This window comes from Micromonospora sp. LOL_013 (assembly GCF_048060315.1).
GTDB lineage: Bacteria > Actinomycetota > Actinomycetes > Mycobacteriales > Micromonosporaceae > Micromonospora_E.
The window spans coordinates 1-55,132 of sequence record NZ_JBHMIQ010000044.1 but is presented as its reverse complement, the minus strand read 5'-3'; the positions used below and the strand labels follow the sequence as shown (position 1 = coordinate 55,132).

The 55,132-nt window shown below is 71.9% G+C and carries 59 protein-coding genes and 2 pseudogenes; 26 read left to right on the top strand and 35 right to left on the bottom strand.

From position 1 onward, the window contains the following. Window positions 1-206: 206 nt before the first annotated feature. Window positions 207-479 carry a hypothetical protein gene (locus ACFHWS_RS24390; RefSeq protein WP_416569177.1) on the bottom strand — a complete coding sequence of 91 codons (273 nt, stop codon included), beginning with the start codon at window positions 477-479 and terminating at the stop codon, window positions 207-209. Then, the gene (locus tag ACFHWS_RS24385) at window positions 472-756 is read right to left on the bottom strand and encodes a hypothetical protein (RefSeq protein WP_416569176.1); all 285 of its coding nucleotides are present in this window, start codon (window positions 754-756) and stop codon (window positions 472-474) included. The genes ACFHWS_RS24390 and ACFHWS_RS24385 overlap by 8 nt, the downstream gene beginning before the upstream one ends. Before the next feature lie 368 nt (window positions 757-1,124). Between ACFHWS_RS24385 and ACFHWS_RS24380 the strand changes: the two genes are divergently transcribed. Next, window positions 1,125-1,820: a DUF5753 domain-containing protein gene (locus ACFHWS_RS24380; RefSeq protein ID WP_416569175.1), complete on the top strand. Its 696-nt coding sequence runs from the start codon at window positions 1,125-1,127 to the stop codon at window positions 1,818-1,820. Then, window positions 1,807-1,899 (top strand): annotated as a pseudogene (locus tag ACFHWS_RS24375) (DUF397 domain-containing protein); the annotation flags it as partial. The gene ACFHWS_RS24380 and the pseudogene ACFHWS_RS24375, both read left to right, overlap by 14 nt. A gap of 490 nt (window positions 1,900-2,389) precedes the next feature. On the opposite strand, the gene ACFHWS_RS24370 reads toward ACFHWS_RS24375, so the two are convergent. The 9 genes from ACFHWS_RS24370 to pgsA form a co-directional block, all read right to left on the bottom strand. Beyond that, complete coding sequence (locus ACFHWS_RS24370; protein WP_416569174.1) at window positions 2,390-2,785, bottom strand: PIN domain-containing protein; 396 nt, start codon at window positions 2,783-2,785, stop codon at window positions 2,390-2,392. Next, window positions 2,782-2,994, bottom strand: coding sequence for a type II toxin-antitoxin system VapB family antitoxin (locus ACFHWS_RS24365; RefSeq protein WP_278168596.1), 213 nt, complete (start codon window positions 2,992-2,994; stop codon window positions 2,782-2,784). Before ACFHWS_RS24365 ends, ACFHWS_RS24370 begins: the two co-directional genes overlap by 4 nt. 62 nt (window positions 2,995-3,056) lie before the next feature. Beyond that, entirely contained in the window at window positions 3,057-3,806 is a 750-nt protein-coding gene (locus tag ACFHWS_RS24360; RefSeq protein ID WP_416569173.1) for a YebC/PmpR family DNA-binding transcriptional regulator, read from the bottom strand. Between the two features lie 30 nt (window positions 3,807-3,836). Then, a complete protein-coding gene (gene pdxT, locus ACFHWS_RS24355) occupies window positions 3,837-4,433 on the bottom strand; it encodes a pyridoxal 5'-phosphate synthase glutaminase subunit PdxT (protein WP_416569179.1) in 597 nt (198 codons plus the stop codon). A 32-nt stretch (window positions 4,434-4,465) separates the two neighbouring features. Beyond that, a complete protein-coding gene (pdxS, locus tag ACFHWS_RS24350; protein WP_416557131.1) occupies window positions 4,466-5,401 on the bottom strand; it encodes a pyridoxal 5'-phosphate synthase lyase subunit PdxS in 936 nt (311 codons plus the stop codon). Window positions 5,402-5,538: 137 nt separating this feature from the next. Beyond that, window positions 5,539-6,045 carry a hypothetical protein gene (locus ACFHWS_RS24345; RefSeq protein WP_416557130.1) on the bottom strand — a complete coding sequence of 169 codons (507 nt, stop codon included), beginning with the start codon at window positions 6,043-6,045 and terminating at the stop codon, window positions 5,539-5,541. A gap of 34 nt (window positions 6,046-6,079) precedes the next feature. Further along, window positions 6,080-7,240 (bottom strand): glycosyltransferase family 4 protein, encoded by a 1,161-nt coding sequence (locus tag ACFHWS_RS24340; protein ID WP_416557129.1) that lies wholly within the window; start codon window positions 7,238-7,240, stop codon window positions 6,080-6,082. 12 nt (window positions 7,241-7,252) lie between these two features. After that, complete coding sequence (locus tag ACFHWS_RS24335; RefSeq protein ID WP_416569178.1) at window positions 7,253-8,137, bottom strand: phosphatidylinositol mannoside acyltransferase; 885 nt, start codon at window positions 8,135-8,137, stop codon at window positions 7,253-7,255. A 44-nt stretch (window positions 8,138-8,181) separates the two neighbouring features. Then, entirely contained in the window at window positions 8,182-8,829 is a 648-nt protein-coding gene (gene pgsA / locus ACFHWS_RS24330) for a phosphatidylinositol phosphate synthase (protein ID WP_416557128.1), read from the bottom strand. Between the two features lie 309 nt (window positions 8,830-9,138). On the opposite strand from pgsA, the gene ACFHWS_RS24325 reads away from it, so the two are divergent. Next, entirely contained in the window at window positions 9,139-11,262 is a 2,124-nt protein-coding gene (locus tag ACFHWS_RS24325; protein ID WP_416557127.1) for an elongation factor G-like protein EF-G2, read from the top strand. A 3-nt stretch (window positions 11,263-11,265) separates the two neighbouring features. Here the strand turns inward: ACFHWS_RS24325 and ACFHWS_RS24320 are convergent, their stop codons facing one another. The 5 genes from ACFHWS_RS24320 to thrS all read right to left on the bottom strand — a co-directional run bounded on the left by ACFHWS_RS24320 (window position 11,266) and on the right by thrS (window position 15,193). Further along, window positions 11,266-11,673 (bottom strand): hypothetical protein, encoded by a 408-nt coding sequence (locus ACFHWS_RS24320; RefSeq protein ID WP_416557126.1) that lies wholly within the window; start codon window positions 11,671-11,673, stop codon window positions 11,266-11,268. 148 nt (window positions 11,674-11,821) lie between these two features. Beyond that, the gene (locus tag ACFHWS_RS24315) at window positions 11,822-12,076 is read right to left on the bottom strand and encodes an NmrA family NAD(P)-binding protein (RefSeq protein WP_416557125.1); all 255 of its coding nucleotides are present in this window, start codon (window positions 12,074-12,076) and stop codon (window positions 11,822-11,824) included. 108 nt (window positions 12,077-12,184) lie between these two features. Then, window positions 12,185-12,559, bottom strand: a complete 375-nt coding sequence (locus tag ACFHWS_RS24310) for a TetR-like C-terminal domain-containing protein (RefSeq protein ID WP_416557124.1) — start codon at window positions 12,557-12,559, stop codon at window positions 12,185-12,187. Then, window positions 12,544-13,020, bottom strand: a complete 477-nt coding sequence (locus ACFHWS_RS24305; protein WP_281555545.1) for an HIT family protein — start codon at window positions 13,018-13,020, stop codon at window positions 12,544-12,546. The genes ACFHWS_RS24310 and ACFHWS_RS24305 overlap by 16 nt, the downstream gene beginning before the upstream one ends. Window positions 13,021-13,135: 115 nt before the next feature. After that, window positions 13,136-15,193 (bottom strand): threonine--tRNA ligase, encoded by a 2,058-nt coding sequence (gene thrS / locus ACFHWS_RS24300; RefSeq protein WP_416569172.1) that lies wholly within the window; start codon window positions 15,191-15,193, stop codon window positions 13,136-13,138. 190 nt (window positions 15,194-15,383) lie between these two features. Between thrS and ACFHWS_RS24295 the strand changes: the two genes are divergently transcribed. The 4 genes from ACFHWS_RS24295 to ACFHWS_RS24280 all read left to right on the top strand — a co-directional run bounded on the left by ACFHWS_RS24295 (window position 15,384) and on the right by ACFHWS_RS24280 (window position 19,219). Next, on the top strand, window positions 15,384-16,526 hold the full coding sequence (locus tag ACFHWS_RS24295; RefSeq protein ID WP_416557122.1) for a class I SAM-dependent methyltransferase: 1,143 nt from the start codon (window positions 15,384-15,386) through the stop codon (window positions 16,524-16,526). A 124-nt stretch (window positions 16,527-16,650) separates the two neighbouring features. Then, the gene (locus ACFHWS_RS24290; RefSeq protein WP_416569171.1) at window positions 16,651-17,340 is read left to right on the top strand and encodes a response regulator transcription factor; all 690 of its coding nucleotides are present in this window, start codon (window positions 16,651-16,653) and stop codon (window positions 17,338-17,340) included. Between the two features lie 29 nt (window positions 17,341-17,369). Beyond that, a complete protein-coding gene (locus ACFHWS_RS24285; protein WP_416557121.1) occupies window positions 17,370-18,761 on the top strand; it encodes a HAMP domain-containing sensor histidine kinase in 1,392 nt (463 codons plus the stop codon). Window positions 18,762-18,997: 236 nt separating this feature from the next. Then, window positions 18,998-19,219 (top strand): hypothetical protein, encoded by a 222-nt coding sequence (locus ACFHWS_RS24280; RefSeq protein ID WP_416557120.1) that lies wholly within the window; start codon window positions 18,998-19,000, stop codon window positions 19,217-19,219. A gap of 18 nt (window positions 19,220-19,237) precedes the next feature. Here the strand turns inward: ACFHWS_RS24280 and ACFHWS_RS24275 are convergent, their stop codons facing one another. Then, window positions 19,238-20,251: an adenosine deaminase gene (locus tag ACFHWS_RS24275; RefSeq protein ID WP_416557138.1), complete on the bottom strand. Its 1,014-nt coding sequence runs from the start codon at window positions 20,249-20,251 to the stop codon at window positions 19,238-19,240. A gap of 144 nt (window positions 20,252-20,395) precedes the next feature. Here ACFHWS_RS24275 and ACFHWS_RS24270 point away from each other — a divergent pair, with 144 nt between their 5' ends. Continuing rightward, entirely contained in the window at window positions 20,396-21,379 is a 984-nt protein-coding gene (locus ACFHWS_RS24270; RefSeq protein WP_416569170.1) for an aldo/keto reductase, read from the top strand. A 144-nt stretch (window positions 21,380-21,523) separates the two neighbouring features. On the opposite strand, the gene ACFHWS_RS24265 is transcribed toward ACFHWS_RS24270, so the two are convergent. The 7 genes from ACFHWS_RS24265 to ACFHWS_RS24235 all read right to left on the bottom strand — a co-directional run bounded on the left by ACFHWS_RS24265 (window position 21,524) and on the right by ACFHWS_RS24235 (window position 25,606). After that, window positions 21,524-21,727 carry a cold-shock protein gene (locus ACFHWS_RS24265; protein ID WP_007075740.1) on the bottom strand — a complete coding sequence of 68 codons (204 nt, stop codon included), beginning with the start codon at window positions 21,725-21,727 and terminating at the stop codon, window positions 21,524-21,526. A 293-nt stretch (window positions 21,728-22,020) separates the two neighbouring features. Beyond that, window positions 22,021-22,293, bottom strand: a complete 273-nt coding sequence (locus ACFHWS_RS24260) for a DUF4235 domain-containing protein (protein WP_123601092.1) — start codon at window positions 22,291-22,293, stop codon at window positions 22,021-22,023. Continuing rightward, window positions 22,290-22,598, bottom strand: a complete 309-nt coding sequence (locus ACFHWS_RS24255) for a DUF3618 domain-containing protein (RefSeq protein WP_416557118.1) — start codon at window positions 22,596-22,598, stop codon at window positions 22,290-22,292. Before ACFHWS_RS24255 ends, ACFHWS_RS24260 begins: the two co-directional genes overlap by 4 nt. Then, window positions 22,595-23,017, bottom strand: a complete 423-nt coding sequence (locus tag ACFHWS_RS24250) for a phage holin family protein (protein ID WP_416557117.1) — start codon at window positions 23,015-23,017, stop codon at window positions 22,595-22,597. The genes ACFHWS_RS24255 and ACFHWS_RS24250 overlap by 4 nt, the downstream gene beginning before the upstream one ends. Before the next feature lie 50 nt (window positions 23,018-23,067). Continuing rightward, window positions 23,068-24,321, bottom strand: a complete 1,254-nt coding sequence (locus ACFHWS_RS24245) for a mechanosensitive ion channel family protein (protein WP_416557116.1) — start codon at window positions 24,319-24,321, stop codon at window positions 23,068-23,070. An 85-nt stretch (window positions 24,322-24,406) separates the two neighbouring features. Then, entirely contained in the window at window positions 24,407-25,228 is an 822-nt protein-coding gene (locus tag ACFHWS_RS24240) for a DUF1206 domain-containing protein (protein WP_416557115.1), read from the bottom strand. 51 nt (window positions 25,229-25,279) lie between these two features. Next, entirely contained in the window at window positions 25,280-25,606 is a 327-nt protein-coding gene (locus tag ACFHWS_RS24235; RefSeq protein ID WP_416557137.1) for a hypothetical protein, read from the bottom strand. Between the two features lie 239 nt (window positions 25,607-25,845). On the opposite strand from ACFHWS_RS24235, the gene ACFHWS_RS24230 reads away from it, so the two are divergent. Together ACFHWS_RS24230 and ACFHWS_RS24225 are read left to right on the top strand one after the other, a co-directional pair. Continuing rightward, window positions 25,846-26,130, top strand: coding sequence for a GNAT family N-acetyltransferase (locus ACFHWS_RS24230; protein ID WP_416557114.1), 285 nt, complete (start codon window positions 25,846-25,848; stop codon window positions 26,128-26,130). Continuing rightward, entirely contained in the window at window positions 26,123-27,217 is a 1,095-nt protein-coding gene (locus ACFHWS_RS24225) for a PQQ-dependent sugar dehydrogenase (protein ID WP_416569169.1), read from the top strand. The genes ACFHWS_RS24230 and ACFHWS_RS24225 overlap by 8 nt, the downstream gene beginning before the upstream one ends. Before the next feature lie 354 nt (window positions 27,218-27,571). Here ACFHWS_RS24225 and ACFHWS_RS24220 read toward each other — a convergent pair. Then, window positions 27,572-28,936: pseudogene (locus ACFHWS_RS24220) on the bottom strand (glycoside hydrolase family 3 protein); the annotation flags it as partial. Window positions 28,937-29,073: 137 nt separating this feature from the next. Here ACFHWS_RS24220 and ACFHWS_RS24215 point away from each other — a divergent pair. From ACFHWS_RS24215 to ACFHWS_RS24200, 4 genes are all read left to right on the top strand, one after another. After that, the gene (locus tag ACFHWS_RS24215) at window positions 29,074-29,208 is read left to right on the top strand and encodes a hypothetical protein (RefSeq protein ID WP_255499935.1); all 135 of its coding nucleotides are present in this window, start codon (window positions 29,074-29,076) and stop codon (window positions 29,206-29,208) included. A gap of 88 nt (window positions 29,209-29,296) precedes the next feature. Further along, complete coding sequence (locus ACFHWS_RS24210) at window positions 29,297-30,934, top strand: RecQ family ATP-dependent DNA helicase (protein ID WP_416557112.1); 1,638 nt, start codon at window positions 29,297-29,299, stop codon at window positions 30,932-30,934. 55 nt (window positions 30,935-30,989) lie between these two features. After that, window positions 30,990-31,493, top strand: a complete 504-nt coding sequence (locus tag ACFHWS_RS24205; RefSeq protein WP_416557111.1) for a hypothetical protein — start codon at window positions 30,990-30,992, stop codon at window positions 31,491-31,493. A 99-nt stretch (window positions 31,494-31,592) separates the two neighbouring features. Further along, a complete protein-coding gene (locus tag ACFHWS_RS24200) occupies window positions 31,593-32,390 on the top strand; it encodes a TerC family protein (protein ID WP_416557110.1) in 798 nt (265 codons plus the stop codon). Here ACFHWS_RS24200 and ACFHWS_RS24195 read toward each other — a convergent pair. The 8 genes from ACFHWS_RS24195 to ACFHWS_RS24160 are packed head-to-tail and all read right to left on the bottom strand — an operon-like array spanning window position 32,382 to window position 41,039. Next, window positions 32,382-33,368: a DNA topoisomerase IB gene (locus tag ACFHWS_RS24195; RefSeq protein ID WP_416569168.1), complete on the bottom strand. Its 987-nt coding sequence runs from the start codon at window positions 33,366-33,368 to the stop codon at window positions 32,382-32,384. The genes ACFHWS_RS24200 and ACFHWS_RS24195 overlap by 9 nt on opposite strands. After that, a complete protein-coding gene (locus ACFHWS_RS24190; RefSeq protein WP_416569167.1) occupies window positions 33,349-34,380 on the bottom strand; it encodes a glycosyltransferase family 9 protein in 1,032 nt (343 codons plus the stop codon). The genes ACFHWS_RS24195 and ACFHWS_RS24190 overlap by 20 nt, the downstream gene beginning before the upstream one ends. Further along, on the bottom strand, window positions 34,377-35,072 hold the full coding sequence (locus ACFHWS_RS24185; RefSeq protein WP_416569166.1) for an SDR family oxidoreductase: 696 nt from the start codon (window positions 35,070-35,072) through the stop codon (window positions 34,377-34,379). The genes ACFHWS_RS24190 and ACFHWS_RS24185 overlap by 4 nt, the downstream gene beginning before the upstream one ends. Next, window positions 35,069-36,526, bottom strand: coding sequence for a PfkB family carbohydrate kinase (locus tag ACFHWS_RS24180; protein WP_416557136.1), 1,458 nt, complete (start codon window positions 36,524-36,526; stop codon window positions 35,069-35,071). Before ACFHWS_RS24180 ends, ACFHWS_RS24185 begins: the two co-directional genes overlap by 4 nt. Before the next feature lie 14 nt (window positions 36,527-36,540). Beyond that, a complete protein-coding gene (locus ACFHWS_RS24175; protein ID WP_416557106.1) occupies window positions 36,541-37,215 on the bottom strand; it encodes a D-sedoheptulose-7-phosphate isomerase in 675 nt (224 codons plus the stop codon). A 1-nt stretch (window position 37,216) separates the two neighbouring features. Next, window positions 37,217-38,431 carry a glycosyltransferase gene (locus ACFHWS_RS24170; RefSeq protein ID WP_416557105.1) on the bottom strand — a complete coding sequence of 405 codons (1,215 nt, stop codon included), beginning with the start codon at window positions 38,429-38,431 and terminating at the stop codon, window positions 37,217-37,219. Further along, the gene (locus ACFHWS_RS24165; protein WP_416557104.1) at window positions 38,416-39,393 is read right to left on the bottom strand and encodes a glycosyltransferase; all 978 of its coding nucleotides are present in this window, start codon (window positions 39,391-39,393) and stop codon (window positions 38,416-38,418) included. The genes ACFHWS_RS24170 and ACFHWS_RS24165 overlap by 16 nt, the downstream gene beginning before the upstream one ends. Continuing rightward, the gene (locus tag ACFHWS_RS24160) at window positions 39,390-41,039 is read right to left on the bottom strand and encodes an HAD-IIIA family hydrolase (protein ID WP_416557103.1); all 1,650 of its coding nucleotides are present in this window, start codon (window positions 41,037-41,039) and stop codon (window positions 39,390-39,392) included. Before ACFHWS_RS24160 ends, ACFHWS_RS24165 begins: the two co-directional genes overlap by 4 nt. A gap of 113 nt (window positions 41,040-41,152) precedes the next feature. On the opposite strand from ACFHWS_RS24160, the gene ACFHWS_RS24155 reads away from it, so the two are divergent. Further along, on the top strand, window positions 41,153-41,596 hold the full coding sequence (locus ACFHWS_RS24155; RefSeq protein ID WP_416557102.1) for an SRPBCC family protein: 444 nt from the start codon (window positions 41,153-41,155) through the stop codon (window positions 41,594-41,596). A 124-nt stretch (window positions 41,597-41,720) separates the two neighbouring features. Next, complete coding sequence (locus ACFHWS_RS24150; protein ID WP_416557101.1) at window positions 41,721-42,773, top strand: SDR family oxidoreductase; 1,053 nt, start codon at window positions 41,721-41,723, stop codon at window positions 42,771-42,773. A gap of 269 nt (window positions 42,774-43,042) precedes the next feature. Here ACFHWS_RS24150 and ACFHWS_RS24145 read toward each other — a convergent pair whose 3' ends face one another. Next, window positions 43,043-44,647: a phytoene desaturase family protein gene (locus tag ACFHWS_RS24145; protein WP_416557100.1), complete on the bottom strand. Its 1,605-nt coding sequence runs from the start codon at window positions 44,645-44,647 to the stop codon at window positions 43,043-43,045. A gap of 69 nt (window positions 44,648-44,716) precedes the next feature. On the opposite strand from ACFHWS_RS24145, the gene ACFHWS_RS24140 reads away from it, so the two are divergent. The 7 genes from ACFHWS_RS24140 (at window position 44,717) to ACFHWS_RS24110 (ending at window position 49,190) form a co-directional block, all read left to right on the top strand. Next, window positions 44,717-46,159, top strand: coding sequence for an aldehyde dehydrogenase family protein (locus ACFHWS_RS24140; RefSeq protein WP_416557099.1), 1,443 nt, complete (start codon window positions 44,717-44,719; stop codon window positions 46,157-46,159). 38 nt (window positions 46,160-46,197) lie between these two features. After that, on the top strand, window positions 46,198-47,094 hold the full coding sequence (locus ACFHWS_RS24135; protein ID WP_416557098.1) for a YihY/virulence factor BrkB family protein: 897 nt from the start codon (window positions 46,198-46,200) through the stop codon (window positions 47,092-47,094). A 29-nt stretch (window positions 47,095-47,123) separates the two neighbouring features. Beyond that, on the top strand, window positions 47,124-47,534 hold the full coding sequence (locus ACFHWS_RS24130; RefSeq protein ID WP_282230342.1) for a DUF2795 domain-containing protein: 411 nt from the start codon (window positions 47,124-47,126) through the stop codon (window positions 47,532-47,534). A 42-nt stretch (window positions 47,535-47,576) separates the two neighbouring features. Next, window positions 47,577-48,041, top strand: a complete 465-nt coding sequence (locus ACFHWS_RS24125; protein WP_416569165.1) for an SRPBCC family protein — start codon at window positions 47,577-47,579, stop codon at window positions 48,039-48,041. A gap of 162 nt (window positions 48,042-48,203) precedes the next feature. Then, window positions 48,204-48,458: a hypothetical protein gene (locus ACFHWS_RS24120; protein WP_416557096.1), complete on the top strand. Its 255-nt coding sequence runs from the start codon at window positions 48,204-48,206 to the stop codon at window positions 48,456-48,458. Window positions 48,459-48,558: 100 nt separating this feature from the next. Beyond that, the gene (locus ACFHWS_RS24115) at window positions 48,559-48,780 is read left to right on the top strand and encodes a hypothetical protein (protein WP_416557095.1); all 222 of its coding nucleotides are present in this window, start codon (window positions 48,559-48,561) and stop codon (window positions 48,778-48,780) included. Window positions 48,781-48,797: 17 nt separating this feature from the next. Then, window positions 48,798-49,190 carry a DUF6401 family natural product biosynthesis protein gene (locus ACFHWS_RS24110; protein WP_416569164.1) on the top strand — a complete coding sequence of 131 codons (393 nt, stop codon included), beginning with the start codon at window positions 48,798-48,800 and terminating at the stop codon, window positions 49,188-49,190. Window positions 49,191-49,262: 72 nt separating this feature from the next. Here the strand turns inward: ACFHWS_RS24110 and ACFHWS_RS24105 are convergent, their stop codons facing one another. Continuing rightward, complete coding sequence (locus ACFHWS_RS24105; protein WP_416557093.1) at window positions 49,263-50,120, bottom strand: mechanosensitive ion channel family protein; 858 nt, start codon at window positions 50,118-50,120, stop codon at window positions 49,263-49,265. A gap of 144 nt (window positions 50,121-50,264) precedes the next feature. Between ACFHWS_RS24105 and ACFHWS_RS24100 the strand changes: the two genes are divergently transcribed. From ACFHWS_RS24100 to ACFHWS_RS24090, 3 genes are all read left to right on the top strand, one after another. Beyond that, on the top strand, window positions 50,265-52,448 hold the full coding sequence (locus ACFHWS_RS24100; protein ID WP_416557092.1) for a SpoIIE family protein phosphatase: 2,184 nt from the start codon (window positions 50,265-50,267) through the stop codon (window positions 52,446-52,448). Between the two features lie 121 nt (window positions 52,449-52,569). Continuing rightward, a complete protein-coding gene (locus ACFHWS_RS24095) occupies window positions 52,570-53,352 on the top strand; it encodes a VOC family protein (protein ID WP_416569163.1) in 783 nt (260 codons plus the stop codon). A gap of 165 nt (window positions 53,353-53,517) precedes the next feature. After that, window positions 53,518-54,906 (top strand): glycoside hydrolase family 6 protein, encoded by a 1,389-nt coding sequence (locus tag ACFHWS_RS24090; RefSeq protein WP_416569162.1) that lies wholly within the window; start codon window positions 53,518-53,520, stop codon window positions 54,904-54,906. Window positions 54,907-55,132: the final 226 nt, after the last annotated feature.

The window sequence follows — 55,132 nt, the reverse complement described above, 5'->3', positions numbered from 1 at the left end:
GCGACCGTGCAGGTCGCGGCGATCAACGAGTGGCTGTGACCGACTTTGATACACGCCCTAGAGGTGGTTGTCAAACCTGGGCGTCACGTCCTTGCGAGGTGAGCGGCGACCCTCGCGGCCTGGCCGGGGCGCCGAGGGATGGACGGGGGACCTGCTGGCGGCCCTCCCTGGCAGCACCACCAGGTCCCCCTAGCCTGACCCGAGGCCTACTGTGGGTCGACCGATGGCCGGTCGCTCCGGATGGCCGTGCCCGGCCGGGTGAGCGCGTCCCGGTACGGCCGGACCGTGACCGCCATGCCGTCGCGGTCAGGGTCGTCGCCGTTGATCTCGTGGCCGGTGATCATCACCCACGAGCAGAGCGCCGGCGTCGGCCAGACCTCGATCACCCGGAGTCGCACCGGCCGGTCGGCCGCGACGTGGTCACACTGCCGCAGCGCCACGAGATCCCCCGGGCACACCAGAGCTTCGTCGTCAGGCATCCTCCGACGCTCCGTACGACTCGGCGGACTCGTCACGGCCGTCGTGCGGGTAGCCGGCGGGCATCAACCCGGAAAGATGCAGTACGGCGCGGATCCGCCGGGCACTACTGGGGTCCCAGCGGTCCAGGATGGCGATCGCCCGCAGGAACGGCCGGCAGGGTCCGGGTACGCCGCCGCACCGGTGGCATTCTCCGGTGGTCCGGTTCGGGATGTGGGTGCGGGCGGTCGAGTTCGCGTCGTGGACCGCCCGGGACAGCTCCGGGGACCGGGCGGCCACCGAGGACTCTGCAGACCTGGGCGGAGCAGGCGGGCAAGCATCCGCGCGCTCCGCGCTCGACGTGTCGTTCGGGTCGTGTTGGAAAGATCGATATCGCGCGAGGCGTGGTTCACCACCGAATCCGTCGTTCCTGATAATCCGTACCCCCTCGGGTGGAGTCAACCGGGTTGCACTTCCGTCGATTTCCACCCTGGACTGTTCCCGGCAGTAAGCGGAAGATGGTTTCGGCCACTGCGCGACGATGGCACACCTGTCGACCGACCATTCGGGGTGATAATCGTGAATGATCTACCTTCCCTTCCAGCTCGTCTGCGCGAGCTGCGGACCAGCCGCAAGATGGCTCAGGACCGGCTCGCGGCGGCGACGGCGTGTCGAAGTCCCTGGTGCAGTCCTTCGAGTCGGGAAAGCTGGTGCCGCAGGAGGGCACAGCGGGGCGCATGGACGAGTTCTTCGGCACCGGCGATGAGATCCAACGAGCGGCCAAGGAGGAACGGGAGGACCGGCAGCCGTGGCTACGGTCATGGTTCGACCTGGAGCGGCGTGCGGCCCTACTGCGCTCGTGGGGGCCGATGTTGGTGCCGGGGCTGTTGCAGTGCGAGTCGTACATGCGCGAGGTCTTCTCCGCCGTGCCGGCGAACGCCGGGAAGGTCGACGGGCTGGTCGCCAAGCGGCGCGAGCGCCAGGCGGCCACGATCGACCGGGACGACCCGGTCGCGCTCTCCGCGATCATCGGCGAGGTGACCCTGCGGCGTGGGCCGCGTGACGTCCTGAAGGAGCAGCTCGGTCACCTCGTGGAGGTAGGTCACCGACCACACGTGCGGATCCGGATGATCCCCGCCGAGTCGGAGGGAATACACGTCGGGCTGTCCGGGGCGTTCGTCATCGCCAGCATGCCGGACGGCCGCCGGTCGGCCTACATGGACGATCAGCTGAGCGGCCACGTGGCGGCCGCGCGTGGCGACCTCAGGCACCTGGAACTAGCCTGGGAGGAGATTGACGCGCTGGCCCTACCCGTGGTCCAGACCCGAGACGTGATCCTGAGGATGCTTCATGAGCACAAGTGAGCCGCGCTGGCGGACGAGCACCCGCAGCACCGGCACCGGCGAATGCGTCGAGGTCGCCGACAATCTTCCCGGCCGCGTCCACTTAAGTCACTACATGACTCCCTGTATTCGATCAATGAAACGGACCTTGACCGACCAACGGGAGTCTGAACGGCGCTCGGGTCACATCCGAGCGCCGTTCGCTTTCAGGCGAGCGCGATGCACCGCGACTCCCGTCGCACAGTCGCCATCTATTGGAGCCGTCGACGACTCAAAAATCAAGGGTAAACCGACACAACATCCCCCTCGGCACCAACAAGTTCTTATATGCATCCCCCATTCTGCGGGTTGCATGAATTGCTGCACACGAGCTGGCTTGTGTATCCCTGGAGCCACAGGTCACCGTTCCCACCGGGTGCTACCTGCGGATACGTGCCAACGCTGATCGGCGAGGATGGCATCTCCACACGTCTCAACGGCGGCAATCACTCCGGGACACCCTGTGCCGGGAAGGTGTCGCAGGTCAGCCCCCTCTTGGTCTCGTCGGAGACCCGAAGGGACCCTGATCACAACTAGCGTTGCCACAGCGGTCAGGCGACCCGTTCCTGAGCCAACTGCGGCACGAAGCGGGCCACAGTCTCGAAGTCCGCATCGTGGTGAAGCACCGTCAACTTCAGACGAATCGCGGTGGCGATCACAAGATGATCGGCCACCGACACCCCTTGATGGGCGCTGTGGCTGGCGAGTTCAGTCCGCACGGCCCGTACGATCTGCCAGGCGTCGTCCGGGATCGGGACCCAGGGGTAGAAGTCGCGTAGCCCGCGTTCGGCCTGTTCGTACGCCTTCGCATCCGCGATGGTAAGCACTTCCACGAGCACCGGATCGCAGACCGCGATCAGGCTACGCGCAGCCAGGTCGTTCCAGTGCGGGTCGACCTGGCGGCGCAGCATCCGAACCAGGGCACTCGTATCGACCAGATACTTCACTGGTCGAGTTCGTCAAGCTGATCGAAGTGAAAACCCCCGGAGTCAGCAATCTCCTGAAGGTCAGTTAGTGCCCGCCGCCGACGCTCGCGGCTGGACTCCACCGCCTGCCGGAGCGCCTCTGTCACCGTCTCCCGCTTCGTGCCTGTGCCCAGCGCTGCGGTGGCTTCCGCCAGCAGGTCCTCATCAAGATCTAGCAGAGTCTTGGCCATGAGATACACCTCCCGGCTAATAATATATGGCGGCTGAGCGTATATCCCAGGCGACGAGAAGGTCAGCCGACGGCGGCCATGATCTCGTCGGAGACGTCGAAGTTCGCGTAGACGTTCTGCACGTCGTCGCAGTCCTCCAGGACGTCGATCAGCTTGAAGATCCGCCGGGCGCCGTCCTCGTCCAGCGGCACGTTCATGCTCGGCACCAGGGAGGACTCGGCAGACTCGTAGTCGATACCGGCGTCGACCAGCGCGGTGCGTACGGCGACCAGGTCGCCCGGCTCGCTGACCACCTCGAAGGCCTCGCCGAGGTCGTTGACCTCCTCGGCACCGGCGTCGAGAACCGCGAGCATGACGTCCTCCTCGGAGTGCTCGCCCTTGGGGACGATCACCACGCCCTTGCGGGAGAACAGGTAGGAGACCGAGCCGGCGTCGGCCAGCGACCCGCCGTTGCGGGTCAACGCGGTACGCACCTCGGTCGCCGCCCGGTTGCGGTTGTCGGTCAGGCACTCGACGAGCAGGGCGACACCGTTCGGCCCGTACCCCTCGTACATGATCGTCTGCCAGTCGGCGCCGCCGGCCTCCAGGCCGGAGCCGCGCTTGACCGCGCGGTCGATGTTGTCGTTGGGTACGGAGCTCTTCTTCGCCTTCTGGATGGCGTCGTACAGGGTGGGGTTGCCGGCCGGGTCACCCCCGCCGGTCCGGGCGGCGACCTCGACGTTCTTGATCAGTTTGGCGAACATCTTGCCGCGTTTGGCGTCGATGACCGCCTTCTTGTGCTTGGTCGTCGCCCACTTGGAGTGGCCGGACATGTGCACCTCCGTCGCTTCCCACCTGCGGGGTCAGCCTGCCGCGACGGCCATCTCCACGAACAGTCGGTGCACCCGACGGTCGCCGGTCAGCTCTGGGTGGAAGGCCGTGGCGAGCAGATTGCCCTGCCGAACCGCGACAATCCTACCTGTGGCCGCACCAGCGGCTACCCGGCCCAGCACCTCGACGTCGTCGCCGACCCGTTCGACCCAGGGCGCGCGGATGAAAACCGCGTGGAACGGCGGGCCGTCGACACCGTCGATGGCCACCGGAGCCTCGAAGGAATCCACCTGCCGGCCGAACGCGTTGCGCCGGACCGCCATCGAGATGCCAGCGAAGGACCGCTGGTCAGCCCGGCCGTCGAGGATCTCGTCGGCCAGCATGATCATGCCGGCGCAGGACCCGTACACCGGCATCCCGGCGGCGATCCGCTTGCGGATCGGCTCCAGCAGGTCGAACTCGACCGCCAGTTTGCTGATCGTGGTCGACTCGCCGCCGGGCACCACGAGCGCGTCGACCTGCTCCAGCTCCTCGGGGCGACGGACCGGCCGGGAGGTGGCACCGCATTCGGTCAGCGCCCGCAGGTGCTCGCGGACGTCGCCCTGCAGCGCCAGCACGCCGACCCGCACCCGCGCGTCGGGAGCCGGCTGGGCCGCGCCGGTCACCAGCCGCGCTCGGCGAGGCGGTGCGGCACCGGGATGTCGTCGACGTTGATGCCGACCATCGCCTCGCCGAGCCCACGGGAGACCTTGGCGAGCACGTCCGGGTCGTCGTGGAAGGTGGTGGCCTTGACGATCGCCGCCGCCCGCTGGGCCGGGTTGCCGGCCTTGAAGATGCCGGAGCCGACGAAGACCCCCTCGGCGCCGAGCTGCATCATCATCGCCGCGTCCGCCGGGGTGGCGATGCCGCCGGCGGTGAACAGCACCACCGGCAGCTTCCCGGTCTCGGCGACCTCCCGGACCAGGTCGTACGGGGCCTGCAGCTCCTTCGCCGCGACGTAGAGCTCGTCGGGCGACAGGGAGGTCAGCCGACGGATCTCGGCGCCGATGCGCCGCATGTGGGTGGTGGCGTTGGAGACGTCGCCGGTGCCGGCCTCACCCTTGGAGCGGATCATCGCGGCGCCCTCGGTGATCCGGCGCAGCGCCTCACCGAGGTTGGTGGCCCCGCAGACGAACGGCACGGTGAACGCCCACTTGTCGATGTGATTGGCGAAGTCGGCCGGGGTGAGGACCTCGGACTCGTCGACGTAGTCCACACCGAGCGCCTGCAGCACCTGGGCCTCGACGAAGTGCCCGATCCGGGCCTTGGCCATCACCGGGATGGAGACCGCCTCGATGATGCCGTCGATCATGTCTGGGTCGCTCATCCGGGACACGCCACCCTGGGCGCGAATGTCGGCGGGCACCCGTTCCAGGGCCATCACCGCGACCGCGCCGGCGTCCTCGGCGATCTTGGCCTGCTCGGGCGTGACCACGTCCATGATCACGCCGCCCTTGAGCATCTCGGCCATGCCGCGCTTGACCCGGGCGGTACCGGTGACGGAGGTTGGCGCGACGGCACCCGGGGTGGCGGCCTGAGCAGCGGGGGTCTCGGACACGGCGGTTCGGCTCCTCGGCGAAGTACGCGACAGGGGTACGTCTTGGGATGCTACGCCCGCCGGCAGGGTCCACCGACAGCCAATCGACAACCCGGTGGCCTGCCCTGTGGCCCAGGTCACAGGCGGGTCGGCCCAAGTCACTGGCGGGTCGGATCCACCACCCGTGCCAGCGTCGGATCGTCGATGTCGAAGTAGCGGGGTTCGTCGTGCCGGCGGCCGAAGCGCAGCAGCCGCACCAGCGGCCGCCGGCGGGCCAGCAACGCGTCGCGGACCAGGTCGGTGTGCAGTTGACGGGCCAGCACCAGCCTGCGGCTGGCCACCACCACCGCCTCGGTCGCCGGATCCGGGCTGGTCAGCGCCGTCGCCCGCAACTGCCGGGTGAGGTCGTTCTCGGCGGCCTCACGCTCCTCCGGCGACGCGGCGTCCAACGCGATCCGGGCCGCCGCGTACAGCTCCACCGCGTACTGCTCCTCGGCGAGCACCGCGGCGGCCGCCGCCCGGCGCAGCAGGTGCGCGTCGAGCGCCCGGGCGGCCGCCGCCACCCGGACGTGCAGCCGGTCCACCCGGGCCGCGGTCCAGGTGAGGTACGCCGAAAACAGGACGACCGCGACGCTCACACCGACCACCCACCGCATTCCCGGCATCGTAGTGCCGCCGGCGTAGGCCCCGTGGACCCGATCATGGTGGCTCCGCCCACTCCTGGTAGAGCACCCGCCCGTCGGTGGCTTCGATCGCGGCGGCGTACACCTCCAGCACCTGGCGGGCCACCGCGGGCCAGTCGAAGGTCGCCACCACCTGCCGGGCGTGGCCGGCAAGCGCTTCCCGGCGCGGCGCGTCGTCCAGCAGCCGGGCGACGGCGCCGCGTAGCGCCACCGGGTCACCGGTGGGGAACAGTTCCCCGGCCCGGCCGTCGTCGAGTACCCGGCGGAACGCGTCCAGGTCGCTGGCCACCACCGCCGCGCCGGCGGCCATCGCCTCGGTGAGGATCATGCCGAACGACTCACCGCCGATGTTGGGCGCGACGTAGAGGTGCACGCTGCGCAGCATCCGGGCCTTGTCCGGCTCCGATACCAGCCCGAGGAAGGTCACCCGGTCGCGCAACCCGGCCGGGACGGCGGCGTACAGGTCGTCGGGCCGGCCCGGTCCGGCGACCAGCAGCCGCAGCCCGGGGCGGTCCGGGGCCAGCGCGACGAACGCCTCACGGAGCAGGCCGAAGCCCTTGCGCGGCTCGGTGAACCGGCCGAGGAAGCCGAGCGTGCCGCCGGTGCCCGGGCCGCAGTCACCCGGCCAGCCGGGCAGCGGCTCGGCACCGGCGTACTTCGCCACCGCCACCCCGTTGGGGATCTCCACCGCGCCGCCGTCGAGGTGTTCGACCTGCACCCTGCGGGCCAGCGCCGACACCGCGATCCGGGCGGTGATCTTCTCCAGCACCAGCTGCAGCATGCCCTGCGCGGCGGCCAACGCCCGAGACCTGGTCATCGCGGTGTGAAAGGTAGCCACCACCGGGCCCCGGGCGCAGAGCACCGCGAGCAGGCTGACGCTGAGCGCGAACGGCTCGTGCACGTGCAGCACATCGAACTGGCCGCGGTTGAGCCAGCGCCGGACCCGGGCGGTGACCACCGGGCCGAAACTCACCCGGGCCACCGAGCCGTTGTACGGCACCGGCACCGAGCGGCCGGCGGCCACCACGTACGGCGGCAGCGCGGCGTCCTCGTCCGCTGGGGCCAGCACGCTCACCTCGTGGCCGAGATCGATCAGCGCCTCAGCGAGGTCGACGACGTGGTTCTGCACCCCTCCGGGGACGTCGAAGGAGTACGGGCACACGATGCCGATCCGCACGGTGGCCCCCGCTCAACCCGGCCCGGTGGCCGAGCTGCCCGACCGGTCGGGGTCGGGGTCGGGCCGCTCGTCCAGCCACAGCCGCTGCATCATGTGCCAGTCCTGCGGGTGGCGGGCGATGCCAACCGCCAGCCGGTCGGCGATCTGCTGGGTCAGCAGGCGGACCCGCACGTCCAGCGGGCCGGCCGACGGGTCGGGCAGCGGCACCGGCCCGTCCAACGCGCCGTGTGCGCGGTCCGGTTCGAACCACATGGTGGTGACGTAGAGCGGGGCACCGGTACGCAGCGCGAGCAGCGCCGGACCGGCCGGCATCCGGGTCCGGCCACCGAAGAAGGTGACCTCGACACCCCGGGCGGACAGGTCACGGTCGGCCAGCAGCGGCACGACGTGGCCGGCGGCGAGCCGGTCAATCAGGACGTCGAACGGTGGCCGGGGACCGCCAGAGGCCGGGACGATCTCCATCCCGAGTCGTTGCCGGACGGCGACGAACCGGTTGTAGACGCCTTCGGGTCGCAGCCGTTCGGCGACCGTGGTCAGCGGCCAGCCGTTGGCCGCCACCCAGGCGCCCGCCGCGTCCCAGTTGCCGGCGTGCGGCAACGCCACCACCGAGCCGCGCCCGGCGGCCACGTTGGCGGCGAGCATCTGCGCACCGGCCAGGTGGAAACCGGCGAGCCGCTGCTGCCGGCTCAGCGACGGCAGCCGGAACATCTCCATCCAGTACCGGGCGTACGAACGCACCGCGTCCCGGGTGAGCCGATCGAACTCGGCCGCTGACAGATCCGGGCCGACCACCCGGCGCAGGTTGGCGGCGAGCCGGCGGACCGACGCCGCGCCGCGCCGATGAGCCCGGTCGGCGCCGACGCGAAACAGGGCGGCGGCGGCCGGCCGGGGCAGCATCCGGATCAGCCGCCAGGCCGCCGCGTAGCCCAGCTCGACCGGGGTCACGCGTCCACGCCCTGCGCCGCCTGCCGGGGACCCGCCGCAGCGGCGGTTTGCTGGTGCACGTGGGCGATCCGCTGCCAGATCGTCACCAGCGACAGCGCGGCGAGCAACCAGAGCGCGGCCGGCAGCCCCCAGCTGACACCGAGGCCGCTGAGCAGGCCACCGACGCCGACCAGGATCAGTCGCTCGGCCCGTTCGGCGACGCCGACGTTGCAGGTCATCCCGAGCCCTTCGGCGCGCGCCTTCACGTAGGACACGATGCCGCCGGCGACCAGGCAGATCAGCGCCGCGACCGCACCCGCCCGGTTGCCGCTGACCGCGAACCAGTACGCTACCGAGCCGAAGATCGCCCCGTCGGCGATCCGGTCCATGCTCGAGTCGAGAAACGCGCCGAAGGTGCTCGATCCGCCGCGCAGCCGGGCCATCGTGCCGTCCAGCACGTCGGTCAGGGCGGACAGCGTGACGATCACCAAGCCGGTGATCAGGTGGCCGCGGGCGCCGAAGCCGATCGCCCCGACGAGCACACCTATGGTGCCGGCGACCGTGACCGCGTTCGGCGAGATCCCTGCGCCGAGCAGTCCGCGGGCTACCGGCTCGATCACCCGGGTGATGCCCGCGCGGACGGACACTCTGAAGATCTTCGCCATGGCGGTCCCACGATAACGGTCGACGGAAAGGGTCGGCACGGTGGCCACGAACGTGAACCGGTGGCGGTCACCTCGCGCGCCGGACTTGTGTACGGCGCGTCGCGGGTGTGGGATCGACACGTGAACGTGAGCGAGCTCCCCCGGGCCCGCTTCACTTTACCGAGCAGGTCCCGCCCGCCTGAAGATGTCGCCGCGGATTCACCCCGCGGTCATCCTCTGCGGTCCCCGGCCGTTCCGGTCCGGACCGGAGCCGGCCTGGACCGCAGCACAGTCGCCCCACCCAGTCAGGCAGCCAGGAGGTGCGCAGTCATGGCGCAGAAGAACCACGACAGGGGGCCCGGCGGGTCCGTTGCGGTGGTCACCGATCCCGAACAGCTGCGCAACGTGGTGCTGGTCGGGCACTCCGGTGCCGGCAAGACCACGTTGATCGAGGCGTTGCTGGCCGCCACCGGGACGATCAGCCGGGCGGGGCAGGTCCCGGACGGCACGACGGTCTGCGACCACGACCCGGCCGCGGTACGCCAGCAACGCTCCGTCGCGTTGAGCTGCGCGCCGCTGGTCCACCGCGACATCAAGGTCAACCTGTTGGACACCCCGGGGTACGCGGACTTCGTCGGCGAGCTGCGGGCCGGGCTACGCGCCGCCGATGCCGCGCTGTTCGTGGTCTGCGCGGCGGACGGGATGGACGCGGCCACCGCCGCGCTGTGGGAGGAGTGCGCGGCGGTCGGCATGCCCCGGGCGGTGGCGCTCACCCGGCTCGACCATCCGCGCGCCGACGTCGACGAGACCGTCGCGTTGTGTCAGCGGGTCTTCGGCGACAACGTACTGCCGCTGCACCTGCCGATGCTCGCCGACGACGGGGTGGGCATCGCCGGGCTGCTGGACCTGCTCGCCCGGCAGGTGCTGGACTACTCGACCGGCCATCCCCCGCAGGTGCGGGAGCCGGACCCGGAGCACCTGCCGGCGATCGCCGAGGCACGCGACGAACTAATTGAGGGGATCATCGCCGAGAGCGAGGACGAGACCCTGCTCGACCGGTACCTCGCCGGCGAGCAGCTCGACCCGAAGATGCTGGTCGACGACCTGGAGACGGCGGTGGCCCGAAGCCACTTCCATCCGGTGCTGCCGGTCTGCGCCCACACCGGGGTCGGGCTCGACGCGCTGCTGTGGCTGTTGACCGCCGCTTTCCCGGCACCGCCCGAGCACACTCTGCCGGCGGTGACCGGGCTGGACGGCACGCCCCGGCCGCCGCTGGGCTGCGACCCGGCCGGCCCGCTGGTCGCCGAGGTGGTCCGGTCCACCGTCGACCGGCACGTCGGCCGGGTATCGCTGGTCCGGGTCTTCTCCGGCACGCTGCGCACCGACCGTACGGTGCATGTGGCCGGGCACGGCCTCAGCCAGCGGGGCCGCCCCGACCACGACGCCGACGAACGGGTGGCGCACATCTACAGCCCGCTGGGTGCCCAGCTTCGGGAGGTCGAGGTCTGCGTCGCCGGGGACATCTGCGCGTTGACCAAGTCGGGCAGCGCGGAGACCGGTGACACCATCTCGGCGGCCACGGATCCGCTGCTGGTCGAGCCGTGGGAGATGCCCGAACCGCTGCTGCCGGTGGCGGTCGTCGCCCGTACCCGGTCGGATGAGGACGCGATGGCCCGCAACCTGGGCCGGCTGGTCGCCGGTGATCCGACGCTGCGGCTGGAACGCAACGCCGAGACCCGCCAACTGGTGCTCTGGTGCATGGGCGAGGCGCACGCCGACGTACTGCTGGGCCGGCTGCGCTCCGGCGGCGTCGAGGTGGACGTCGAGCCGGTGCGGGTGCCGCTGCGGGAGACGTTCACCGCGCCGGCCCGGGGGCACGGACGACACGTGAAGCAGTCCGGCGGGCACGGACAGTACGCGGTGTGCGACATCGAGGTGGAGCCGCTTCCGGAGGGCAGCGGCTTCGAGTTCGTCGACCGGGTGGTCGGCGGGGCGGTGCCGCACAACTACATCCCGTCGGTGGAGAAAGGCGTACGGGCCCAGATGGACCGGGGCGTGGTCAGCGGACATCCGGTGGTCGACCTGCGGGTGACCCTGGTGGACGGCAAGGCACATCCGGTCGACTCGTCGGACGCGGCGTTCCAGACCGCCGGGGCGCTGGCCCTGCGGGACGCGGCCACCACCGGCCGACCGACGCTGCTGGAACCGGTCGATGCGATCATGGTGCGGGTGCCGAACGGTGCGGTCGGGTCGGTGCTCGGCGACCTGGCCAGCCGACGCGCCCGGGTGCTCGGCACCACCAGCGACGACGACTCCGGCGACCGGACGGTGATCCGCGCCGAGGTGCCGGCGACCGAACTGCTGCGGTACGCGGTGCAGCTGCGCTCGATCACCGGAGGTGCCGGCACGTTCCAGCGGGCGTTCGCCCGCTACGAACGCGTATCGGCCAGTTGACCCTCAGCTTCCGGTCCGGCTGCTGTGGACGAGGCTGCGTCCGGTGTCGACGACAGTGTCCTCTGCCGGCCGCGGAGTCCAGCCGAAGGTCTCGCGGGCGGCGTCGGTGCAGACCGGGCGACGCACCCCCAGGTTGCCGACCATTGCCCGCAGCTGCGGGACGAACGGGGCCAGAATCCGCGCCAGTGTCGATGGCATCGCCCGGATGGAGACCTTCGCTGCGTCCGCGCCGAGCCGGCGGCGCAGGATCGCGGCGATATCCCGCAACGACAGCAGGTCGCCGCTGGCGGCGAGGTAGCGGTGCCCGGCGCTTCCGGCGTCAGCATGGCGGCCCTGCAGGTCTGCGAGGTCCCGCACATCGACCGGGGACACCCACAGGTCGGGAACGCGCGGCATCCGGCCGGACAGCATCGCCTGGATGATGCCGACCGAGGAGGGATGGTCTTGGACTTGATGTACGGGTCGATACCCGGCGCGTCGGGATCCGTCCAGTCCTGTTCGGTGAAGGGACGGTCCGGCGGTTGCTGGCCATAGCCGACCGCCCCAAACGACGACGTCATCACCACCCGATGTACTCCTGCGTCGCGGGCGGCCCGCAACACTCTGAGCGTGCCGTCGCGGGCCGGCACGACCAGATCGTTTCGGCGGTCACCACCTCGATGGAGTCGTCGCCGACGGTGCGGCGTAGCTCGGGGGTCCGGGCCGGCGAGCGTACGGTTGTCCGGACCTGGAAGTTGCGGGCCAGGGCACTTCGGATCACGTACGAGGCGACGAAGCCGGTGCCACCGGTGACCAGGATACGGTTTGTTGACATCGAGGTTCCCCAATCTTGACAGCGCGAATCAACGATCACGGACCGTGATCGCTCGGAACAGGCAACGAGCTCGTCGGATGACCTGGGCCAGACGGCGCGGGAGCCTACTCAGCCGCGCGTCGCGCTCAGCAGCGGCAGAGGGACCTCATCGACGATTCGGGCGGCCAGGCCGGGCCGGTGACCGAGGTAGAGCTGGCCGGCCAGCAACGGACCGAGAAGGATCTGGTCCACCAGATCGAGGACCGGGTTGTCCGGGCCGATCCGCCCGGCGTCGACGTGTCGCTGCAGCATCCGACGCATCGCCTGGATCTGCGGCTCGATCATGAGCTCGCGGAGGGCGAGCATCAGCTCGGGATTGAGCAACACGTCCCGGGCCAGACCCGTCATGGCCGCGTCGTGCGAGTCCCTGATTCGGGCCGCGTCGCTGGCTATCGTCGCCAGTGCCAGCAGGTCGCCGGACGCCCCTGTCAGGTCGCCGGCCACGCCCCGCTGAACAGGTCGCGGGTGTCGGCGAGCAGCTGCGGCAGCACCTTGGTACGGCCGATCACCGGCATAAAGTTGGCGTCCCCGCCCCACCGGGGCACCACGTGCTGGTGCAGATGGGCGGCGATGCCGGCACCGGCGACCCCACCCTGGTTCATCCCGATGTTGAAGCCGTGCGCGCTGCTCACGGCGCGGATCACCCGCATCGCGGTCTGGGTGAACTCGGCCAGCTCGGCGGTCTCGGCCCGGTCCAGCTCCGGGTAGTCGGCGACGTGCCGGTAGGGGCAGATCAGCAGGTGACCGGGGTTGTACGGGTAGAGGTTGAGCACGGCGAAGACCCGCTCGCCCCGGGCCACCACCAGGCTCTGCTCGGCCGGTCGGCCCGGGGCCAGGCAGAACGGGCAGCCGGTCGGCGAGTCGTAGCCGCCGTCGGGCCGGTCCGCACCGGAGATGTACGCCATCCGGTGCGGTGTCCAGAGTCGTTCCAGGCCATCCGGCCCGGGTTGTCCGGTCGTGCCAGTCACCCCGTGATCGTACGGGCTCGACCCGACCGGACCCACCCGACAGCGACCCGGCTCACTGCCCGGCGGGCCCCAGTTGACCCTCGGACACCGGCTGACCGCCGGACACGGTCGCGGTCGGGTTGACGTTGGTCCGGGACCGCACCACGTCGACGACGTGGGCCACCGCTTCGACCAATGGCACCCCGTTACGCTGCGAACCGTCGCGGTAGCGGAAGGAGACGGTCCCGGCCGACACGTCGGCGTCACCGGCGATCGCCATGAACGGCACCTTCTGCTGCTGGGCGGTGCGGATCTTCTTCTGCATCCGGTCGTCGGAGAAGTCCACCTCGGCCCGGATGCCCTCGGCCCGCAGCATGGCAACGAACTCGGCCAGGTAGTCGCCGTGGTCGGTGCGGATCGGGATGCCGATCACCTGCACCGGCGCCAGCCAGGCCGGGAACGCGCCGGCGTAGTGCTCGGTGAGGATGCCGAAGAACCGCTCGATCGACCCGAACAACGCCCGGTGGATCATCATCGGCTGCTGCCGGGTGCCGTCGGCGGCCTGGTACTCCAGGCCGAACCGCTTCGGCTGGTTGAAGTCCAGCTGAATGGTGGACATCTGCCAGGTCCGGCCGATCGCGTCACGGGCCTGCACCGAGATCTTCGGGCCGTAGAAGGCCGCGCCGCCCGGGTCGGGCACCAGCTCCAGCCCCGAGTCGATCGCCGCCTGCCGCAGGGTCTCGGTGGCGTCGGCCCACTCGGCCGGGTCGCCGATGAACTTGTCCGAGTCGTCGCGGGTGGACAGCTCCAGGTAGAAGTCGTCGAGTCCGTAGTCGCGCAGCAGGTCGAGCACGAAGGCGAGCAGCGAGCGCAGCTCACCGGGCATCTGCTCCCGGGTGCAGTAGATGTGCGAGTCGTCCATGGTCAACCCGCGCACCCGGGTCAGCCCGTGCACCACGCCGGACTTCTCGTACCGGTAGACGGTGCCGAACTCGAACAGCCGCAGCGGCAGCTCCCGGTACGACCGTCCCCGCGACCGGAAGATCAGGTTGTGCATCGGGCAGTTCATCGCCTTGAGGTAGTACTGCGCGCCTTCCATCTCCGCCGGCGGAAACATGGTGTCGGAGTAGTACGGCAGGTGCCCCGAGGTCTCGAACAGCTGGGACTTGCTGATGTGCGGGGAGTAGACGAACTCGTACCCGGCCTGCTCGTGCCTGCGACGCGAGTAGTCCTCCATTTCCCGACGGATGATGCCGCCCTTGGGGTGGAACACCGCCAGCCCGGAGCCGATCTCGTCCGGGAAGCTGAACAGGTCGAGGTCCGCGCCGAGCTTGCGGTGATCGCGGCGGGCGGCCTCGTCGAGCAGCTTCAGGTACGCCTTGAGCGCGTCCCGGGTCGGCCAGGCGGTGCCGTAGATCCGCTGCAGCTGCGGGTTGCGCTCGGATCCCCGCCAGTACGCCGCCGCGCTGCGCATCAGCTTGACCGCGCCGATCAGCCGGGTGGACGGCAGGTGCGGGCCCCGGCACAGGTCCGACCAGCAGGTCTCGCCCGAGGTCGGGTCGAGGTTGTCGTAGATGGTCAGCTCGCCGCCGCCGACCTCCATCACCTCGCTGGCGTCGAAGTCGGCGGTGCCCTTGACGTCGACCAGTTCCAGTTTGTACGGCTCGTCGGCGAGTTCCGCCCGGGCCGTGTCGAGGTCGGCGAACCGCCGTCGCCGGAACCGCTGCCCGGACTTGATGATCTCCTGCATCCGCTTTTCCAGCTTGTCGAGGTCCTCGGGCTGGAATGGCCGGGCGACGTCGAAGTCGTAGTAGAAGCCGTTGGTGATCGGCGGGCCGATACCCAGTTTGGCCTCCGGAAACAAGTCCTGCACCGCCTGGGCGAGCACGTGCGCGGTGGAGTGGCGCAGCACGGCGAGCCCGTCCGGGGATCCCAGGGCGACCGGCTCGACGCCGGTGTCGGCCTCCGGTGACCAGTCCAGGTCACGCAGGGTGCCGTCGGGGTCGCGGACCACGACGATCGCCTTCGGGCCGTTCACCGGCAGACCGGCGGCGGCGATCGCGTCCGCGGCCGTGGTCCCGGCCGGGACCACGACGGGTTCGGCCTGGGGACTGGCTGCGCTTGCGGACACGACGGGCTCCTCACGGTCGGTGGATCGGTGCGTACGGTGAATCGGTGGTCCGGCACGGGTCGGCGACGACGCTCCGGTGACCGGGGCGGGCCCGGCCGGCCATGATGCTATCGCCCCCCGTCGGTGTGACCGGGTGTCGGTCCTGTTGCAACGCCTGACGTCGACCCGGTTTCGGCGTTAGATTGACGCCGTGGCTGCCACCGACATGGTCGGCGCTCTGCGGCGCCGATACGACTCATTTTTCGCCAGCCGGCGGCCGGTGCCGTTCGCCGTACTGGACGTCGCCGGGATGGAGCACCGCTTCGGCTCAGGCGATCCGCAGTTCACCATCGCCGTACGCCACCCCCGTGGCGCCCGGGCGCTGGCCGCGTTGGACCAGTTCGCGGTCGCCGTGGCGTACCTGCAGGGTTGGCTGGATGTTGAGGGTGACCTGTCCGCCGCGCTGCGGATGCGGGCGTTCTTCACTGATCTGCATCCGGTCGCCCGGTTCTCCGGCGTGTTCACCGGGCTGCTGCGCGGCCGGCGGGAGGACGACCGGCGGGCGATTTCCCAACACTACGACTCGGAGTCGGAGTTCTTTCTGACCTTCCTCGACAACCGGCACCGCTGCTACACGGAGGGCGTGTTCGCCGCCGACGACGAGCCGCTCGAGGACGCCATGACCCGCAAGATGGACCTGGCACTGGAGGCGATCGGGGTCAAGCCGGGTGACCGGGTGCTGGAGGTGGGCGGCGGCTGGGGTGCGTTCGCCGAACACGCGGCCCGGCAGGGCATCGAGGTGACCACCACGACCCTGTCGCGGGAGTCGGAGCGCTACCTCGTCGACCTGTTCGAGCGGGAGCAGCTCGACGTACGGGTGGTGCGGCAGCACATCTTCGGCTTCACCGACGAGCGTCGCTACGACGCGATCGTCAACATGGGGGTGACCGAGCACCTGCCGGACTACCGCCGCAGCCTGCGCAAGTACGCGGAGCTGCTCAGGCCCGGCGGGCGGGTCTACCTCGACGCGCTGGCGATGCGGCGCAAGCACGTCGCGTCGGCGTTCATGAAGCGCTACATCTATCCGGGCCGGTCGGCGCCGCTGCTGCTGCACCAGTACCTGCGGCACGTGGCCCGCTCCCCGTTCGAGCTGTGCAGCATCGCCGACGACCGGCACAACTACTACCTGACCTGCCGGGAATGGGCCCGGCGGCTGGACGCGGCCCGGGACGAGGTGGTGCAGCGCTGGGGGGAGCCGATGTACCGGCGGTTCCGGATCTTCCTGTGGGGGTCGGCGGCCGGCTTCGACACCGGGCTGGTGCAGGCGTACCGCTGGGTGTTGCGGCTGCCCTGAGCCATCGTCGGCGGCGACCGACCCAGCGATCGTCGTCGACGGGACCGTGACGTACGTCGGACTGCGCCGCCGTGCGCGGTGACCGCGGTCACCGCCGACTTGCCAGGGGCAGTACGGTCGTGAGGTGGCTACGGTGCTCCTGGTCGAAGACGACCACGTTGTGCGCGGCGCCATGTTGCGCTCGCTTGCCGACCGCGGGCACGCGGTCCATGCGGTCGGCACCGCCCTGGACGCGTTACGCCGGGTCGCTGCGGAATCCCCCGACCTGGTGGTTCTCGACCTGGGTCTGCCGGATCTGGACGGGTCGGACGCGTTGCGGATGCTGCGCGGCATCACCGACGTGCCGATCATCATCGCCACCGCCCGCGACGACGAGCAGGCAATTGTCCGGCTGCTGCGGGCCGGGGCCGACGACTACATGGTCAAGCCGTTCACCGGTGCGCATCTGGACGCCCGGATCACCACGGTGCTGCGCCGGGCCGGCCGGGCGAGCCGGTCGGTGCCGCCCGCCGTGCATCAGGTGGGTGGGCTACGGGTTGACGTCGGCGAACGCAGCGCCACGCTGGACGGCGAGGCCCTGGCGCTGACCCGCAAGGAGTTCGACCTGCTGGCCTATCTGGCCGCCCGCCCAGGTCGGGTAGTGTCCCGCCGGGAGCTGTTGGAGGAGGTATGGCGGCAGCCGTCGGTCGGCGAGGACCAGACCATCGACGTGCATCTTTACTGGCTTCGCCGCAAAATGGGCGAATCCGCAGCGAAGCCGCGCTACCTGCGCACCGTGCGGGGGGTCGGCTTCCGGCTGGTGGTACCGGACTGAGGTTGGCACTGGCCTACCTCGGGGCCGGCATGGCATCGATCATCGCGTTGGTCTTCCTGATCCCGCTCGGCCTGCAGCTGCAGCGGGAGACCCGGGAGCAGGCACTGGCCGAGGCGGCCCGGCGTGCCGCGGTGGTGCGCGGCGCGTTGGCGGTCAGCAACGACCCGGAAGGGGTCCGCCGGGCCGTGGCCGGTCTCGGCGAGAGCGCCGACCGGCAGCCGGTGGTGCACGGGCTCGACCTGGCCGGCACCGTACGCGCGACCAGCCAGCAGGTCACCGAGGCCGCCGCCGACACCGGGCCGACGGTGGTGGCGACCGACGGCGGGGTGCTGCACCTGGAGCCGGTCACGGTCGGTGACGCGGTCACCGTCGTCGAGGTCTTCGTCGCCGACGGCGAGCTCAACCGGGGTGCGGCCGGCACCTGGCTGCTGCTGGTCGGCATCGCCGCAGGTTTGGTCGTCTGCTCGGTCATCGTCGTGGACCGGATCGCCGCGCGCGCCGTCGCCGCGGCGAAAGGGCTGGTCGCCGCGGCGATGGCGGTCGGTGACGGGGATCTGGCGGTGCGCATTCAGCCGGACGGGCCACGCGAGCTGGCCGAGGCCGGGTACGCGTTCAACCGGATGGCGGACCGGCTGGTCACCTCCCGGACCGACGAACGTGAACTCGTCGCCGACCTGTCCCACCGGCTACGCACCCCGCTGACCGTGCTGCGGCTGGACGCAGACGCGCTCGACTCCGACGACACCAGCGTCGGCTCGTTCAGCGAGGCCGAGCTGGACCGGCGGCGAACGATCCGCCGGATCCGTCAGGCGATCGTCACCCTGGAGGGCGAGGTCGACGTTCTGATCAACACGACCCGCAAGACGGTCACCCAGGAGGTCGGCCAGGGCAGCTGCGACGTCGCCGAGGTGGTCCGCGACCGGATGGTCTTCTGGTCGGCGTTGGCCGGCGACCAGAACCGGCCGTACGACGTGATCGGCGCGCAGCTGCGGACCCCGGTGCCGGTGCCTCGGGCCGAGCTGGCGGCCGCGCTCGACGCGGTGCTCGGCAACGTGTTCCGGTACACGCCGCAGGGCACCGCGTTCGAGGTGGCGGTGTCCCGCCGGGACGGGTACGTAGCGATCCGGGTCGACGACGCCGGGCCGGGCATCGCCAACCCGGACCGGGCGCTACGGCGCGGGGCCAGCGACCAGGGCTCCACCGGACTCGGCCTGGACATCGCCCGCCGGGTGGCGTTGCAGGCGAACGGGTCGGTCAGCCTGGACCGGGCCCGGCTCGGTGGGGCGAGCGTGGTGATGCTGCTCGCCGATGCCGAGGCCGCCCCGCCCCGCCCGGTAAGCCGGTTCGGGCTGGTCGGCCGGCTGGCCCGGGAACGCGACCGGGAGCGGGGCCGCACCCGTCGCCGGCCGACGCCGCGCTGACCGGCAGGTCACGGCCGGGTCTTTGCCGGCACAAGTATTCCTTAGGTCTGGGTTAACGTCGTTCCGCGCGCCCCGCGCCGGATGGCATCATCTGCTCCGAACCCATCGGCGTTCCTGGACGACTCACCCGCAGTACCGTCCCGAATCCCCGGTCCAGGGACGCTTGCGCGCGGCGGGGCCCGGTCCCCAACACCGGTGTCCCGCCGCGCGCCCACCCTGGATAGAGGCAGGTCGACGTGTCACCGTCAGCCGCTGCGCCACCGCCGGCCGCTGAGCCACCGCCGGTTACACACGCCGTCGGGGCACCACCAGCTGGGTCACCCACCGTCGACGAGGACGGAGCCACGCCGATCACCGCGCGGCAGGTGCTGCGCTGGGTGGCGATGATCGCCGCGCTGGTGGTCGTGGTCCTCGCCTGCTGGCAGGACCCGAGCTACGCGACCTGCGCCAGTAGATAGCCCGGCGCAGGCGGCAGCTCAGCCGGCCGACGCTAGGTAGCCGTCGATCTCGTCCCGCAGCCGCCGCTGCTCGGTGGCGGGCAGGAACGAGGCGGTCACCGCGTCGCGGGCCAGGCCGGCGAGTTGCTGCGGGCCGGCCTGCAGCAGGGACGCGGCCACCACGTACTCCTGGTTGAGGCTGGTGCCGAACATTGGTGGGTCGTCGGAGTTGATCGTCACCAGCAGGCCGGCAGCGACCATGTCGGCGAGCGGGTGCGCGGACAGTTGCGGCACCGCACCGGTGCGCAGGTTCGACGTCGGGCACACCTCCAGCGGAATCCGCCGCTCCGCCAGGAACGCCACCAGATCCGGGTCCCGCAAGCTGGACGTGCCGTGGCCAATCCGTTCGGCGCCCAGCTCGCGCAGCGCGTCCCATACCGTCTCCGGCCCGGTGGTCTCGCCGGCGTGCGGCACCGAATGCAGCCCAGCCGCCCGGGCCTGGTCGAAGTACGGCTTGAACTGGGGCCGGGGGACGCCGATCTCCGGCCCACCCAGACCGAAACTGATCAAACCGTCCGGGGCCTCGTCGAGGCAGATCCGCAGCGTCTCCTCCGCCGCCGGCAGCCCCGCCTCCCCCGGTATGTCGAAACACCAGCGCAGCTCGATGCCGAAGTCGGCGCGGGCCCGTCGCCGGGCGTCCTCGATCGCCGCGCAGAACGCGGGCGCGGGAATGCCGCGCCGCACGTGCGAGTACGGCGTCACCGTCAGTTCGGCGTACCGGACCTGCTGGGCGGCCAACTCGCGGGCCACCTCGTGGGTGAGCACCCAGACGTCCTCGTCGTCGCGAATCAGATCGACCACACTCAGGTAGATCTCGACGAAGTGGGCGAAGTCGCGGAACACGAAGTAGTCGGCCAACGCGGCCTCGTCGGCGGGGACCGGGGACCGCCCCTCGTGCCGCTGGGCCAGCTCGGCGACGATCCGCGGCGACGCCGACCCGACGTGGTGCACGTGCAACTCGACCTTCGGCAGCCCGGCGATGAAGTCCGACAGTACTGGCGGAGCCTCCGACAGCGTGGGCGGAGACGACGGTTGCTGGCTCACCGTGGCGTTCGACCTCCTCAGGGAAACGGACATCCCCGGCGGGGGCCCGGCTGCGCCGAGCGTACCGTTCGGGCGGTCGTCTAGGCTCGCCAGGTGGACAAGCGTACGTTTCCGCGGCTCGGCCGCACGGTAGGGGCGATCGGTCTGGGTGCCTGGCAGCTCGGCGCCGACTGGGGGACGGTCACTGAGGACGAGGCGGCGGCGACAATCACCGCCGCCGTCGAGGCCGGCACCACCTTCCTGGACACCGCCGACGTGTACGGCGACGGCCGCAGCGAACGGATCATCGGCCGGTTTCTGCGGGAGTTGGCCGGCGACGATCTGTTCGTCGCCACCAAGATGGGGCGCCGGGTGGCACAGGAGCCGTCGGCGTACGTGCTGGACAACTTCCGGGCCTGGACCGACCGGTCCCGGGCGAACCTCGGGGTGGACCGCCTCGACCTGGTCCAGCTGCACTGCCCGCCGACCGAGGTGCTGCGCACCGACGCGGTCTACGACGCGCTGGACTCCCTCGTCGCCGAGCAGCGGATCTCCGCGTACGGCGTGAGCGTGGAGACGGTCGACGAGGCACTGGCCGCGATCGCCCGGCCGGGCGTGGCCAGCGTGCAGATCATCCTCAACGCGTTGCGGCTCAAGCCGCTGGAGCGGGTGCTGCCGGCCGCTGCCGCCGCCGGGGTCGGGATCATCGCCCGGGTGCCGCTGGCCAGTGGCCTGCTCTCCGGCCGGTACGACGAGAACACCCGGTTCGCCGACGACGACCACCGCACCTTCAATCGGGACGGCTCGGCATTCGACGTCGGTGAGACGTTCTCCGGGGTCGATTTCCACACCGGGTTGGCCGCCGTGCGTCGGCTCGCCCCACTGGTACCACCGCAGGCCACCATGGCCCAGTTCGCGCTGCGCTGGATCCTGGACCAGCCCGGGGTGACGGTTGCGATCCCCGGTGCCCGCAATCCCGCCCAGGCGCAGGGGAACGCGGCGGCCGCAGCGCTCACCCCGCTGGACGACGCCGCCCAGCGGACGGTGCGGGAGGTCTACGACGACCTGATCCGGCCGCAGGTGCACCACCGGTGGTGACCCGCCGCCCGGCGCTGCGCACGAGCCGCGGCCCAGTCGCGCACGAGCGAGGGCCCCGTTGTTCCGGCCGGAACAACGGGGCCCTCGTCACGACCTTCGCGGGTCGGTGCCAGCCCGGACGCCGGACGGCACCGGCGACCGAGGTCAGATCGGGCGGACCTGCTCGGCCTGCGGACCCTTCTGGCCCTGGGCGATCTCGAACTCGACCCGCTGGTTCTCCTCCAGCGTGCGGTAGCCGCTGGTCTGGATGGCCGAGAAGTGGACGAACACGTCAGCACCCCCGCCGTCGACGGTGATGAAGCCGAAGCCCTTGTCTGCGTTGAACCACTTCACGGTTCCCTGCGCCATGTGTATCTCCTTCTGAAACTGGCGGCCAAGCACGCCGTGCGGCCGGTTGGCCGTTTTCGAGCAGCGGCGCCTGAGGTGGCCCCCGGTGAAGGAGGACTTCTCTCAACCCACGCTGTCTCGCAACAGCGTGGACAGCAAACCACGTACGCAAAAACTTCGCACAGCCTACCTGACGAACGTCTCCGACATGTGACCTGAGACGCCGTTCACGCCCTCGTGGCGTGCCCGAATCTGGTCGTCACCCGGGCCCGGTCCGGCCGGGCCATCGCATGCCTGACCAGCTGCGCCGGCGCTCACGACGGCCAACGGCCGGTGAGCCGGCGCACCCCGGTTGCACCGCCGCGGTCCACAGCGGCCCGGACGACTGAGAAGATCGCCCCCTGCAGCGCGGCCGCGGCCAGCACCTCGCCCCAACCACGCTCCTCGTCGATGGCATTGGGTGCCTCGTCGTCGCCTGCGGCGAGCTTCCAGACCTGCCGGAATATCGCCCCGGCCAGGGCACCCGCCGCCAGGCCGAGCACCAGTCCGACCGGCCGGTAGGCCAACTTGTTGACTGGTTTGCTCACCCGCGTCTCCCTCTCCTCGTCAACCACACCAGTACCACCGTCACCACCGTGCCGGCCACCACCAGGGCCGGGACCGCGACGGTACGCCGGTCGGGCCGGCCCGCCGTGGCCGCCGCCTGACGGGCCGAATCTCGCAGCCGCAGCCGGGCCCGGTCGGCCCCCAGCCGCAACCGGCTCTTCACGTCGGTCTTAGCGGCCAGCGCCTGCACCGTCTGGCCCAGTTCGGCCCGGGTCTGCCGGATCTCGGCCCGGAGCAGGTCGAGATCGCCGGTGCCGTCACCGGACCTGCCGTTGTGCGACGTCACGACTGTCGCCCCCGTTTCATCGCCGCGCCGACCACCGTCACATCCGCCCGTACGCTGTCCGCCGCCACCGTCGGCACCGGTGGCGCCGCCTGACGGACCTGCCGTCGCCCGGCAAGTGCCAGCGCGCCCGCGACCAGGAACAGCAGCACCGCGACGGCCAGGGCAGCCAGCCACGGCGGCCAGGCCTGGGCGAGCAGCAGTACGCCGGCGGCGATCAGCACACCGAGTCCGTAGAGCGCGACGACCCCGCCACCGCCGAACAGCCCGATACCAAGTCCGGCGTGCTTGCCTTTTTCGGTCAGTTCGGCACGGGCGAGCGCGATCTCGTCGCGTACCAGTCGCGATATCTGCTCACCGGCCTGTTGTACGAGTTCTGCGGTGGACCGCTCGGCGGGCGGCCGGTGCAAAGTGTCGGCCATGCTGCCTCCTTTCCCGCTGTTCTCCGCTGTATGCCCGGCCCGGAGCTCGATCAATCCTGCTGGCGGCGATCAGCAACGGCGGGTTCCTCCGGGCCGACGAAGACCGAGGCACGGGCGTCGCCCTCGGCGTCACCGCCGAACAGCCGGGCGTCGTCGGGCACCTCGTGCCCGCCGGCAGCGGTGGTCATGACGGGCGCGACCGGGTGACGGCCGTTGCGCTGCCCGCCGGTGACCGACCGGCGCCGCACGTCCAGCCAGTCCAGCAAACTGTCCCCGTCGCCGACCTCGGCCCGCCACCGGGGCAGCGCGGTCGGTCGGTGTTCGCGGACCCAACTGACCAGGTGTTCGCGGACCTGGCACCGCAGATCCCACAGACTCGGCGAGTCAGCGGCGCTGACCAGTGCCCGCAGGCGGATCGTGCCGCCGGTCGCCTCGGTCACCTGCAGTACACACACCCGGCCGTCCCACAGGTCAGTTCCCTCCACCAGTCGGCGCAGTTCCTCGCGCATAACCTGGACGGGGACCGACCAGTCCAGGTCAAACTCGGCGGTGCCGAGCACCGCGGCCCTGGTCCGGGTCCAGTTCTGGAACGGCGTGGTGGTGAAGTACGAGGTGGGCAGGATCAGCCGCCGGTGGTCCCAGATGTGCACCACCACGTAGCTGAGCGTCAACTCCTCGATCCGGCCCCACTCGCCCTCGACCACCACGACGTCGTCGATGCGCACCGCGTCGCTGAAGGCCAGCTGCAGGCCGGCGATGACGTTGCTCAGCAGGCTCTGCGCGGCCAGCGCGCCGACCACACCGATCACTCCGGCGGAGGCGAGCAGGCTCGCGCCGACACCGCGTACGGCCGGGAAGGTCATCAGCATCACCCCGACGGTGAGGATGACGATCACCGCGATGGTGACCCGGCGCAGCATCACCACCTGGGTGTGCAGCCGGCGGGCGTGCCGGTTGTCCGGCACGTCGGTGCGGAACCGGGCCAGCGTGGTGTCCTCCATGGCCAGCAGCAGCGCCCCGACCAGCCAGGCACACGCCGCGATCATCGCGAGGACCAGCAGGTGCAAGGTGGTACGCCGCCACGGCTCACCGACCGCGTAACCGGTCGAGCAACGGAGCGCGAGCTGAATGGCCGTCACGGTCGCGGCCACCAGCGTCGCCCGGTGCGCGTGGGTCGAGACCTCGGCGAGCAGTACGGAACGTCGGCCGAGACGCCGGACGACCCGGTGACCGATCGCCGCCACGGTCACCGCGAGCAGCGCCGCCGCGACCGTGACGAGCACCGTCCAGACAACCGGATGCACGAAATAGTCCTCCTTCACATCGCCATCAACAGTGACAAAACGTCAATGATGCCGGGCGAAGGCGGGTCCTGCCATGGGCGGTATGTCACACCTTGCGGTAGTGGGACTGAGCGAAGCAGTAGACGCCGAAGGCCGCGAAGCCGGCCGCCACCAGTACCAACAGGACAGACCCGAACGCCTGCTCGCGCAGGGTGTGCAGGGCTGCGTCCAGGCCCCGGGCCTGCTCCGGGTCGAACTGGACGGCAGCAGTCACCACCAGTGCCCCGGCGGTGCCGTAGGCGATGCCCTTGGCAACGTAGCCGGCCGTACCCAGCCGACAGACGACCGCCCGCACCCGGGCACTCATCGCCCCGGTCCGCAGCTGCTCGGCGAACCGCCGGGTGACGCCGTTGACGACCATTCCGACACCGATGCCGACCACCACCACGCCGACGAACCCGACCAGCCACCGACCGCCGGGAGCGGACATCACCCGTTCGCTCAGCGCCTGCTGCTGGTTGGCGGTGTCGGCGTTGGCGTCACGGAACACCTGGATGGCGGTCCAGGCGAAGGACAGGTAGACCACGGTCCGACCGACCGACAGGACCCGCTCGAACGTCCGCTTGTTGCCCCGCTCGGTACGGTGCCCCACGGCGGCCTCGATGCCCTGCCACACCGCCATTGCGGCCAACCCGACCGCGACGGCGATCAGCAGCACCCCGCCGAGCGGCTGCGCGGCGAGGGTACGCAACGCGCCGGACTGGTCCCCGTCAGCGGCCGGGCGGCCGAAGGCGATCTGCAACGCCAGCCAGGCCACCAGCAGGTGGACCAGGCCGTACCCGAGGAAACCGGCTCTGGCGAGCAGCTCCAACGATCGACTGTTACCAACCTGATGAGCGGTGCGCTGCGCATCCCTGGTGTTCGGCATGGCGCTCCATATGACCGGTCAGCGCCACCGCCAAACGTGCCCGACCGGTGGTCAGCCCAGCTGCCGGGCGACCCGGATCGCCACCTGCGAGTCGGTCACCCGCTCGAGACTCACGTCGAATCCGCCGACCTCGGTGGCCTGCTCGCCGACGGTCAGGGTGACCTGCTCGCCGGCTACCTCGACAGTGACCCGGTCGCCCTCGGCCCCGATCAACCGGGCCTCGACGCCGAGAAAACTGGCGCTGGCCTCGATTCCTCGGGAGAAAGTCACCGTGCAGGCGTCCAGCCCACAGTCAGTGCTGGCGCCCTCGGAGCTGCAACCGGCGAGCAGCGCCGCGCCGAACAGCAACCCGGCGGACAGACCGGCGGCGCGGGAGATGGCGCCGACCCGCCGGCCGGATCTGGTGGATCGGGAGACGCGGGAAGCCGATGACAGCAGGGGTGCGGTGGTCACCGGACAAGCGTACTTGGCGCTCGTGACGGTGCCCCGGAGCATTGGCCCGCCGCCGCCCTGCCGCCGCGCCCGCCGGCGGGCCGACGGTTAGGCTCGAAGCCGTGCCGGCCTGCCGATGAGTCGGCCTTGACCATGTCGGCCCCTGACCGAGGAGGTGTCCGACCGTGACAGTGCTGGTGGAGGACAACCCGGCGCGGAACCGGTTTGAGATTCTGATCGACGACGGCCTGGCCGGGTTCGCCAGCTACCGGCCGGGCCCGGCGGCGGTGACCGTGACGCACACCGAGATCGATCCCGCGTACCGGGGGCGGGGTGCCGGTGACGCCCTCGCCCACGGCCTGCTCAGCGAGCTCCGCGACCGGGGCGAACGGGTGGTTCCTCAGTGCTCGTTCATCGCCGCGTACATCGACCGGCATCCGGAGTTCGCAGGGCTGGTCGCCGGTGACTGAGCGGCGCCGGCCCGGCACGGCGCGTACGGCGGTCGCGGTGGTCGGCGCGCTCGTGCTGGCCGCCACGGTGGTGGCGACGGGCGGCTGGCTCGGCTGGTTCAGCGACCCGACGATCTCCGACGCGCCCGAGGCGTCGGCCGACGTCGACGTCGTCGCGACCGGACTCGCCGCGCCGTGGGACCTCGCGTTCCTCCCGGACGGTACCGCACTGGTGACGGAGCGGGACACCGCCCGGTTGCTGGCCGTGGACGCGCAGGGCAGCACCCGGGAGATCACCCGGGTCGACGAGGTCGTCCCGGACGGGGAGGGCGGCCTGCTCGGCGTGGCGGTGTCCCCGCAGTACGCCGCCGACGGCTGGGTCTACCTCTACTACACGGGAGCCGGTGACAACCGGGTCGTTCGGTTCCGGCTCGGGCCCGACGGCCCGACGACGCCCCCTGAGCCGGTGCTGACCGGGATTCCCCGGGCGCCCACCCACAACGGCGGCCGGATCGCTTTCGGTCCGGACGGGATGCTGTACGTCGGCACCGGTGACGCCGGCGAGCGGGGAGCCGCGCAGGACCCAACCGGGCTGGCCGGCAAGATTCTTCGGGTGCGGCCGGACGGCACCGTCCCGGCGGACAACCCGCTTGCGGGATCACCGGTGTTCAGTTTCGGCCACCGCAACGTGCAGGGACTGGCCTGGGATCCGGCCGGGCAGCTGTACGCCAGTGAGTTCGGGCAGAACCGGCACGACGAACTGAACCGGATCGAGCCCGGCGGCAACTACGGCTGGCCGGAGGTCGAGGGGGTGGCCGACCGGGCGGAGTTCATCGATCCGGTGGCCACCTGGGCCCCCCGGGACGCCTCCCCCAGCGGTCTCGCCCACCACCAGGGCCGGCTGTGGCTGGCGTGTCTGCGTGGCCAGCGGCTGTACCGGGTAGCCCCGGACGGCACCGACGCCGAGACGTTGCTCAGTGGCGAGTACGGCCGGCTGCGGCACGCGGCGGTGGCGCCGGACGGCAGCCTGTGGGTGCTCACCTCGAATCGGGACGGGCGTGGTTCACCCACCGGCGACGACGACCGGATCCTGCGGATCAGCGGCTGACCGGTCCGCCGTAGGCTCCGGCTCGGTCGGGCCGGGCAGCACCGTCGGGCCTGGTGCCGTCGGACCCGACCCGGTCGGACCCGGGGTGCCGGTCCTGGCCACCGGCGTCTGCCAACCGGCCAGCCGCTCGGCGGCGGCCCGGCTGTTCGCCCAGCTCGCCCCGTAGGTCGACAGGTGGACGTCACCGGCGACCCGCACCGGTACCCCCATCTCGACCACGACGGCGTCGGGTCGGACGGCGAGCGCGCGATCGACCGCCACCGACATCCACCGATGCCGGTGCAGGTCGCGGACCACCAGCACGAGGGCGTGGTGACGGGCGGCGAGCAGCGCGGTGTCCAGCGGCTCAACCGGTCGACCAGGAACGCCGGCTGCCGTTGACGGACCCGCCGATGCGTCAAGATCCCGCTCGGTCAGTCGAACGGTGAGCGTCCCGGGCCGCAGCGTGGCCAGGGCCTGGCCGATACCCCACGGGGTCTCGGCCCCGGTGGCGATGTTGTGCGGCGGCACGAACTCCACCACGTACGCGGGTCGGGTCAGCGGCAGCCGGGTCGCGGTCCGGATCCGCAGCGCGCGCCGGGCTGCGGCGAGCCCGACGGCGGACCGCACCGGACCGGTCGACGGGCCGGCGGACGCCAGCGTGGCGGACCTGCTGCCGCCCGGTACGGGTCTGTTGCCACCCGGTTCGGGTCCGTTGCCGTCCGGTCGTCGGTGGTACCGCACCGACCACTCCGCCAGTTGCCGGATCCGCTCCGCCGCCTCGGCCAGCCGCTGGGCCGGCAACTGTCCGGTGACGACCGCGTCGACGATCCCGTCGGTCAGTCGCCGGACAGTCTCCTCGTCGGCGTGTTCGCCGCCCACGCAGACGGCGTCGACGCCGGCGGCGAGCGCCCGGACGGTCGCGCCGGCCAGTCCGAAGCGCCGGGTCACCGCCCGCATCTCGATTCCGTCGGTGATCACCGCGCCGGTGAACCCGAGCCGGTCCCGCAGCAGGTCGACCAGGACCGCACGGCTGAGGGTGGCCAGGTTGACCGGGTCGATCGCCGGAACGAGCAGGTGTCCGGTCATGATCGTCCGGGTGCCGGCGGCGATGGCGGCCCGGAACGGGGTCAGCTCCACCGCGTCCAGCCGGATCCGGTCGGCGTCGATGCGCGGTACGGCGGCGTGCGAGTCCACGTTGGTGTCGCCGTGTCCGGGGAAGTGTTTGGCGCAGGCGGCGACTCCGGCGTCCTGCAGCCCGCGGATCCAGGCGGCCGTGTGCCGGGCCACCAGGTGCGGATCGTCGCCGAACGCGCGTACCCCGATTACCGGGTTGTCCGGATTGGAGTTGACGTCGGCAACTGGGGCGTAGTTGACGGCGACTCCCGCGCCGGCCAGCTCCAGACCGAGATCGTGGGCGACCCGCCGGGTCAGTTCCGGGTCGTCGACCGCACCGAGGGCCAGGTTGCCGGGTCGGGAGCTGCCGTGTCCGGATTCGATCCGGGTCACGTCACCCGCTTCCTCGTCGATGGCGACCAGCACGTCCGGCCGTTCGGCGCGCAGCGCGGCGGTGAGCGCGGCGACCTGTTCGGGGTCGCGGACGTTCCGGGCGAACAGCACCACGGCACCCAACCCGTCGGCCACCCACCGGCGCACCCAGTCCGGTGCGCTGGTGCCGATGAACCCGGGCTGCAGCACGGTGACCGCCATCCGCCGCACACTGGGACTGGAATCGACCATGCGGCTCATGTTCACATCACGGACAGTTTTAGTCAATAAACCTTTCTATTAACCGGAACCGCGCTGCGGCAACGACGCCGGTCCCGCCGTACGGCACGGTCTGTCGCCGGGCGGCCCCGGTGTGGCACAGTGCGTAAGTGGTTCCGTTCGTCCAGTACGCCGCCGAGGAGACCAGCTGGCAGGACATCCCCGGTGTCCAGGTGGTCGGTGCCGTCCTCGGTGTCCTGCTCCTGCTCGCCGCGCTACGGGCGATGTTCGGCAAAGGGCGGTGAGCGGAAACGGTGAGACCGGGTCGGCCGACGGTCACCGGGGCGGCTGACCCGTTTGGCCGTGGTCCGCGCCGGGTAACCACGACTTCCGATGGAGCTGCCCCTGCATTCACCCCGACTGCGCCGTGCGGCACGCCAACGCTTCGGCTGGTCGGCGTTGCGGCCCGGTCAACTCGGCGCGATGCGGGCCCTGCTGAAGGGCCGCGACGCCCTGGTGGTGCTGCCCACCGGCGCCGGGAAATCGGCCGTGTACCAGATCCCGGCCACCATGCTGGCCGGCCCGACCGTGGTGATCTCTCCGCTGCTCTCGTTGCAGCAGGACCAGATCGCCGCACTCAATCAACGCGGCCAGGCCGAGCTGCGGGCGGTCCGGATCAGCTCCGCGGAGAGCCCGGCCCAGCGACGGGCGGCGCTCGACGACATTCGTGCGGGTCGGGCCCGGTTCCTGTTCACCACACCGGAACAGCTGTGCGACCCGGACCGGCTGGCCGAGGTACGGCGGTTGTCCCCGGCGCTGGTCGCGGTCGACGAGGCGCACTGCGTCTCGGCCTGGGGGCACGACTTCCGACCCGACTACCTGGCCGTCGGACACCTGGTGGAGCAGTTGGGCCGCCCTGCGGTGGTGGCGCTGACCGCCACCGCCTCGCCACCGGTCCGCGACGACATCGTCCACCGGCTCGGGCTCACCGACCCGCACCTGGTGGTGGCCGGACTGGACCGGGGCAACCTGTTCCTTGAGGTGGCCCACTGCCCGACCGAGGACTACCGGTGGCGCCGGCTGGTCGCCCTGCTCGACGCCGAACAGCCGCCCGGCATCGTCTACGTGCCGACCCGGCGGGCCGCGACGGACCTGGCCGGTCAGCTCGCGGCCGCCGGCTACCCGGCCCGCTGCTACCACGCCGGTATGTCGGCCACCGCCCGGCAGCAGCTGCACGGCGAGTTCCTCGCCGGGCAGGTGCCGGTCATGGTGGCGACGTCCGCGTTCGGCATGGGCATCGACAAACCGGACGTACGGTGGGTGGCGCACACCGCGCTGCCGGACTCGCCCGACAGCTATCTGCAGGAGATCGGGCGCGGCGGCCGGGACGGCCGGCCGGCCCGCGCGCTGCTGTTGTGGCGGGCCGAGGACATCGGTCTGCAGCGGTACTTCACCACCAGCCCGCCCGACCACGACGAGTTGCGCGACGTCGCCGAGGTGCTGGACACCAAGCCGGCCACCCGCGCCGAGCTGCGCCGCCGCACCGGGCTCGGTGCCCGCAAACTGAGCCAACTGCTCGCCCTGTTGGAGGAGGTGGGCGCGGCCCGTACCGTCGCCGGCACCCAGACCGTCCGTCCGTTCTACGCGCCGGACCCGACGCGGGCCGCCGCCGTCGCGGTGGCAGCGGCCGGACGTCGCCAGACCGTGCAGCGCTCCCGTACCGACATGATGCGGGCCTTCGCCGAGGCGACCGGTTGCCGTACCCGGGCGCTGCTCACCTACTTCGGGGAGCATGTGGCGGACGTCTGTGGCCATTGCGACAGTTGCCACGCCGGGACCAGCACCGCCGACGACGGCGCCGCCGGCCCGTTCCCGGTGCACAGTATGGTGCGACACGCGGAATGGGGGGCCGGCCTGGTACTCGGGTACGAACAGGACCGGATGACGGTCCTCTTCGACGGTGTCGGCTACAAGACGTTGTCGGTGCCGGTGGTCAGCGACCAGGGTCTGCTGGCCGCCGAGCAGCGCTGAGGATCGCCACCGTCGGACACCGGTCCGGCGGGCAGCAGGTTGAAAGGGGCAAAGCGTGACGGAACTGCCGGTGTACACCGAACTCGGGTTCTCCGACGAGGAATGGGGACTGCTGGTCGGGCTGCCGCAGGCGGTGCTGAACGCGGCCAGCGCGGCCGAGTCCGACGGTGGACGGCGGACCCGGGCGGAGAACGCCGCCGGGCTGGAGACGATCAGCGCCGGGCGGGAGTCGGCCAGCCCGCTGGTCGCCGCAGTCGCCGGGGAACTGGTCAGCCGGGTCGGCGATCCGGAGACCGGCGAGGAACTGCCGGTGATCGAACCGGCCGACCCCCGGGCGCTGATCGCCGACGTGCTGGCCCGGGCGGGTACGGCGGCCCGACTGCTCGCCGACCGGGTGGATGACGGCGAGGCCGGGGCGTACAAGCACTGGCTGGTCGGCATCGCCGAACAGGTGGTCGGCGCCGCAAGCACCGGCGGGATGCTGGGCATCGGCGGCGAGACGGTGACCGAGTCGGAGCGGCGGTTCCGCGACCGGCTCGCCCACGTACTCAACGACTGAGTGGGAGGGCTCCGGTGTGCGGGCGGTTGACCACCGCCAGTACGGTCTGGAACCGCGGGCCGCACCGGCCCGGTGGCCACCCCTCTCCCGGGAGCAACGATGGAGCTTCTGACCAGCCCCGAGTTGTGGATCGCGTTCGCGACCCTGCTGCTGCTGGAAGTCGTGCTGGGCATCGACAACGTCGTGTTCATCTCGATCCTCGCCGGTCGGCTGCCCGAGCACCAGCAGGCCAGGGCCCGCACCATCGGGCTGTCGCTGGCCCTGGTCACCCGGCTGCTGCTGCTCGCCTCGTTGTCCTGGGTGATCGGGCTGACCGCACCGCTGTTCGAGGTGTTCGGGCAGGAGATATCCGGCCGGGACCTGATCCTGCTGCTCGGCGGGGGTTTCCTGCTGGTCAAAGCGACCTACGAGATCCACGAGCACCTGGAGGGCGCGGACCACGGGCGCAGCGGTAAGACCGCGTCGTTCGCCGGAGTGATCGCCCAGATCCTGGTGCTGGACGTGGTGTTCTCGCTCGACTCGGTGATCACCGCGGTGGGCATGGTCGACCAGCTGTTCATCATGGTCGCCGCCGTGGTGGTCGCGATCGTCATCATGCTGGTGTCGGCCGGGGCGGTCAGCGGGTTCGTCAACCAGCATCCGACGGTGAAGATGCTGGCCCTGTCGTTCCTGCTGCTGATCGGTGGCAGCCTGATCGCCGAAGGGCTCGGCCACCACCTCCCCAAGGGGTACGTGTACGGGCCGATCGCGTTCTCCGTCTTCGTGGAGTTCCTCAACCTGCGGCTACGGTCGCGCAAACAGGCGGCGGCACCGGTCAGCCTGCACCCGACGTTCATCAAGGAGCAGCCGGTGGCGGCCGGCGGTACGGACAGCGCCGACCGGACCGACTCAGCGTAACGGGAGCAGTCGGCGGACCGCCTGCTCGGCGGCCGGCCGGCTGGGCTCGCCGGTGCCGAGCCGGGCCACCCGCCCCCGGTGGAACGACTCGACCACCCGGGGGTCGACGTAGGAGGCGCGGGCGACCGTGGGTGTGTTGCCGAGCAGCTCCGCGACCTCCCGCATCACCGCAGCCACCGTCCGCCGCCGGGCCGCCGCCGATCGCGGTACCCCGGCGGCCGCCAGCCGGGTCGCGGCGAGCACGGTGGCATGCCAGGTACGGAAGTCCTTTGCCGTCATCTCGGTGCCGCTGGCCTGACGCAGGTACTCGTTGATTTCGTCGCTGTGCACGTCCCGCCAGCGCCGCCCGTCCCAGTAGCAGAACAGCCGCTGCCCGTCGTGCCGACGACGACGCAGTGCCCGCAGCACGGCACACACCTGCGCGTCGTCGATCCGCCGGACCTGGGCGACGCCGCCCTTGGCCGGGAACTCGAGGACCACGCAACCGCGCTCGAGCCGGGCGTGTCCGGGCCGCAGCGTCGCCACCCCGAACGTGGGCTCGTCGCCGGCGGCGTACTGGTCGTTGCCGATCCGGAACATCCCCAGATCCAGCAGGCGCACCAGGGCGGCCAGCACCCGTTGCCGGCCCAGACCCCGGCAACGCAGATCGGCGTCGACCCGGTTCCGCAGCCGGGGCAGCCGGTCCGCAACCCGCCGCACGTGCTGAAACTTGGCGACGTCCCGACGGACCCGCCACTGGGGGTGGTAGAGGTACTGCCGCCGGCCGGCCGCATCCACGCCGACGGCCTGAATGTGACCGGACGGGTGCGGACAGATCCACACGTCCCGCCAGGCGGGCGGGATCACCAGCTCACGAAGCCGCTTCAGCTCCGCCGGGTCGGTGACCGGCTGGCCCCGGGTATCGAGGAAGGCAGTCCCCCGGCCCCGGCGACGGCGCCGGTATCCCGGCCGGTGCGGGTCACTGCGCCGCAACCGCATCGCGTTCCACCTCACCGATCGCGGCGAGCACCTCGTCGACACAGATGGCGACCATCGCCGGGTGCCGGTCGACCGCCGGCCCATCGGCGGGTCCGTCGGCGGCCGGCGGGTCGCCGGCTGCGGGGACGGCAGCTGCGGGGACGGCAGCTGCGGGGACGGCGGCCGGCTCCTCGACCCCGGCGGACAGCAGCGGGTAGTGGACCACCCGGTGCCGTGTCCGGTGCACCGGTGGGCCCCAGCGGGCCGGCGACGTGGGACCGAACAGCAGCACCGACGGTACGCCGAAGGCCGTTGCCAGGTGCCCCGCGCCGGTGTCGGCGGCGACCAGCAGACGGGCGTGCGCCAGCAGGGCGGCGAACTGGTACAGGTCCATCCGCCCGGCGCAGACCGCGGTGCCGGGCAGCCCGGCACCGGCGGCGACCGCCTCAGCCAGCGGACGCTCGGGTGCCGACCCGGTCACGACCACCCGGTGTCCGGCGGCGGTCAGCCGACCGGCCAGCTCGGCGAACCGGTCGACCGGCCACCGGCGGCGCGGCGCCGCCGCGCCGGGGTGCAGTACGGTCACCCCGACCGGCACCCGGTCCGGTACCGGACGGGGCAGCAGCAGGTCGGTCGGGCCACAGTCGACGCCGTACCAGGTGAGCAGTCGGCACCACCGCGCCACCTCGTGCTCGTCGTCGCGCCACGGTGGGCCGTCGTGGTGCGCCGCCGCCGGACACCGGTACGCCCACAACCGGCCCGGCCGCGTCGTGGCGAGCAGCCGGTGCGACTGCGGGCCACGGCCGTGCAGGTTGACCGCCCAGTCCGGGCCGGTGTCGAGCAGCGGCACCGCGTCCAGCCCGGACAGCGGCACCAGGCGGTCCACCGCGCCGGTCAGGCCGGCCAGCGGGGCGAGCCAGGCCGGCGCGGCCAGGGCGATCGTCTCGGCCGGGTAGGCGGCCCGCAGCCCACGCAGCGCCGGCACGGCGGTGGCCAGGTCACCGATGCCGAGGGCCCGCAGCACCAGGATCACGGGTAGGACGTCTCCCGGTCCGCGCAGATCACCATTTCGCGCACCGCGCAGCCAGCCGGCTGCTGCAGCGCGAACAGCACCGCCGCCGCCACGTTGCCGGGGTCGTTGAGCGCGGCGTCGGCCGCCGGCCGGTACCGGGCCTCGCGCTCGCCGAAGAAGGCGGTCCGCATCCCGCCGGGCACCAGCAGGGTAACGCCGACGGTGCCGGCGAGTTCGGCCGCCAACGCCCGGGTGAACCCGACCACCCCGAACTTGGCCGCGCAGTACGCGGTGGCGTCACCGACCGCCTTCACTCCCAGGGTGGAGGCGATCGTCACCACCGAACCGCCGGCCGAGGTCAGCCAGGGCAGCGCCGCCCGGATCACCGCCGCGGTGGCCAGCAGGTCGACCGTGACGACCCGTTCCCACACCTGCGCGGGGGTGTCGGCGAGACGGCCCGGCACGTCTATCCCCGCCGCGGTGACCACCGCGCTCAGCCCGCCGGTCTGCTCGGCGAGCCGGTGGGTGGCGGCCTCGGCGGCCCGGGTGTCGGCCAGGTCGCAGTCGAGCCAGGGCACCCCGTCCGCCGGCGGCTGCCGGTCGATGACGCACGGCCGGTAGCCGGACTCGGCCAGCAGGTCGACGACGGCTGCCCCGAGACCGCTCGCGCCGCCGGTGACCAGCACCGCCGGGCTGCCGGGATGGTTCGTCACGATGAGTCCTCCACAGTGGTGGTCGACGGAACGGGCCGCCCGGCACGGGCGGCGGCGATCATGCCGGTGGTGGAGCGTCCGTCGAGGTACGGCACAACCGCCGTCTGCCCGCCCCACCGGCGTACCACTTCGGCCTCGGGCAGGTCCGGCTCGGCGGTGCCGCCACCGGCGTAGTCGCCACCTTTGACCCAGATGTCCGGCCGCAGCCAGCTGAGCACCGCGTGCGGGGTGTCCTCATCGAAGACGACCACCGCGTCCACGCAGCCCAACGCCACGAGCAGCCGGGCCCGGTCACGTTCGCCGACCACCGGCCGCTGCGGCCCCTTCAGTCGGGCCACGCTGGCGTCGGAGTTGACGCAGACAATCAGGCAGTCACCCAGCTGCCGGGCGGCCTGCAGCGCCGACACGTGCCCGGCGTGCAGCAGGTCGAAGCAGCCGCCGGTGGCCACCACGGTGCCCCCGGCGGACCGTACCCGGTCGGCCAGCGCCCCGGCGGCGCGCGGACCGACCTGCTCCGCGGACGCCGCATCCAGTGCCCCGGTCTCCACCGGCACCGCGACCTGGTCGGACCCGGCCAGTAGCCGCCGCAGCCCGGCCGTACCGCCGTCGGCGACGTACCGGGACGCCTCGGCGACCGCCGCCTGGACCGCCTCGGACACCACGGCTCCGGCGGCCAGCGCCGTCGCGGCGGCGGTGGCGAACCGGTCCCCCGCGCCGCAGGTGTCCCCGTCGGTGTTGATCGGCGTCGGCACCATCAGCGGCACGCTCCCGGCGTGGCACAACAGCGCGCCGTCGCATCCCATCGTCACCGCGACCGCCCCGGCCCGCCAGCGGCGCCGCAGTTCGTCGGCGCCCCGTGCGGCAGTGGCCACCCGGGTGTCCCCGACCGGCTGCCCGGTCAACTGGCGGACCTCGGCCTCGTTGGGGGTGATCAGCCGGGCACCGGCGACCGCCGCCGGGCCGCGCGGGTGCGGGTCCCACACCACCGGTGCGCCGGTCGCCGCCAGCGCCGCCCGCAGGCCCGGCAGCCGCGCCACTCCCCGGCCGTAGTCGCTGACCACCACCGCCGCAGCCGCCGCGAGCACCTCGGCGGTGGCCGGCGGCAGATCGCCGCGCACCCGGCCGTCCCCGCCCCGGTCCAGCCGCAGCAGCACCTGGCCCCGGGTCCGCAGCCGGATCTTCTCGGCGGTCGCGCCACCCAACGGCAGCGGATGCAGGTCCACGCCGGCCGCAGCGAGCAGCGCCGCGAGCCGACAACCGGCCGGGTCGGCGGCGAGCGCGCTGACCAGCACGACCGGGTGTCCCTGCCCGGCGGCGAGCGCCGCAGCCAGCCCGGCGCCACCGGGCCGGTCGGTGACGTACCGCTCGTCGAGCACCGGCGCGGCGGCGTCCGGGCAGACCCGGGTCACCGCACCGTCGACGTCCCGGTCGAGCAGGGTGTCGCCGACCACCACGATCGGGCCGGCGGTCACCGGACGCCGCCGCGGACGTCCACCGGTAGACCGGCCGTCACGGCGGGCGCCGGGGACGCACCGGCGGGGACGTCGACCGTGCCGGCGAGACCGAGCACGCCGGGCAGTGTCTGGTCGACGTAGCCGCACAGCAGGTGCGCGGTAACCAGATGCAGCTCCTGCACCACCTGCGGATCGGCCGCCGGCACCGCCAGCACCTCGGCGCACGCCTCGGCCAGCGGGTTCGGCACCGGACCGGTGCACGCCCAGCAGCGCAGCCCGACGTCACGGCCAGCCCGGGCCGCGGCGAGCAGGTTGCCGCTCCGTCCACTCGTGGACAGCAGCAGCAGGATGTCGCCGGGGCGGCCGTGGGCCCGTACCTGCCGGGCGAAGACCTCGTCGAAGCCGAAGTCGTTGCTGATCGCGGTGAGCGAGGAGGTTTCGGCGGTCAACGCGATCGCGGACAGCGGCGTCCGGTCGTCACGCAGCTTGCCGACCAGCTCGGCGGCGAGGTGCTGAGCCTCGGCGGCGCTACCGCCGTTGCCGGCGATCAGCAGCCGGCCACCGTGACCGAGCGTCCAGGCCAGCTCGGCACCCCAGCGACCCAGCCGGGTGGCCACCTGGCGGTACGGCAACAGCGCCTCAGCCAGCCCGGCGAGGTGGGTGTCGATGAGCGAGTTCACGTCGGGCATCTCAGGCCACCACCCGGCTCGGCTGCCGCACCCCGCTGACCGTGCCGTAGATCGCGGTCAGCTGCGCCGCGGCGCGCTGCCACGAATAGCACTGCCGCGCCCGGTCCAGCGCGGCGGTGGCGTAGGCGAACCGCCGGACCCGGTCGTTGAGCAACCGGCGCAGTGCCATACCTAGCGCCCGTGGATCCCGGGGCGGCACCAGATCGCCGGTGAGGCCGTCGACGACGGTGTCGGTCAGCCCGCCCACGGCGGTGCCGACCACCGGCACGCCGCAGGCCATCGCCTCCAACGGGGTGAGCCCGAACGGCTCGTACCACGGGGCGGCGACCAGCACGTCGGCCGACCGGTACCAGGACGGCATCCGTTCCCGAGGCACCCCGCCGACCAGCCGGACCCGGTCACCCACCCCGCACGACTCGGCCAGCTGGCGCAACTGCCGGGCCTGCGGGTCGGTGTCCAACTCGGCGGCCGGCGGACCACCCACGACGACGCACTCCGCGTTCGGTACGAGTTGCATGGCCCGTACGACGTCCTGGAAACCCTTGCGGGCGACCAGCCGGCCAACGGTCAGCACCCGCAGCCGGCCCTCGTCGCGCGGCACGGCCGGTCCGTCGGGGGCGAAGGTCTGCTCGTTGACGCCGGACGGCACCACCGAGAGCCGGCCCCGGGGCACCCCCATCCTGATCAGCTCGGCGACCTCGTCCTGGGACTGCGCAACCACCCGGTCGACGCTGCGGCCCAACGCCCGCTCGTAGCCGATGCGGCGGGGCGGACTGGTGTCCATCGCGCCCTGGTGGCGACGCTTGACCGTGCCCAGCGCATGGTAGGTCTGCACCACCGGCACCCCGGTCAGCCGGCCGGCGTGCACGGCGGCGAGGCCGCTCATCCAGAAGTGCGCGTGCGCGACCGCCGGGGTCCAGTCGTGGCTCCACTGTCCGGCCAGCCACCGGCTGAACGGCGCCATGTGCGGAAGCAGGTCGTCCTTGGCGATGTGCTCGGCCGGGCCGGCCGGCACGTGCACCACCGCAACCCCGTTGTCCAACTGCACCAGTTCCGGCAGGTCCACAGCGTCCCGGCGGGTGAACACCCGGACCTCGTGGCCGTCGGCGGCGAGCGCGGTGGACAGCTCCGCGACGTGCGTGTTCTGGCCGCCGGCGTCCACCCCGCCGAGCGCGGCGAGCGGGCTGGCGTGCTCCGAGATCATCGCGATGCGCATAGCGCCTCCTCCAGCAGCTCGTCCCAGTCCGCGAGGAACCGGTCCAGTCCGTATCGGTCCTGCGCCGCGCGCCGCGCGCCGTCGCCGAGCCGGCGGGCCGCGTCCGGCTCGTCGATCAGCCACTGGGCGGCGTCGACCAGGGTCTGCACTCGGGTGGCGAGCACCCCGGCCGACGGCGGTACCGCGGCGACCGCCTCGGTGGTGCCGAGAACGACCACCGGCATACCCATCGCCATCGCCTCGATCAGGCTCAGGCCGAGTGAGGTCCACCGGCACAGGTGCAGGTACGCGCGGCGGCGGGCCACCTCGGCGTGCATCGCCGACTGCGGCACGTCGTCGTGGACGGCCAACTGCCCGGCGGCCAGCCCGCCGAGAACCTCGGGCAACCCGGCGACTCCCATCCCGTACACGTCCAGCGGGGCGACCCCGGCGAACCGGGGCATCAGGTCGGTGCCGGTGACCCGTCGGCGGCGTACCGGCTCATTGGTGACCACAGCGAGCCGGTCGAGTTCGCCGCTGTAGCGGGCGGCCGGGGCGACGATGCCGTGCTCGATCACCCGGGTCCGGGTGCCGCCGGTGTCCCAGAACAGGTCGTTGAAGTGGGTGACGTGGACCACGGTGAGGTCGTCACGGTCGGCCATCGGATGCCGGCTGGTCGGCACGTCACCCTTTGGCGTGTTGTGCTCCACGTAGACCACCGGCACGTCCCGGCCAACGGTACGGCCGAGCCAGCTGGTGGCCAGATCGAGCTCCTCGGGGCGTTGCAGGATCACCAGGTCGACCTCGGCGGCGGCGAGCTGCCCGGGGCGGATCTCGGTGACGCCGTCCGGCCACGGGTAGGTGCGCGCCCGGCCCAGCCCGTACGGCCCCCGGTCCGGGGTGACCGGCACCAGGTAGTGGTGCTTGCCGTGGACGAACGCGGTGGTCCACGATCCGTGGACGTGCCAAAGGAAAATGTTCATCCGGCCGTCCCGCAGATCAGTTCGACGGCCTCGACGACGCTGTCCGGGGATACCGTCGACAGACACGGATGGCCGGGCACCGGGCACCGGGCGGCCCGGGTGTTGCGGCAGCCGGCGACCGGGTCGCCGAGCCGGACCCAGGGCACCCGGTAGGGGCCCCACTGGCCGAACGGCACCGTCGGCGCGAACAGGCTGACCACCGGGGTGCCGACCGCCGCCGCGAGGTGCGCGGGCCCGCTGTTGCCGACGACCAGCGCGCCGGCCTGCGCGATGATCGCGGCGAGCCGGGCCAGCGAGGTCTGACCACCGAGGTCGACACCGGACCGACCGGCCACCCGGCGGCTCAACGCCTGCTCCCCGGGTCCGCCGGTGACCACCACCCGGTGCCCGGCGGCGTGCAGCGCGTCGACGAACGCGGCACACCGCTCCGGCGGGCAGGCGCGGGACTCGACGGAGGATCCCGGGTGCACGACGACATAGCCCGGTGGTCCGGCCCGGTCCGGCTCCGGCATCCGGTGACGCACACCCGAGCCGGGCTCCTGTGGTGCGGGCCCGGCGGCCGGCCGCAGACAGCCCGGGCGTAGCCGCAGCACCGGTTCGTCGTCGCCGGGCAGCGCGAACCCGGCGGCGGCGGCCAGCGACAACGCCCGTTCCGGCTCCGGTACGCCCGGCGGCACCCGGTGGCGCACGTCGAGCAGCGAGCCGGGGTAGTCGTCACTGATCGCCGCGATCCGGTCCACCCCGGCCTGCCGCAGGAGCAGCGCCAGCGGCAGCGGCGACTGGTGGAAGGAGGTGAAGATGATCGCCTCGTCGGCGCCGACCTCGGCGAGCCGGTTCGTCAACCGGGTCAGGTCGGCCGGGTCCACCGGACCGGGATCCGGGTCGATCCACGGCAGCGGCCACTCGATCAGCTCGCCGACACCGGGCAGCAGTTCGGCGGCGGCCCGGCCCCGCGGACCGCAGAGCATGACCACCTCGTCTGCCCCGGCCGCCACGGCGCGGATCGCCGGCCCGGTGACCAGTACGTCGCCGACCGAGTCGGAGCGCACGACCAGGACCCGGCCGCCGCGCGGGCCGGGTCCGCCGGGGGCGGTCGCCCGGTGCCGACGCAGGATGAGATCGGCGGCGCCGGCCAGGTCACCAGCGACGGCGGGAGCGGCGGCCGTCTCCTGCGGTCGGGTCGTCGCGGTGGGTACCAGAATTCCGGTCGCGCCGGCGGCGCCGGCGGCGACGATGTCCCGGCCGATGTCGCCGACCACGGCGCACCGCCCGGCGGTGGTGCCCAGTTCCCGGGCGGCGGCCAGGACCATGCCCGGTGCCGGTTTGCGGCACCGGCAGCCGTCGCCGTCATCGTGCGGGCAGATCTGCCAGGTGTCGAACGGGCCGAGGAGTTCCTCGATCCGGTCGTGCACCCGACGCATGTCGTGCGCGGTGAAGTGGCCGCGGGCCAGGCCGGACTGGTTGGTGACGACACCGAGCCGCAGACCGGCGGCGCGGAGCCGGTCAAGCGCGGCGCGGGCACCGCGTACCGGGCGGACCAGGTCCGGGTCGCCGTTGTACGGCACGTCGTGCACGAGCGTCCCGTCACGGTCGAAGAGCACCGCGTCGAACAGCCCGCAGCCCCGACTGATCAGTTCGCTTCGCACCTGGCTCCGTTTCCCGGGTGCGGGGCGAGTAAACCAACCACGGCGTTCGTCCGGTCCGCACCATTTCGCCGGTGGCCGGGTTAGCGTGCCGCCCGCGGGGTACCCGGCTGATCGTGGCTGTCGTGCAGCGGGTGATCCCCGCCCCGCCGGACCAGGTGTTCGCCGTGCTGGCGAACGGCTGGTCGTACAGCGACTGGGTGGTCGGCACCGTGCACATCCGCGACGTCGACGAGCACTGGCCGCAGTCCGGGGCCCGGCTGCACCACACGGCCGGTCCCTGGCCGCTGTCGTTGTCCGACACCTCCACGGTGATCTCCTGCCAGCCGGGTGACGAACTGACGTTACGGGCCGGGCTGTGGCCGCTCGGCGAGGCGACGATCGTGTTCCGGCTCGCACCGACCCCGGGCAACGGCACCCGGGTCACCATCGCCGAGTCGTTCACCGGAGGGCCGCTGCGTTGGATCCGTACGAAGCTCGACGATCTGGTCCTGCACCACCGCAACCGGGAGACGCTGCGCCGGCTGTCCGACATCGCCACCCGGCAGACCGTCGGGTGACGCCGGCACGCCACAGCCTGGGCCCGACGGACGGGTCCACGGCAACAGTGCCCGGTCAGGGCAGGCCCTGCCTGGGCAGGTCAGTGGACGGGTGCCGGACGGCACCCGCAGGGAGGTGAACGGGATGAGTCAGACCGTGATGATCACTGGCGCGAGCGCCGGCATCGGACGCGCCACCGCCCAGCGGTACGCGCGCCGCGGCGCCCGGCTCGGGTTGCTCGCCCGAGGAGCGGCCGGCCTGGCCGCAGCCGCCGCACAGTGCCGTGAGCTGGGCGCCGAGGCGGTGGCCACGTACCAGGTGGACGTCGCCGACGCCGCAGCGGTCGACGAGGCCGCCGACGACCTGCACCGACGCAACGGCGGCCTGGACGTGTGGATCAACAACGCGATGGTGTCGGTCTTCGCCCCGACCTGGGAGATCAGCGCCGACGAGTTCCGACGGGTCACCGAGGTCAACTACCTCGGCACGGTGCACGGCACGCTGGCTGCGCTGCGGCAGATGCGCCCGGCCGGAATCGGCACGATCGTGCAGGTCGGGTCGGCGCTGGCGTACCGAGGCATCCCGCTGCAGTCGGCGTACTGCGCCAGCAAGCACGCCATCCAGGGATTCAACGACTCGCTACGGGCCGAGTTGCTCCAGGCCAGCCCCGAGATCAAGCTGTCGATGGTTCAGCTGCCGGCGGTGAACACGCCGCAGTTCTCCTGGGTGCGCACCCACCTGCCCCGACACCCGCAACCGGTACCGCCGATCTTCCAACCTGAGGTGGCCGCGGCGGCGATCTGCTGGGCCGCCGACAACGGCAAGCGGGAGGTCAACGTCGGTGGCCCCACCCTACGGGCTCGGCTCGCCGACGTCATCGCCCCCGGGCTGCTCGACCGGCTACTTGCGATCCGGCAGGTCGGCTTCGACTCCCAACAGACCGACGAGGTCATCGACCGGGCCCGCTGGCGGGACAACGTGGACGCCCCGGCCGATGCCGAGGTCGATCATGGCGCGCACGGCGCCTTCGACGACCAGGCACGTCGGCGGTCGCTGGCACTGTGGGCCGTGACGCACAAGCAGACCGCCACCGCCGCGGTCCTGGCCGCCGTGCTCGGCACCGCTCGGGCGATGGTCGGCAACGGGCCGGCCCGGCTGCGGGCAGCGGTCCGTCGACCGGTCGGGCGGGCGGCGTGACTGTCTGACACCACCGCCGCCCGTTGGGCCGCCGGTCGCCGCCGTCGAACCGGCGGCGTGGCACACAAGGGGGACACAGCCCGCCTTCATCGATCGCAGACGACGATCATGGGGGCGGCGGCGCCCGTCGCGCCCAACCAGGAGGTGGCGGTTGATAAAAACCCAGCTCGGTGCGGTCACCTTGCAACCGGCTGCAACTGCACGGCATCCGCCATCCGCGCCCGGATGGTCATCGACTGACCGGTCGGCCACTCGATTCGGCCACCGGCTCAGCGGTAGACCGCGCGCTGCGCCGCCGACACCACAGCCCCGTACATCCGCCCGGTCACCGCGCGGTCGCGGGCCAGCGCGGCCCGCGCGGCGTTCGACCCGGGCGCGCCGTGCACCCCGCCGCCGGGGTGCGCCGACGCCGAGGCGAGAAAGAGCCGGTCGACCGGGGTGTCCGCGCGGCCCAGGCCGGGCACCGGCCGGAAGAACAGTTGCTGGTACGCCGCCGAGGTGCCGCCCCCGACCGCTCCCCCGACCAGACTCGGGTTCTGCTCCTGCAGGTCCACCGGACCGGCAACGTGACGGGCCCGGACCAGGGCACCGAACCCCGGTGCCTGCCGGTGCAGCACCGCCTCCATCCGCGCGACGTGTTCGAGAATTTCCTCGGCGTGCCACGTGGTGCGGTGCGGCAGGTGCGTGTACGCCCACAGCGACTCGGTGCCCGCCGGTGACCGCTGCGGGTCGGCGGTGGTGAGCTGACCAAGCAGCAGGAACGGGTCGCGGGGCATTTCGTCGCAGGCCAGCGCGGCGGCGTACCGGGTCAGGCCGTCCAAGTCGGCCCCGAGGTGCACGGTGCCGGCCCCGGCGACCGCCGGGTTGCGCCACGGCATCGGGCCGGCGAGCGCCCAGTCGACCTTCACCGTCGAGCCATCCCACCGGAACCGGCGCAGGTCGTCAACCATCCTGGTGGGCAGCCACTGGTCGCCGACCAGGTCGAGCAGCAGCGCCGGAGCGGGAACGTCGGCGAGCACCGCCCGCCGGGCCTGCCACAGCCGGCCGTCGACGGTACGCACGCCGACCGCCCGGCTGCGGGCGATCAGCACCCGGCCGGCGGCGGCGCCGGTGACCAACCGCCCGCCCCGGGAACGCAACCGGCCGACCAGCGCGTCGGTAATCCGTTGCGCGCCGCCCGCCGGCACCGGCCAGCCGATCTCCTGACCGAGCATGGTCAGCAGCCAGCCGTACACGCCGGACGCGACATCGTCGGGGGCCAGATCGGTGTGCAGCGCGCAACCGGCGAGCAGCGCCGGACCGCCGGCACCGGCGAAGGTCTCCCGGCCGAGCTGGCGGACCGGCAGTAACAGGCGCCGGGCCAGCCGCAGCGATCCGGCGCTCCGGAGCCGGCGCAGCAGCTCGACGCCGGCCCGCACCGGCGGAAACGGGGTGAACAGCGCGTCGATCAACGGTGCCGACACGGCCCGCCACTCGGCGTACGCCGACAGCCAGCGTTCGCCGTCGCCGTCGGCGAATGCCTCCAGCGACTCGGCGGTCCGCCGGGGGTCCAGGTTGACCACCGCAGCCCGGTCGTCCGGCAGCAGGTGAGCGAAGACGTCCGGGGCGTGCCGCCAGCGCAGCCCGAACTCGGCCAGCCGCAGCTCCCGCAGCACCGGCGAAGCGAACCCGAGCGGATAGAACGAGCTGTACAGGTCGCTGAGGTAGCCGGGGGCGGTCACCTCGGCGGAGCTGACCGCGCCGCCCGGCGCCCCGGTCGCCTCCAGCACCAGCACGTCCCAACCGGCGTCGGCGAGCAGGTTGGCGGCGACCAGGCCGTTGTGTCCGGCACCGATAACGACCGCGTCTGCCGTCTCCACATCCGTGTCTGCCATCTCCGCGCGACTACCCCGGCCGGGCGCGGCCAAACGTTTACCGACGCGGCCTTCGGGAACGACTGCCGGATGTACGACGTGGAGCAGTTCATCGAGGGCATGTGGGGGCGGTTCGGCGACGGTGCCGAGATCGTTGTCGAGGACCCGTCCGAGGGCACCCCGGTCAGCCGCAGTCCGGTCGCCACCGAGGCGAACATCGGCACGGCGGTGAAGTCGGCCCGGGAGGCGGCACCGGGGTGGGCTGCGACACCGGCGACGGAACGGGCCGCCGCGCTGCGGCGAATCGCGGACGCTCTGGCCAGTGCCACCGACCAGGTGGCCGAGGCGCAGAGCGCGGAGATGGGCAAGCCGTTGGCCGGGGCACGAGCCGGGATCGCCGCCGGCGTGGCGACCCTGCGGCAGTACGCCGAACTGGGTCCGGTGCACCGGGGTCGGGCGTTGGCCGGCGACCCGGCCGCCCTGGATCTGATGGCGTACGTGCCGCGTGGGGTGGTGGCGGTGCTGACACCGTGGAACGACCCGGTGGCGGTGGCTTGCGGGCTGCTCGGCGCGGCGCTGGTCACCGGCAACACGGTGGTGCACAAGCCGAGTGAACGCTGCCCGGCGACCGGCGCGCTGCTCGCCCGGATGGTCGCCGATGAGGTTCCCGACGGGGTCTTCGCCCTGCTGACCGGCGACGGCAGCATCGGCGCCCGGATCGCCGCCTCCGACGGGTTGGACCTGGTCGCCCACGTCGGGTCCTCTGAGGCCGGCCGGGCGATCGCCGAGGCGTGCGCCCGCACCGGGGCCAAGGTGCTACGGGAGAACGGCGGCAGCGACGCGCTGATCATCGATGAGGGCGTCGATCCGCGGTGGGCCGCGCAACAGGCGGCGTCCGGCGCGTTGGCCAACTCGGGTCAGGTGTGTGTCAGCGTGGAGCGAGTCTATGTCCACAGCACGGTGGCGGAGCCGTTCGTCGAAGCGCTCACCGGACACTGCTCGGGGATGCGATTGGGGCCGGCCCGTGATCCGTACACCGAGCTGGGTCCGTTGGTGGACCGCCGACACCGCGACCGGGTGCACGCCCAGGTCTCGGCGGCGCTGGCGGCCGGGGCGACGGTGCGGTGCGGCGGCCGGATCCCGGACGGGCCCGGTGCCTTCTACCCGCCGACGGTGCTGACCGGGTGCACCGACGACATGGCGGTGATGCGGCAGGAGACGTTCGGCCCGGTCGCCCCGGTGATGACGGTGGGGTCGTTCGACGAGGCGCTGTCCCGGGCGGCGGCTTCGCCGTACGGTCTGTCGGCGACTGTGCTGACCCGTTCCATGGGCCACGCGCAGCGGGCCTGGCGTGCGCTGCCGGTGGGCACCGTGAAGATCAACTCCGTGTTCGGCGGAGCACCGGGCGGTGCCGCGCACCCCCGCCGCAGCAGCGGGGAGGGCCTCGGATTCGGACCGGAACTGCTCGACGAGATGACCGTCGTCAAGGTGCTGCATCTGCAGGCTCCGAGTGGACTGGACGGCCGCTGGTGAGCGGTCCGGTACGGCCGACGCGGTTGCGTGATCTCCGGTTGACGACGTGGCGCGCCGCGCTGGTCGGCAGTGGACGCCGGTTCGCCCGGGACAACTGCGTGGACTGGGCCGCCGCGTTGACCTACTACGGAGTTCTCGCGTTGTTCCCCTCGTTGATCGTGGTCGTCGCGCTGGTCGGTCTGGTCTCCGACGGTGAACGCACGGTGGACACCGTGGTCGGCCTGGCCGAGGAGCTCGGGGCCGGGGCGGTGGTGGGCGACGAGGGTTTCGTCGACATCATCGACGGGGTGGTCGACCAGCGCAGTTCCGCCGGTGTGCTGCTCAGCTTCGGTCTGGTGGCCGCGCTGTGGTCGGCCTCGGGCTACGTACGGGCGTTCACCCGAGCTGCCAACGCCATCTACGGGGTGGCCGAAGGTCGCCCCTTCTACCGGTTGCAGCCGCAGCAGCTCGGGCTGACCGCCGCCGGACTGGTGCTGCTCGCGCTGGTCGCCGTGATGCTGATTGTCAGCGGCCCGGTCACCGACGCGCTCGGTGACCGCCTCGGCCTTGGCCAAGCCCCGCGTACCGCCTGGAGCCTGCTCAAATGGCCGGTGCTGATCACCATCGTCACGACACTCTTGTCCCTTCTGTACTGGTTCGCTCCTAACGTCCGCCAGCCGAAGCTCCGCTGGCTGGCCGTCGGCGGCGCGGTGACCCTGCTGCTGGCGGCGGTGGCCTCGGCCGGATTCGGCACCTACGTCGCGTACTTCGGTTCATACGACGTGACCTATGGCAGCCTCGGCGCGGTGATCGCGTTCCTGGTCTGGCTCTACCTGACCAACCTGGCGGTGATGCTGGGCGTCGAGATCAACGCGGCGGTGCAGCGTGGCCGGGCTGCCCAGGCCGGTGAGTCGGAGCCGGCCGACCCGGTGCTGCCGCCACGGACGCCGGTTTAGCCACGCCGGTCACGGGTAGTCGAACAGCTATGGAACGCGGCAACAGTAAGCACAGTCCTCGGGTGGACGACAGCATGGCCCACGACACCCGTGGGACCACGCAGGGCACCACCGGAGGCCGGGCCGAGGAGTGGCACGAGGCGGAGCCCCCGGGCGAGGACCAGCCGGAGCCGGCTGCGGTTCCGGCCGGCGACAACCGCTCCGGCACGCCGCAGGGCATGACCAGCGAGGAGGTCGAGCAGCGGAGCAGATTAGGCCGCTACATCAACCTCTCGGCGCTGCCCGGGGACCGCAGCATGCTGCGCGACAGCGCGCTGGAGAACGAGGCACCCGACGACGTACTCGACGAGATCGATCAGTTGCCGCCGGGTCGCACGTTCCAGACGGTGTCCGAGGTGTGGGCCGAGCTGGGCCATGCCAACGAGACGACCCGCTGGTGACCGCGCCGCCTGCGGCCCGGCGGAAGTAGAGGAGGGACTCACATGGGAGCAGTGACCGAGTACGTTGACGTCGCGGTGCCGGTACGCGCCGCGTACAACCAGTGGACGCAGTTCGAGGAGTTCCCCCAGTTCATGGAGGGCGTCTCCGAGGTGACCCAGGTGTCGGAGACCTTGACGCGCTGGACGACCGAAATTGCCGGGGTGTCGCGTGAGTTCGACGCGAAGATCACCGAGCAGATTCCCGACGAGCGGGTTGCCTGGACCGCGACCGGTGGGGTGAAACAGGCCGGTGTGATCACGTTCCACCGACTGGACGACGGCCACACCCGGGTCACCGCACAGATGGAGCTCGACCCGGAGGGGATCGCGGAGCAGGCCGGCGACAAGCTCGGCATCGTGGACCGCCGAGTGAAGGGCGACATGAAGCGCTTCAAGGATTTCATTGAAAGCCGGCACGGCGTGGAGACCGGCGCCTGGCGTGGCGAGGTTCCTCGACCGCAGCCGTGACAGTTCGACCGACTACCCGACCTAGAACAGCGCCCACCGGCCGACGGTGAATCCTCCCGAGCCGGCCGGTCGGTGGGTCTGACGGCTGGGGCGGGCGGGCCGAAACCGGCCCGCCCGCCCCAGCCGCGTTTGTCGGCAGCCCGGCCGGGTAACCCGACCGGCATGACTGATTCCGAGGACGACGTTTGGCGCGACGAGGACCGGCTGCCGGTCCACGAGCTGGAACGGGCCGTCGCCGCACCAGCGGGCGACGGTGAGGTCGACGACATGACCGGCAACGACGCCGCGGCCGAGGAGGAGTTCGGCCACGGCGCGGAGGCGGTCGACCGTACCGGCGGCCGCCCCGGCGGACCGGCGATGACCGACCCTGAGCGGCCGTACCGGCCCTCGACCACCGGCCGGACCGGCCCGCACTGATCTCGCCAGTCGGTCGCCAGTCCGGTCGCTGACGCATCGGTCAGCCATCCCCGGCCGATCGGCTGACGGCGGTGGGGATCATCCGAGCGAGACTTTTCGGATGCGCCCCACCGCCCCCGGATTCCTCACTCCGAGCCAGCGACGCTGGGCCTGGCTCGGCTTCCTGCTGACCGCGATCCAGGCGCCGGTCTCCGCCTACCTGCTGCCGGACGGCTCCTGGTTGTTCAGCGTCTGCGTGGCGCTGATGGTCGCCACGGTGATCATCGCCGACGACGCGTCCCGCCACCGCCCGGCCCCGGCCGACAACCGACGCGTCGAGTAGCCGGGCGGGCACAGTTCATGAGTCCGTTTCCCGCTGCCCCGCACGGCCTGCTGGCCGCCCCGGCCGCCCGAAGGGCGGCGCAGACCTCGTTGGCCGATCTGCACGCCTCGCTCGGTGCGGCCGGCCTGGCCGCCGCCGCAGTCCTGCCCGGCCTGCTGGCCGAGCTGGATCAGCACGCCGCTGCGGTCCGGGACCGGCTTTTCGCGGATCTACGTCCACTCAGCCCGGTGACATTGGCCCGGTACGCCGACGGGGTACGCGACGCGGCCACCGAGGCCGGCTGGCGCCCCCCGGTAGTCGGGCCGACCGCCCAGTGGGTGACGGCCGACTGGGTGACGGCCGACTGGGTGACGTTGCGGCTGGTCGCCGTCTGCCAGCTGGCCGGGATCAGCGGCGCGGCCCCGCGCTGACCCCGGCCCTGTACTGGCGGCTTCCTCGACCCGCCCGGACGGATCAGCCGCGGGAAGTCCCGCCCGGTCCGGTCATGCCCCCGGCCGGTTGGCGCCCGGCCCGGCCGTGCCCCGGCCGCTGGCTGCCTCACGACCACCGGACATCGCCGGCGCCTGCTGGGTCTGCGGGATCACCTGCGTCGGTTCGTTCATCCGGTCACCGGCGTCGTCCCGGCCGGCCTGGTACGCCTTGGCACTGTCCCGCACCGCCTGCGATTCCTCCGCCATCCGGGTGAGCCAGCCCTCCCACCGTTGCTGCATGGGTCGGACCAGGCCACCGCCGACCCCGACGATCAGCACGCCAGCGATGGTGGCAAGCACCGCGATCAGCACCGGGGTGGTGACCGTGGTGGCGATGCCGACCTGGTTCAGCGCGGCGATGACGCCGAGCGCGACGATGAACACCGACGCGGCGGTGGCCAGCAGGCGGCCGTAGGAGAGCCCACCGAGCGCACCCGACACCAGGTCACGTACCGCGGTTGCGATCGCAGCGGCGACGACCACGATGACGATGGCGACGAACGCCCGCGGCAGCCACGCCACGACCGCGCTGATCAGGTCGCTGATCGGATTCGGTCCCCAGACTCCGAACGCGAACTGCAGGGTGAACAGCAGCACCGCGTAGTACGCCAACCGGGCCAGGATGTCGCTGGCGTCGTACCGGGTCCGTTCCAAGGCCTTGCCGATGCCGCCGCGCTCCACCGCCCGGTCGAACCCGACCCGTTCGAGCGCCTTGTCGACGCCCTTCAACACTGCCCGTGCGATCAACCATCCGACCACCAGAATCGCGATGAACGCGATAGCCCGGGGCACAAAAAGTATCACGGACCGCCACATGTCAGTCAGCGCGTTGCCGATGTCGACCTGCGCCGACGCGTACGTCGAGGACATCCGGTCCCCCCTTTCCGGCTCATCTACCGATGCGTCGCCTCGTTGTCGTACGGACGCGCTGCATCGCCTACCGCCGGCCCGCATACCCACCTAGCGCCGGTCCACGCCACCCGCCGACGGCAGCCCCCGGATAGGCTGCCACCCATGGCAGGCACCGCCGGGCAGACCCGGGACACCCCGTCGGGGGTGCCGACTGCGCGGTCAGCCACCCCGGCCGGCACCAACCCGGACAGCGCCGTACCGGCCGGCGCCACCTCGGACAGCGTCGTACCGGCCGGGCTCGTCGACCGGCACGACTGGGCGGGCACGCCGCTCGGTCCGCTGAGTGGTTGGGATCCGGCGGTACGGGCAGCGGTCGAGCTGGTGCTCGCTTCACCGGTGCCGATGGCCCTGGTCTACAGCGACAACTTTCTGATGATCTACAACGACGCCTACGCGGAGCTGCTCGGCGCCAAGCACCCTGAGGCGTTCGCCCAGCCTGCGGCTGCGGTGTTCGCCGACGCGTGGCACCGGCCGGGCGTCGGCGACGTGGTCGAACGGGTCTACCGCACCGGCGAGCCGTTTCTCGAGTCGGAGGCCGTGGCGCCGTTCGGCACCGGCGAGTCAGGCCCGTTCGGCGGCACGGCCTTTACCCGTGGCTACTCCGCGGTGCGGGACAGCGACGGGCGGATCGTCGGAATGCTCTCGGTCGCGACCGAGACCGGCACCATCACCCACCGGCTGCAGAGCCTCAGCGAGCTGACCTCGGCGTTGGCCGGCACGCTCACCCTCGACGACGTCGCCCGGGTCGCGCTGCGGTACGGACTGGCCTCGCTCGACGTCGACCAGGTGGCGCTCGGCATCGACGACGGCGGCGGATGGCGGGTGGTCCGCCGGGTCCGCGGTGAACTGCTCGACGAAGCCGACGAGCGACTGCCGCCGGTGTGGCGCCGGATCCCCCGGGACGCTCCCACCCCGTTGGCCACCGTCGCCGGCACCGGTGTCCCCCGGTTCGCCGGGGAGGGCCGGCCGCTCGCCCGGTACGCCACGGACCGGCACGACGAGCTGGTGACGGCGCTCGCCGCCCTGCCGCTGCGGGCCGGATCGCTCCGCGGTGGGATCACCTTCGGGTACCGCGAGCCACATTCGTGGGCGCCGGCCGAACGGGCGCTGCTTTCGGCGGTCGCCGAACTGGTCACTCAGGCGGCCGAACGGGCCCGGCGGTTCGAGACCCAGCATGGTACGGCTCAACTGCTGCAGCGCAGCATGCTGCCGGAGCAACTGCCGGATCTGCCGCTGCTGCGGTTGGCCGCACGCTACGACCCGGGGGTGGACGGCAATTCGGCCGGCGGGGACTTCTACGACGCGTTCCGGCTGCCCGATGGTGGGCTGGCCGTGGTGCTCGGCGATGTCGTCGGGCACGATGTGCGGGCAGCGGCGCTGATGGGCCAGGTCCGGGCCGCGCTGCGCGGGCTCGCGCTGGCCGAACCGGAGCCGACGGCGGTGCTGAACGGGCTGGACCGGCTGGTGCACAGCCTGGGCGCGGAGAGCCGGAACGAGGAGCTGTTCGTGACCGTGCTGTACGGGGTGCTGGATCCGGCGACCGGCGGGTTGACGGTGGCCAGCGCTGGTCATCCCGCTCCGCTGATCCGACGCTGGTCGTCGACCACGGCGAACGCCGAGTTCGTCCCGGTGCCGCCCGGGCCGCCGCTTGGTCTGGCCGGGCGGCGGCGGCCGACCCGGGTCGAGCTGCGCCCCGGCGACACGCTGCTGATGTTCAGCGACGGCGTGGTGGAACGACGCGGTCAGGATCTCGGCATCGGGATGTCCGCTCTGGCCGCAGCCGTCGCCGAGACCAGCACCAGCGATCCACGCAACCTCTGCGCGGTGGCCAGTGCGGCGGTGCCGGGCACCACTGACGACGACGTGGCGGTGCTCGCGGTGGAGCACGCGGCCGCGCCGAGCCGGTCGGCGGGGTTGCTGGTTCCTGCCGAGCCGATCGCACCGAGCCGGGTGCGGCACTGGTTGGCCGACCAGCTGGCCGGGTGGCAGGTTCCGGAATCGGTGATCGGTCCGGCGGTGCTCTGTGCCAGCGAGCTGACCACGAACGCCCTGCTGCATGCCGGCACCGAGGCGCGGGTGGAGATCGATCTCAGTCAGGAACGACTGCTCGTCTCGGTAGCTGACAGTGGCACCCGAGGCACGGTCAGTCGGGCACATGTCGACACGTTGAGTAGCCGTGGCCGGGGTCTGGGTCTGATCGAGCAGTTGAGTCATACCTGGGGCACCGACCCCTCAGTACGCGGTTCGACCGTGTGGTTCGAGATCATGTTGCCGATCAACTCGTAGCCCCGACGTTTACCCATAGTGATCTCAATTGGGCCATTCGGCCGAGTCGCGGCGGGCGTCCCCGTGGCGTACGGTAACTGCCTACGCCAATAGGATAAACGACGCGAAGAGGTACAAAGCGGTGCGAATCAGAGGCTACGCCACGGGAACCCCCTGCTGGTCCGAACTACGCACCAGCGACACCGCAGGTTCGAGCGACTTCTACCACGAACTGTTCGGTTGGAAGCCGGTCGACCTGCCGAACAGCACCGGCGCCGAGTTCCACCTGCGAGACATGGCCGTCGCCGGGCTCGCCCCCGCCCTCGCCGCAGGCCAGCCCGCGGCCTGGCTGACCTACCTCGCTTCGGACAACCTGGCCGCGACGGTCGAGAGTGTGCACCGGGCCGCCGGATCGGCACTCTCGCCACCCGCCCAGGTCGCCGAACGGGGCCACTGCGCCCTGATCGCCGATCCGCAGGGCGCCGTGTTCGGGCTCTGGCAGCGGGGCACCTTCCCCGGCGCACAGATGATCGGTGAGCCCGGCGCTACCTGCTGGAACGAACTCGCCACCCGGGACGTGGCCGGCGCCGTGTCCTTTTACGGCTCGGTGTTCGGGTGGACCACGCGACCCAGCATCTACAGCGAAGGGTCCGAGTATCAGGAGTGGTTGCGGGAGACCAGCGAGGTGGCCGGGCTGATCGAGATGGGCGAGATGTACCCGCCGCAGGTCCCAGCGCACTGGCGGACGACCTTCGAGGTCGACGACTGCGAGGCCGCGGTGCAGCGCTGTCAGGCACTCGGCGGGACGGTCTCCTTTGGTCCGTACCAGGCCGGCCCGGGCGCCTACGCCCAGTTGACCGACCCGTTCGGTGCAGCGTTCGGGATCATCGCGTTGCGTCCGGAGTTCCGCTCGCCGCTGGGCTGACCCGGGCCACCACCGGGTCAGATATCCCACTTTATGTCACCTTTGGAACGATTGGCGTCGCAGGCTCTTCACATATCAGCAACATCCCCGTACGGTGGTCGATATTCTTGGGAGCGCTTCCACTGAACGCTCTCAATATATCGTCCCTACCCGGAGGGAGCACGCATGCGCAGAAGATCTGCGCTCACCGCAGGCACCGCCGCCGTCATGGCGTTCACGGTGGCCACTGCGGTCGGTGTCGGGCTGCTGCAGCCCACGGCCGCCGAGGCGGCCGAATCAGCCTTCTACGTCGACCCGGACACCTCGGCCGCCCGCTGGGTGGCGGCGAACCCCGGTGACTACCGGGCGAACGTCATCCGCGACCGGATCGCCTCGGTGCCGCAGGGCCGCTGGTTCACCCAGTACAACCCCAACGAGGTCCGCAACCAGGTCAGCGCCTTCGTCGGTGCCGCCGCGGCGGCCGGCAAGATCCCGATCATGGTCGTCTACAACATTCCCAACCGCGACTGCAGCAACCACAGCAGCGGTGGCGCGCCCAACCACAGCGCCTACCGGCAGTGGGTCGACCAGGTCGCGGCCGGGCTCGGTAACCGGCCCGCGTACATCGTGTTGGAGCCCGACGTGCTCGCCCTGATGGGGACCTGCATGAGCCAGTCGGAGCAGGCCGAGGTACGCGCCTCGATGGCCTACGCTGGCAAGGCGCTCAAAGCGGGCTCCTCCCAGGCCAAGGTCTACTTCGACGCCGGGCACTCGGCCTGGCACGCCCCGTCGACGATGGCGGGCATGCTGGTCGGTGCCGACGTGGCGAACAGCGCGGACGGCATCTCCAGCAACGTATCCAACTACCGCAGCACCAGTGAAGCGGTCAACTACGTCAAGGCGGTCATCAACGCCACCGGCGCCAACCACCTCACCGCGGTGATCGACACCAGCCGCAACGGCAACGGCCCGTTGGGCTCCGAATGGTGTGACCCGGAGGGCCGGGCGATCGGCACCGCGAGCACCACCAACACCGGGGACAGCAAGATCGACGCCTACCTCTGGGTGAAGCTGCCGGGGGAGGCGGACGGCTGCATCGCCAACGCGGGCCAGTTCGTGCCGCAACGGGCGTACGAGCTCGCGCTGGCGGCCGGCCCGACCACCGCGCCGCCGCCGACCACCGCGCCCCCGCCCACCAGCGCACCTCCGACCACGGCACCGCCGACCATCGCGCCCCCGCCCACCACGAACCCGCCGGCCGGCGCCTGCAGCGTCAGCTACACCACGAACCAGTGGCCCGGCGGCTTCACCCGGGAGATCCGGATCACCAACACCGGCGGTTCGGTCAGCAGTTGGACCCTCGCCTTCACCGCTGGGTCCAACGTCAGTCTGAGCAACGGCTGGAACGGCGACTGGTCCCAGTCTGGCAGCCAGATCACGGTCCGCAACGCTGCCTGGAACGGCTCGCTGGCCTCCGGTGCCACCGTCAGCATCGGCTTCCAGGGGACCTACTCCGGTAGCACCCTGTCGCCGCTGAGCAACATTACCCTCAACGGCGCAGCCTGCTCGAGCTGACGCACAACGAATCAGGATCCGCAGGCACGGACTTCGGCCCCGCCCGGTACCGGGCGGGGCCGAAGTCCGTGCGGGGAACGGGTTACCCGGGCGGCTCACCGGGCACTCCTGCCGGGGAGAGGAGGCCAAACTTGACTTCCTCCCCGCCCTGAAGGAACGGGGATCCCCTTGGTCGCGCTCGGGGGTTCCTGTTTCACCGACGACCGCCCCGTCCGAGAGGAGAACT

Coding starts and splice junctions, on each gene's coding strand:
- ACFHWS_RS24390 (WP_416569177.1), bottom strand. CDS start 479: ATGCCTGACGACGAAGCTCTGGTGTGCCCGGGGGATCTCGTGGCGCTG.
- ACFHWS_RS24365 (WP_278168596.1), bottom strand. CDS start 2,994: ATGGCCAAGACTCTGCTAGATCTTGATGAGGACCTGCTGGCGGAAGCC.
- ACFHWS_RS24360 (WP_416569173.1), bottom strand. CDS start 3,806: ATGTCCGGCCACTCCAAGTGGGCGACGACCAAGCACAAGAAGGCGGTC.
- ACFHWS_RS24345 (WP_416557130.1), bottom strand. CDS start 6,045: ATGCCGGGAATGCGGTGGGTGGTCGGTGTGAGCGTCGCGGTCGTCCTG.
- ACFHWS_RS24335 (WP_416569178.1), bottom strand. CDS start 8,137: ATGCTGCCCCGGCCGGCCGCCGCCGCCCTGTTTCGCGTCGGCGCCGAC.
- pgsA (WP_416557128.1), bottom strand. CDS start 8,829: ATGGCGAAGATCTTCAGAGTGTCCGTCCGCGCGGGCATCACCCGGGTG.
- ACFHWS_RS24325 (WP_416557127.1), top strand. CDS start 9,139: ATGGCGCAGAAGAACCACGACAGGGGGCCCGGCGGGTCCGTTGCGGTG.
- ACFHWS_RS24320 (WP_416557126.1), bottom strand. CDS start 11,673: ATGCTGTCCGGCCGGATGCCGCGCGTTCCCGACCTGTGGGTGTCCCCG.
- ACFHWS_RS24315 (WP_416557125.1), bottom strand. CDS start 12,076: ATGTCAACAAACCGTATCCTGGTCACCGGTGGCACCGGCTTCGTCGCC.
- ACFHWS_RS24305 (WP_281555545.1), bottom strand. CDS start 13,020: ATGGCGTACATCTCCGGTGCGGACCGGCCCGACGGCGGCTACGACTCG.
- ACFHWS_RS24285 (WP_416557121.1), top strand. CDS start 17,370: ATGGCATCGATCATCGCGTTGGTCTTCCTGATCCCGCTCGGCCTGCAG.
- ACFHWS_RS24265 (WP_007075740.1), bottom strand. CDS start 21,727: ATGGCGCAGGGAACCGTGAAGTGGTTCAACGCAGACAAGGGCTTCGGC.
- ACFHWS_RS24250 (WP_416557117.1), bottom strand. CDS start 23,017: ATGGCCGACACTTTGCACCGGCCGCCCGCCGAGCGGTCCACCGCAGAA.
- ACFHWS_RS24240 (WP_416557115.1), bottom strand. CDS start 25,228: ATGCCGAACACCAGGGATGCGCAGCGCACCGCTCATCAGGTTGGTAAC.
- ACFHWS_RS24210 (WP_416557112.1), top strand. CDS start 29,297: ATGGAGCTGCCCCTGCATTCACCCCGACTGCGCCGTGCGGCACGCCAA.
- ACFHWS_RS24200 (WP_416557110.1), top strand. CDS start 31,593: ATGGAGCTTCTGACCAGCCCCGAGTTGTGGATCGCGTTCGCGACCCTG.
- ACFHWS_RS24195 (WP_416569168.1), bottom strand. CDS start 33,368: ATGCGGTTGCGGCGCAGTGACCCGCACCGGCCGGGATACCGGCGCCGT.
- ACFHWS_RS24175 (WP_416557106.1), bottom strand. CDS start 37,215: ATGCCCGACGTGAACTCGCTCATCGACACCCACCTCGCCGGGCTGGCT.
- ACFHWS_RS24170 (WP_416557105.1), bottom strand. CDS start 38,431: ATGCGCATCGCGATGATCTCGGAGCACGCCAGCCCGCTCGCCGCGCTC.
- ACFHWS_RS24165 (WP_416557104.1), bottom strand. CDS start 39,393: ATGAACATTTTCCTTTGGCACGTCCACGGATCGTGGACCACCGCGTTC.
- ACFHWS_RS24150 (WP_416557101.1), top strand. CDS start 41,721: ATGAGTCAGACCGTGATGATCACTGGCGCGAGCGCCGGCATCGGACGC.
- ACFHWS_RS24145 (WP_416557100.1), bottom strand. CDS start 44,647: ATGGCAGACACGGATGTGGAGACGGCAGACGCGGTCGTTATCGGTGCC.
- ACFHWS_RS24140 (WP_416557099.1), top strand. CDS start 44,717: ATGTACGACGTGGAGCAGTTCATCGAGGGCATGTGGGGGCGGTTCGGC.
- ACFHWS_RS24130 (WP_282230342.1), top strand. CDS start 47,124: ATGGAACGCGGCAACAGTAAGCACAGTCCTCGGGTGGACGACAGCATG.
- ACFHWS_RS24125 (WP_416569165.1), top strand. CDS start 47,577: ATGGGAGCAGTGACCGAGTACGTTGACGTCGCGGTGCCGGTACGCGCC.
- ACFHWS_RS24120 (WP_416557096.1), top strand. CDS start 48,204: ATGACTGATTCCGAGGACGACGTTTGGCGCGACGAGGACCGGCTGCCG.
- ACFHWS_RS24115 (WP_416557095.1), top strand. CDS start 48,559: ATGCGCCCCACCGCCCCCGGATTCCTCACTCCGAGCCAGCGACGCTGG.
- ACFHWS_RS24110 (WP_416569164.1), top strand. CDS start 48,798: ATGAGTCCGTTTCCCGCTGCCCCGCACGGCCTGCTGGCCGCCCCGGCC.
- ACFHWS_RS24105 (WP_416557093.1), bottom strand. CDS start 50,120: ATGTCCTCGACGTACGCGTCGGCGCAGGTCGACATCGGCAACGCGCTG.
- ACFHWS_RS24100 (WP_416557092.1), top strand. CDS start 50,265: ATGGCAGGCACCGCCGGGCAGACCCGGGACACCCCGTCGGGGGTGCCG.
- ACFHWS_RS24090 (WP_416569162.1), top strand. CDS start 53,518: ATGCGCAGAAGATCTGCGCTCACCGCAGGCACCGCCGCCGTCATGGCG.